The sequence below is a fragment of the Streptomyces atriruber genome (genome assembly GCF_001418325.1).
Lineage (GTDB): Bacteria > Actinomycetota > Actinomycetes > Streptomycetales > Streptomycetaceae > Streptomyces > Streptomyces atriruber.
The window spans coordinates 1-56,885 of sequence record NZ_LIPN01000066.1; the positions used below are offsets into that span (position 1 = coordinate 1).

The window sequence follows — 56,885 nt, forward strand, 5'->3', positions numbered from 1 at the left end:
GCCCAACGGCGCGGGCAAGACGACCGCCGTGCAGATCCTCTCCACGCTCATCTCCGCCGACGGGGGAGAAGCACGCGTGGCGGGTCACGACCTGGCGGGCGAACCCGACGCGGTGCGTGCCGCGATCGGCGTCACCGGGCAGTTCTCCGCCGTCGACAACCTCCTGACCGGCGAGGAGAACCTGACGCTCATGGCGGACCTGTACGGCTTCGGACGCCGTCAGGGGCGGCACCTCGCCGCCGGTCTCATCGAGCGGTTCGACCTCGTCGAGGCGGCCGGGAAGCCCGCGGCGACCTACTCCGGCGGCATGCGGCGTCGGCTCGACATCGCGATGACCCTGGTCGGCAGCCCGCGCGTGATCTTCCTGGACGAGCCGACCACCGGCCTGGACCCGCGCAGCAGGCACGGCATGTGGGAGATCGTCCGTGAGCTCGTCGCCGACGGCGTGACCATCTTCCTGACCACGCAGTACCTGGAGGAGGCGGATCAACTCGCCGACCGCATAGCGGTGTTGAGCGGCGGCAAACTGGTCGCCGAGGGCACCCCCGGCGAGCTGAAGCGCCTCGTACCCGGCGGCCACGTCCAGCTCCGCTTCGCCGAACTCGGCGACCTGGACAAGGTCGCGCGACTGCTCGGCGTCGGCAGCCGGGACGACGACGCCATGACGCTGCACGTCCCCAGCGACGGCAGCCTGAAGTCCGTCAAGGCGGTGCTCGACCTGGTGGAAGCCAGCGGGACCGACGTCGAGGGACTCACCATCGACACCCCCGACCTCGACGACGTCTTCTTCGCCGTGACCGGCCGCCCCGACCACGAGAAAGCGACCGCCCGATGAGCACTGTCACCACCACCCCGGCACCCACGCGGACCTACGTCCCCGCCCCCACCTCCGCGCTGCAGAACTCCCTGACCATGCTGCGCCGCAACCTCAGACACGCCCGCCGCTACCCGGCCATGACGATCAGCCTGGTCAGCATGCCCATCGCCATGCTGGTGCTCTTCAACTACGTCTTCGGCGGCACGATGTCGGCCGGTATGGGCGACCAGGGGTCCGGCGAGTACATCGACTACCTCGTCCCCGGCATCCTGCTGATGGCCGTCGGCTCGGGCGTCCTGCCGACCACGGTCGGCGTCTGCACGGACATGACCGAGGGCATCGTGGCCCGGTTCCGGACCATGCCCATCAACGGCTCCTCGATCCTCACGGGCCGCGCCGTCGGCGCCGTCATCCAGACGATGATCACCATCGTCTTCGTCACCGGTGTCGCCTTCCTCATCGGCTTCAGGTCCGGCGCCGAGCCCGTCGAGTGGATCGCCGCGGCCGGTCTGCTCGCCCTCATGAGCACCGCGCTCACCTGGCTCGCCGTCGCGCTCGGCCAGCTCGTCAAGGCCCCGGAGGCGGCCAGCAGCGTCGCACTGCCCTTCTCCTTCCTGCTGCCCTTCCTCAGCAGCGTGTTCGTGCCGCTCGACTCGATGCCGGGCTGGCTGCGCCACTTCGCCGAGTGGCAGCCCTACACCGCCTTCACCGAGACCCTGCGCGGGCTGCTGACCGGTACGGAGATCGGCAAGTTCGGTCCGCTCGCGGTGGGCTGGGGCATCGCCATCGCCCTGCTCGGTTTCGTCTGGGCGCGCTCGCTGTTCAAGCGCGACGCCAAGCGCTGAACCCCACGGACCCCGCGGAGCCACGGGGGTGTCTCGCGGGACGGGCCGCGCGACGGAGACGTCGCGCGGCCCTCGGCTGTCGGGCGCCTCGCACACCGATCTCCGTCACAGGTCTAGACAGCGCTTTCTAAGCGCTGATACACCCCTGTCGCATGACCCCCACCCGCCGCACCTTCCTTGCCGCAACCGCTTTCTCCGTAGCTGCGGTAGCTACGGAGACGACGACGGCCGCTGCCGCCGACGACGAGTTCACCGCACTCCGCACCCGCTGGCTGGAGATCTCCCTCGGCACCGGCTACGACCCCGCCACCGAGCCGTACGCCTCCCGCCTGAAGGAGACCGGCGACCTCGCCCGCACCTTCCGCGCGGCCATGTCCCCGGCAGTCAAGTCCCTCTGGCCCGACGCCCCGTTCGACCCGCCGGCCGGGATCACCCTCAGCTTCAGCAGGCTGTGGACGATGGCCCAGGCGTACGTCTGCGAAGGCACGGGAGCGACGGGCGACACCGCGCTCCTCGCCGACGTCCTCCGCGGCTTCGACCACGTCACCACCGTCTACAACCCCTCCACCACCCGCTACGGCAACTGGTGGGAGTGGCAGATAGGCAGCCCCCGGCTGCTCATGGACATCGTGGCGGCGCTCCACGACGAACTCGGCGCGGACCGCAGGGACAAGGCCTTCACCGCCGTCGACCACTTCGTCCCCGACTCGGCGCTCGGCGACTACACCGGCACCTCGACCGGTGCCAACCGCGTCGACCTGTGCCGTTCCGTCGCCCTGCGCGGCATCCTCGGCCGGGCCCCGGCCAAGGTCGCCCTCGCCCGCGACGCGCTCTCGCCGGTCTTCCCCTACGTCACCAAGGGCGACGGCCTCTACGCGGACGGCTCGTTCGTCCAGCACACCTGGGTCGCCTACTCGGGAACGTACGGCCAGGTCATGCTCGACGGTCTCGGCCGCCTCTTCGCGCTGCTCGCCGGGTCGACATGGGCCGTCACCGATCCCGAGAAGCAGATCATCCTCGACAGCGTCGAGCGGGCGTACGCGCCGCTGATCTTCGACGGACTGATGATGGACAGCGTCAACGGGCGTGCCATCAGCCGGGGTTACCTGAAGGGTGACGACCGGAAGATCATGCGGAGTGACCACTTCCATGGTCAGGGGCTGATCGCCGCCATGGCGATGCTCGCGGGCGGCGCGAGTGCCGCCGAGCGCGAGCGGTGGCACGCCCGCATCAAGGGGTGGATCGAGCGGGACACCGTCACGCCGCTGCTCACCGCCCGGCAGCTGGGCGTCGCCGACCTGGCGCGGCTGCACGCCGTGGCGGACTCCGCGGTGCGGGCGGCGCCCGAGCCGGTCGGGCACCGGCTGTTCGCCGCCATGGACCGCGCCGTGCACCGGCGCCCCGGATTCGCGGTGAACCTCTCGATGGCCTCGGACCGGATCGCGTACTACGAGTGCGGCAACGGCGAGAACCCGCGCGGCTGGCACACCGGTGCCGGAATGGTCTATTGGTGGGGCGCCGGGGCCCACGGCGATCAGTACACCGACTGGTTCTGGCCGACCGTGGACCCCTACCGGCTGCCGGGCACGACCGTCTCGGCCAAGCGGCTCCCCGACAAGGCCGGTGGCGAGTGGGGCGCCGCCAGGCCCGCGGTGCGCTGGGTCGGCGGCACGACCGACGGCGAGTTCGCCGCCGTCGGCCAGCACCTGAAGGGCCTCGGCTCCACGCTCGACGCCCGCAAGTCGTGGTTCTGCGTCGCGGACGCCGTGGTCTGTCTGGGCGCCGGGATCACCGCCACCGACGGCACCCCCGTCGAGACGGTCGTCGACAACCGCAACCTGGGCGAGGCCGGTACCGCCGCCTTCACCGTCGACGACCGCCCGCGCCCCCAGTGGGCCCACCTCGAAGGCCACGGCGGATGGCTCTTCCCCGGCGGTACGTCCGGGCTCGGAGCCGTGCGCGAGGACCGCACCGGAGCCTGGTCCGACATCAACACCGGCAGCTCCACCGAGCGGCGGACCAGGCGCTGGCAGACGCTCTGGCTGGAGCACGGCACCGACCCCACGGACGCTACGTACGCCTATGTCCTCATGCCGGGCGCCTCGCGCCGCGCCGTGCAGGCCCGCGCCGCCGACCGCCGCTGGTTGTCGGTCCTCGCCAACTCGGCGGAGGTCCAGGCCGTGGCCGTCGATTCGCTCGGTCTGACCGCGGCCAACTTCTGGCAGGCGGGCGAGACGGGACGGCTCGCGGTGACCGCGCCTGCCGGTGTGCTGGTACGGCAGCGGGGGAGAGGCGCTACGGTGCATGTGAGCGAGCCCCCGCGCACTGGAGAATCCTTCGAATTCACCTGGAACCGACCCGTGTCCCGGGTGGTGGCCGAGGACCCGTCGGTCGAGGTGCTCGGCACCGGCCGGTCGCTGCGGCTGCGGATCACGCCGGGGAAGGTCTGCGCGAGCCACCGATGTGAGGTGACTCTCAGCTGACGGAGATCGCCGAGGAGGCGCCCTCCGGGAACTCTTTTGTGGAAACCCCACAGCCGTAGCGGGTCTGAGCCGTCACTTCTTCATGGCTGTGGCGCGCTTCTGTTCGGGGGTGCCAGGAAAACGGCCCGGAGACTGTTCATAGTCGACGGTCCGTTTCCCCGGGGGCCCTCCGTAAGGTCGCTACATGACCGTTTTGGACGAGACCGCTTCCTCTGGGGGCGAGCCCACCGACTCGCGCGGCCGCGTGGCCGAGCTGCACGAGATCCGTGCGGAGGCACTGCGCGGGCCCAGCGAGAAGGCGACCGAGGCCCAGCACGCCAAGGGCAAGCTGACCGCCCGCGAGCGGATCGAGCTGCTCCTCGACCCGGACTCGTTCAACGAGGTCGAGCAGCTGCGCCGGCACCGGGCCACCGGGTTCGGCCTGGAGGCCAAGAAGCCCTACACGGACGGTGTCATCACGGGCTGGGGCACGGTCGAGGGCCGCACGGTCTTCGTCTACGCGCACGACTTCCGGATCTTCGGCGGTGCGCTCGGCGAGGCGCACGCCACCAAGATCCACAAGATCATGGACATGGCCATCGCGGCCGGTGCCCCGCTGGTCTCGCTCAACGACGGGGCGGGCGCCCGCATCCAGGAGGGCGTCTCGGCGCTGGCCGGTTACGGCGGCATCTTCCAGCGCAACACCAAGGCCTCCGGCGTCATCCCGCAGATCAGCGTGATGCTCGGCCCGTGCGCGGGCGGCGCGGCCTACTCGCCCGCCCTCACCGACTTCGTGTTCATGGTCCGCGAGACCTCGCAGATGTTCATCACCGGCCCGGACGTCGTCCGCGCGGTGACCGGCGAGGAGATCACCCAGAACGGCCTCGGCGGCGCCGACGTGCACGCCGAGACCTCGGGCGTCTGCCACTTCGCGTACGACGACGAAGAGACCTGCCTGGCCGAGGTCCGCTACCTGATCTCGATGCTGCCCTCGAACAACCGGGAGAACCCGCCGGTCCACGAGTCGGAGGACCCGGCCGAGCGCCGCTCGGACGTCCTGCTCGACCTGGTCCCCGCGGACGGCAACCGGCCGTACGACATGGCGAAGGTCATCGAGGAGCTCGTCGACGACGGCGACTACCTGGAGGTCCACGAGCGCTGGGCGCGCAACATCATCTGCGCCCTGGCCCGCCTCGACGGCCAGGTCGTGGGCATCGTCGCGAACCAGCCGCAGGCCCTGGCCGGTGTCCTCGACATCGAGGCCTCGGAGAAGGCCGCCCGCTTCGTGCAGATGTGCGACGCCTTCAACATCCCGATCCTCACCCTGCTCGACGTCCCCGGCTTCCTGCCCGGCGTCGACCAGGAGCACGGCGGCATCATCCGCCACGGCGCCAAGCTCCTGTACGCGTACTGCAACGCCACCGTGCCGCGCATCTCGCTGATCCTGCGCAAGGCCTACGGCGGCGCGTACATCGTCATGGACAGCCAGTCCATCGGCGCCGACCTCACCTACGCCTGGCCCACCAACGAGATCGCGGTCATGGGCGCCGAGGGCGCCGCGAACGTGATCTTCCGGCGTCAGATCGCGGCCGCGGAGGACCCCGAGGCGATGCGTGCGCGCATGGTCAAGGAGTACAAGGCCGAGCTGATGCACCCGTACTACGCCGCCGAACGCGGCCTGGTCGACGACGTCATCGACCCGGCGGAGACCCGCGAGGTGCTCATCAAGTCCCTCGCCATGCTCCGCAACAAGCACGCCGACCTGCCCTCGCGCAAGCACGGCAACCCCCCGCAGTAGCCCACAAGGAGAACGCTGCAGATGACTACCCCCGACATTCGCGTCGAGAAGGGCCACGCCGAGCCCGAGGAGGTCGCGGCCATCACCGCGATCCTGCTGGCCCGCGCCGCCGCCCAGCCCGCCGCTCCCGCGCGCCGTGGCCGCGACAAGGCCGGCTGGCGCCGCCTGGAGCGCACCCCGGGCTTCCGCGCCCCGCACAGCTGGCAGGGCTGACGCCCACGCACCGTCGAGGCCCCGCCTTCCTCCGGGAGGGCGGGCCTCGACGCGTCCGCGTGCCCGGGACGGCACGCACCGCCCGCCGTAGACTGGAAGGGCGGCAAGTGCACCACGGCGTGGTCCGATCATGAACGCTCACATCGAGGACTACGCCCTCATCAGCGACCTGCAAACCGCTGCCCTCGTCGGCAGGAACGGGTCGGTCGACTGGCTCTGCCTGCCGCGTTTCGACTCACCGGCGTGTTTCGCGGCCCTGCTCGGCACGGCCGGACACGGACTCTGGCGGGTCGCGCCCCCGCACGGCGGCACGTGCGCCCGGAGGTCCTACCGCCCGGACACCCTCGTACTCGACACGTACTGGGAGTGCCCCACCGGCACCGCACGTGTCACCGACTTCATGCCGCCCCGCTCGCACGGCCCCTGCCTCGTCCGCGTCGTCGAGGGCCTGTCCGGCACCGTGGCCCTGCGGAGCGAACTGCGGCCACGCTTCCACCACGGGCGGATCAAGCCGTGGGCGCGGACGGAAGGGCGCTGCACGGTCGCCGTCGCCGGGCCCGACTCGCTCTGGGTGAGCACGGAGGGCCCCATGGAGATCCGGGGCGACGCGTACTCCACCGGCCGCGACCCGGACCCCCGCGACTCCGCGGTCCTCGACGCCACCGTGGTCGACTTCACCGTCTCCGCGGGCCAGCGCCTCTCGCTGCAGCTCGCCTGGGCGCCCTCGCATCTGCCGGACCCGCCCGACGCCCTCGGCGTCCCCGCAGAGACGGCCTTGAAGGCGACGTGCGACCACTGGCGCCGGTGGACCGCCCGGTGCCGCTACCAAGGGCCGTGGCGGGACGCCGTCACCCGCTCGCTGATCACCCTCAAAGCCCTCACGTACGCGCCGACAGGCGGTGTCGTCGCCGCGCCGACCACCTCGCTCCCGGAGTGCCTCGGCGGCGAACGCAACTGGGACCACCGCTTCTGCTGGCTGCGCGACTCCACGCTGACCCTCTCCGCCCTGCTGCGCGGCGGCTACCGGGAGGAGGCGACGGCATGGCTCGACTGGCTGGTCCGCGCCGTCGCGGGCGACCCCGCGGACCTGCAGGCGGTGTACGGCCTCGCGGGTCAGCGACGGCTCCCGGAGACCGAGGCGCCCTGGCTGCCGGGGTACGAGGGATCACGCCCCGTCCGGTTCGGGAACGCGGCCGTCGACCAGTTCCAGCTCGACGTCTACGGAGAAGTCCTCGACACGCTCCACCTGTCGCTGAAAGCGGGGATCCCCGTGGGGCCGCACCTGTGGAGCCTGGTGAAATCCCTGATGGGCCACCTGCGGGCGCACTGGCACGAACCGGACCAGGGCCTGTGGGAAGTGCGCGGCGACCGGCGGCAGTTCGTCCACTCGAAGGTCATGGTGTGGGTCGCCGCCGACCGCGCCCTGCGCATGGGCGAGCTGCTCGGCAGGAACGAGTGCGCGGCGCAGTGGCGCGCACTGCGGGACGAGGTGCACCGCGAAGTGTGCCGGGCCGGGTGGGACGCCGAACGGGAATCGTTCGTGCAGGCCTACGGGACGCCCGCGCTCGACGCCTCGGCCCTGCTGATCCCCAAGGTCGGCTTCCTGCCCGCCGACGACCCGCGCGTGCACGGCACCGTCCGGGCGATGCGGGCCCTGGACCACCATGGGTTCCTGCGGAGGTACGCGCCGGGCGGGCCGGGACCGCACCGCGTGGACGGCATGCGCGGGGCCGAGGGCACCGTCGTGGCCTGCTCGCTCTGGTACGCCGACGCGCTGGCGGCGACCGGCCGCCTCGCCGAGGCGCGCGAGGCCTTCGAGCGGGTCCTGGCCATCCGCAACGACGTGGGCCTGCTCGCCGAGCAGTGGGACCCGGTGGGTCACCGCCAACTGGGCAACGCGCCGGCGGCGTTCAGCCACATCGCGCTGGTGGACACCGCGTTCGCCCTCACCCGGGCCGGGGCGTGCCCCGGCGCCGGACCGCCGTCAGGAGCACCATGCCCGAGTCGCCGTAGTCCGGCAGCGTCGGATCGGCGTCGATGCGGGTGACCGCGAGCCGCTCCGTGACCGGGGCGAAGACCTCGGTGACGGCCACCGGATCCACCGGGCAGCCGGGCCACCGGGAGGCAGGGCCGATGCGGTACGTCGGCATGTTCTCCATGAAGGCCGCGACCAGGTGCCCGCCCGGCACGACGGAGCGCACGAAGCGGTGGCAGAAGTCGGTGAACTCCGCGAAGTCCTCGGTGATGCCCTCCGCGACGAAGTTCATCGACGCGATGTCGTACGTCCCCGGCGGCACCGCCCGGACGTCCCCGTGCACCACCCGCACCGGGGTGAGCGCCTCCGGCAGCGTCGGCGGAAGCCCGGGATCGAGGCGCCGGCACAGCGCGTGGAACGGCAGCCAGCTGTCGTCCGGGCCCCGCTCGATCTGCCCGCGCAGATAGGCGACGCCCGCGGCGCTCGCCTCGACGGCGTCGACCCGGCGGCTCGCGGCGGCGGCGAGCATCAGCGGATACAGGTTGGGGCCCGCCCCGAACTCCAGGGAACAGCGGGCGGCGCCCGCCGCGAACCGGCGGTAGAAGGCGGAGTGGTGGGCGATGACCGCGGCGTCGGACGGATGCAGTTCGCGGTAGTTCTCGCCGAGGTACTCCCGGACGGGCCAGCCGTCCCAGTCCACGTCGTCGTTGCGGATCACGGTCATGTCAGCTCCCCGGCCGCGGCGGGAACCGTGCGAAGAGACGGGTCAGCACGGTGTTCAGCCGGCCGATGTCCGCGTCGGAGTTGAGGGCCGTGAGCTGGACGCGGAACCCGACGCGGTCGCGCGGTACGAGGGGGTAGGCGGCCAGCGTCACGTAGATGCCCTCCTGCCACAGGAAACCGGCGACCGCGTCCAGGTCGGCGGCGTCGGCGAGCGGGATCTCCACGATCGGCAGCCGGTCGGAGTTGAGCGTCGGCACCCCGAGCCCGGCCACGTGGTCGAGGACCCGGACGGTCTTGCGGTACAGCTCGGCGCGGATGGCGTCGCCGCGCCGGTCGTTGACCTCCAGGCCCGCGAGCGCGGTGGCGAGCGACGCCGTCGGCGACGGACCGGAGTAGAGGTAGGGGGCCGCCGCGACCTTCAGGTGCTCCTTGAGCCGGGTCGGCAGCGCGAGGAAGGCCAGCAGCGACGAGTAGGCCTTGGAGAACCCGCCGACCAGCACGATGTTGTCGTACGTCTCGCCCGTGTGCCGCACCACGCTGTTGCCGCGGAAGCCGTACGGGCACGGTTCGCCCGGCCCCCGTTCCCCGACGACGCCGAAGCCGTGGGTGTCGTCGATGTAGAGCGTGGCGTCCGCCTCCCGGCAGATCCGGGCGAGTCCGGGCACGTCGGCGATGTCGCCGCTCATGCTGTTGACACCGTCGAGACAGACGAGGCGGGTCGCGCCCGCGGGGGCCGCCCGCACCATCGCCGCCAGCTCTTCGGGGCGGTCGGCGTGGAACCGGTGCAGCGTCGCGCCCTGCCCGCGGGCGGACACGCAGCCGTCGTACACGGTCCGGTGGGCCGCCGCCTCGACGAAGACGTGGCCCCGGTCCGCGAGCACCGGGATCACGGAGGCGTGGATCAGCGTGGCGGTCGGCAGGAGCAGGGTGTCGGGGGCGCCGAGCAGGGCGGTGAGGCGCTCCTCGATCTCCGGGTAGAGCCGGGGGCTGCCGAGCAGCCGGGACCAGCTCGGGTGGGTGCCCCAGTGGCGGATGGCGGGGTCGACGGCGTCGATGATCTCGGGATCGCAGTCGAAGCCCAGGTAGTTGCAGGAGGCGAAGTCGATGAGCCAGTGGTCTCCGCTGCGGATGTGCCGGCCGCGCACCTCGTCGAGGACGGCATCGCTCATCGGGCTCGTCCGCCGCAGGTGTTCGAGTTCGCTCCAGCGCGGGTCGCCGAGGGCCTTCGGGAGGGACGTGCCGGTGTCGCTCATGGGTTCTCCCCGTCCTGGCGGGATGCGGCGAGCGGGGTGCTCCGACGGCGGAGCAGGGACCGCCCCTCCTCCGCCGTCAGCGGCCGCGCGAAGAGGTACCCCTGCCCGAACCGGCAGCCCATCCGGACCAGCAGCTCCCGTTGCGCGGCCTGCTCGATCCCCTCGGCGATGATCTGCAACCCCAGCGTGTCGGCGAGGTGCACGATGCCCTCGACCAGGGCGACCTGGCGGACGTCCGCCGCGATGTCGTCGATGAAACTCTTGTCGATCTTCAGTACGTCGATGGGGAACTCGCGGAGGTAGCGCAGCGAGGAGAATCCCGTGCCGAAGTCGTCGACCGCGATCCGCACGCCGAGGTCCTTCAGCGCCGTCATGACCGACTGGATCCGGGCGTCCGGCCGCATCAGCACCGACTCGGTGAGTTCGAGCTGCAGCGACCCGGGCGCGAGTCCGGGCGTCTCCAGGGCCCTGCGCACCTCGCCGAGGAACCCCGGGTCGCCGAACTGGCGCGCGGACACGTTGACGCTGACGTAGGGCGGTCGCCCCGCGAAGGCCCCCGCCCGCTGCAGCCGCGCCATGTCGGACACGGCGCTTCCCAGGACCCACGCGCCGAGCGGCGTGATGTGCCCGGTCTCCTCGGCGAGCGGGATGAACTCCTGCGGCGGCACCGGGCCGCGCCCGGGGTGCGGCCAGCGGGCCAGCGCCTCGAAGCCGACGATCTCGGCGGGCGCCGCGGCGGCCCCCGGCGCTGCTCCGGCCGGGGCGCTGCCCGCGATGAGGTCCACGACCGGCTGGTAGCGCAGGGTGAACTCCTGCTCGGCGATCGCCCGGTCCAGACTCGCCTGCAGTTCGTGCCGCTCCCGCATGCGGACGTGCAGGCGCTCCTGGAAGCGGCGCCACTGGCGCTTCCCGGCCGCCTTGGCCGCGTACAGGGCCAGATCGGCGTGGGCGAGCAGCTCCTCCGCCCCCGTGCTGTCGACGGCCGTGGCCACACCGACGCTCGCGGAGACGCTCACCGAGTCGCCCGGCAGGTGGAACGGTCTGCTGAGGGCCTGGACGACCTGTGCGGCGAGGATCTCGGCGTCGGCGGGTTCCTTCGCGTCCTCCATCAGGACGGCGAACTCGTCGCCGCCGAGGCGGGCCGCGGTGTCGCTGCGGCGCAGGGTCCCCGAGAGGCGGTCGCCGACGGCGGTGAGGAGCCGGTCGCCGACCGCGTGCCCCAACGTGTCGTTGACGATCTTGAAGTCGTCGAGGTCGACGAAGAGCACACAGGTCAGCGTCGACTCCCGCCGGCCGCGCAGCAGCGCGCGCTCGATGCGCTCCAGGAGCAGCGTCCGGTTGGGCAGTCCGGTCAGCGCGTCGTGGAAGGCCCGCCGGGTCAGTTCGTGCTCCAGCTGCCGCTGCTCGGTCACGTCCCGCAGGGTGATCACGAGCCCCCGCACGGTCGGGTCGTGCCGCAGGTCGCTGCACCGCACCTCCACCTCGATGCGGCCACCGTCCCGAGGCACCCACCAGTAGTCGTGGGCGTCCCGCTCCGCGCCCGTGCGCAGGGCCGTGAACATGCGGCACGCGCGGTCCCTGTCGCGCGGGTCCACCAGGTCGGGAAGGACCGACCCGGTGGGCGGCGCGGAGCCGAACACGGCCCGCGCCGAAGGGCTCGCGTACCGGACGGTGTCGTCGTCGTCCACGATGAGGATGACGTCGGAGGTGTTGCGCACCAGCGTGCGGAAGTACGCCTCGCTCTCCCGCCGGATGATCTCCTTGCGCAGGGCGATGCGCTCCAGCGCCAGGCCCGCGTGCGAGGCGAGGATGTCCAGGGAGCCCCGGATCTCGCCGAGTTGCCGCTCGGGGCCCGCCGCGATCAGGACGCCCGGTGGCATGTCGTCGGCGGGGCGGTCGCGCTGGACCATCGGGCAGATCAGCGCGGTGTCCGCCGCGCCGAGACGGGCGGCCAGCTCCGGGCCGAGCGTGCCCACCGGCACCGTGCGGGAGAGGCGCGGGTCGAGGGACGGCGGCAGCCCCGGCGACGCGCTGCCCGCCGCGAGGGCCAGGGAGCCGGTCCCCGGCCCGGAGAGCGCGGCGACCGTCCGCTCGCAGGTCGCCGTGATCTCCTCCGTCGTGACCGCCGCGACCAGCGAGGAGGAGGCGGCGCGCAGCGCCAGCTCGCGGTCGACGGCCCTGCGGAGCGCCACGACCATGCCCGCGAGGCGCAGGATCACGAGGAGGAACAGGACGACCGAGAAGGTGGCGATCACCGCCGCGTCGTGGGCGCCGCCGACCAGCGCCTCGGCGAACAGGACGCCCGGCGCGATCAGCGTGGCCAGGGCGAGGAGCACGAGCCGGTGCCGCGGCGGGAGCAGGGACTGCCGCTGGTGGGCGCGGGCGGTCAGTTCCACCATCGAGGGGTGCAGCGCGGCCAGTCCCCAGGCCGTGTAGAAGACGATCCAGCCCGTGTCGAGGAGCGTGCCGGCCTGCCACACCCCGTTGAGCTGGAGGATCCCGTACGCGATGTCGAAGCCGAGCAGGGTGAGCGTGCCGACTACCAGCAGCCGCAGGGCGCGGTTGGGGCCGGACGTGGAGCCGGGAGTGAGCAGGCGCGCCATGAGGGCGAGGACCAGCACGTCCCCGAGCGGATAGGCGACGCTGATGGCGCGCTGCGCCCAGGTCAGCCCTTCGACCTCGGTCAGTGGCTGGACGAGGTAGACCCAGACGGGCAGCGCGAGCCCCGCCGTGATGATCAGGGCGTCCAGCAGACTCGGCAGGTCGCGGCCGGCCCACCGGTACCGGACGAGACCGAAGAGGCCCGCCGCGAACAACGCGTACACGGCGAGGTAGCAGGCGTCGGCGGGGGAGGGGAACGGGTTCGACTCGTGGACGTACTCCTCGAGCACGTTGTAGTACGTGTCGCCGGTGGCGAACGCCAGGAGGCCGCCGGCGAGCACCCACCAGGGCCAGCGGTGTGCGGGACGGTGCACGCGCACACCCACGAGCACGGCGGCGACGCCGCAGAGGCCGATGAGCGCCCACAGCGGGGCGCGCAGGTCCGGCAGGGTCATGTACGCGGTGGTGAGGGCGGCGACCAGGACGCAGTGGGCGATCATGAGCCGACGGGCCCGTGGACGTCCCGGAAGGTGTGCCCGAAGCATGGCCAAGCGCCTCCCCGCGGGGCAGGGACACCGGGCCGAGACCCGTGCGTCAGTCCCGGGGCCTTGCGTCTTCTGATCGTAGGCCCGCACGCCGGTGGCCTGCATCTTCAGTCGCTCCGGGGCAGCGCGGCCCCGACCGGCGGCGGTGTCCCGACGGTCCTGCCGAAGTAGTCGGTGGACCCGGCGTCCGCGCCGAACAGCTCTTTCAGATCGAGGCCCTTGTCCGCGAGGGCGGAGCAGTCCGGGGCGAGCAGGTGCGCGTCGTCGGGGGAGTCCACCGCGGGCAGCGCGCCACCGGGGAAGCAGGGGTCGGCGCTCAGGCCGACCGGGTGTCCGTCCAGTTGCTCCTGTCCGGTCGCCCGGCTCCAGGCGGCACGGTCGTGGAAGGCGCGGTCGCCCCACTGCAGGGTCCAACGTCCCTGCTCTGCGCGGTAGTTGTTGCCTTGCAGGGTGACGTTCCGCTCGTCGAGGCCCTCGTCCACCACGGCCAGCGGGGACCTGTCGGTGACGAAGTTGTTGTTGCGGACGGTGACACCGCTCTGGCCGTCCATCAGCCGCAGGGCCGGGCCGCTGTCGCCTTCCTCGGTCGCGGTCATCACCACCGTGTTCTGGTACAGGCGCAGGTCGCGCACGTCGTGGCCGTAGACGGCGAGCCCGCCGAAGCGCGGTAGCCTGCGGCCGTCGTCCGCGGTGAGGTTGTACCGGATCGAGTTGTCGGTGTGCGCGCCGTTGGCCTCGCGCGTGTAGGCGTAGAAGCCGGGGCCGTCGTTGTGGAACGCCAGGTTGTACTGGATCGTCGAGTGCGAGACGTTCTCGTCGAAGCCGAACCCGGCGCCGTCGACGTCGGAGCCCGTGTGGTTGCGGTAGGCGGTGTTGCGCTCCAGTACGACCTCGGTGGCGTCGTACGCCCAGATCCCCACCGGCCCCGAGGGCGCCGTGCGGGCCGCGTCCGCCCCGTTGTCGTGCGCGCTGGAGCCGCGCACCGCGGCGTCGCGCACGGCGCCGAGGACGATGCCGTCCCCGGTGTGGCGGTCGTCGGCCCCGGGGTCCCCGGTGTTGCGGTACGCCTCGACGTTCGTGATCTCGACGTCCTCGTGGGACCAGGCGGGGTGGGCGGGGTCGAACGCGGGACCGTAGGTCAGCAGCCCGGCGTCCTTGTTGCCGTGCAGCCGGGCCCGGTCGACCGTCACGTTCTTGAAGCCGTCGCCCCTCCCGATGCCGCCGACGGCGATGCCCACCCGGAACCCGGAGACGGTGACGTCGGCGACGGCGATCCCGTCGAACCTGCCGCTGCCCGGACGGTCGTTGTAGAGGCTGATGCCGCCGTAGCCCTTGTGGGCGGCGCGGTCGCCGCTGAGCGTGAGGTCGTGGATGCGCACGCCCGCGGTGTTGTGCACGGAGACGCCCGGGGCGCCCTCGGCCTCGATCTCGGCCCGGCCCTCCCCGTACGACCCGATCACCACGGGACGGTCCGCGTCGCCCGCCTCGGTCCCGTCGACGGTGACGGTGCCGCCGAACCGGGCGCCGCCCGCCAGCAGCAGCCGGTCGCCAGGTTGCAGTCCGACGCGCTCGGCGCGCGCGAGGGAGCGCCAGGCCCGGCCGGGGTCGGTGCCGTCGTTGGCGTCGTCGCCCCGCGGACTGACGTAGTACGTCGCGGACGCCGGCGCGTAGTGGGGCGTGGCCGCGCAGCCGGTCGTGGTGATCAGCGCGCTCACGGTGACGAGGCAGCCGGGAACGACAAAGGTCCGGACGGCGGCTCGCGCGGCTCTCCCGGGCATGGCGATCAGGCCTCCACCGGCACGGGCGACGGCAGTGCCGCGGACCGGGCCGCGGAGCGGGCGGCGAACCACGCCACCGTGTGCCGCAGCCCCTCGTCGAGCGGGACGCGCGGCACCCAGCCGAGCTGTTCGACGGCCGCGTCGATCACCGGGCGGCGGCGGGCCGGGTCGTCGACCGGCAGGGGGCGGTGCACGATCCGCGAGGCCGACTCCGTGCTGTGCAGGACGAGGTCGGCGAGCTCGCGGACGGTGCGTTCGCTGGGGTTCCCCAGGTTCACCGGCCCGGGCCGGTCGCTGTCGAGCATCGCGACCAGGCCCCGGACGAGGTCGTCGACGTAGCAGAAGCTGCGGGTCTGGCTGCCGTCGCCGTAGAGCGTCAGCGGCTCGCCCGCCAGGGCCTGGCGGATGAAGGTCGAGACCACCCGCCCGTCGTACGGCCGCATGCGGGGGCCGTACGTGTTGAAGATCCGCACGATGCCGACGTCGACGCCGAGGCTGCGCCGGTAGGCCGTGGACAGGGCCTCCGCGTACCGCTTCGCCTCGTCGTAGACGCTGCGTGGGCCGATCGGATTGACGTGGCCCCAGTACCTCTCCGGCTGCGGGTGGACCTCCGGGTCGCCGTAGACCTCGCTGGTGGAGGTGAGCAGGAAGCGGGCGCCGTGCCGCTCGGCCAGGCGCAGGGCGTTCTCGGTGCCGTGGCTGCCGACGGCGAGGGTCTCCAGAGGCAGGCGGTGGTAGTCCGGCGGTGAGGCGGGGCTCGCGAGATGGGCCACGGCGTCCACCGGACCCGGCACGTCGAAGGGGACCGTCACGTCGGCGCGGATCAGCCGGAACCGGGGCGAGGCGTGCAGGTGCGCGACGTTCGCCGGCTCCCCGGTGCAGAAGTTGTCGACGCAGCAGACCGCGTCGCCCCTGCGCAGCAGCGCCTCGCACAGGTGCGAGCCGACGAACCCGCCGCCGCCCGTCACCACGATCCTCATGACGCACCTCCGGACAGTCCCGGACGGCCCGGTGCGTGCACGGTCCAGCCCGCCGCGGTCCACAGGGCCGGATCGAGGCCGTTGCGGGCGTCCAGGAGGACGGGGGAGCGCACCAGCGAGGCGAGCGCGGCCGGGTCGACGGACCGGTACTCGGGCCAGTCGGTGAGGTGCAGGACCAGGTCGGCGCCCTCGCACGCCTTGTCGACGTCCAGGGCGTAGGTGAGCTCGGGACGGACGGCGCGGGCGTTGTCGAGGGCCTCGGGGTCGTGCACCCGCACCTCCGCTCCCTGCGCCCGCAGGGCCGCCGCCACGGCCAGGGCGGGCGAGTCCCGGACGTCGTCGCTGCCCGGTTTGAAGGCGGCGCCGAGCACGGCGACCCTGCGCCCGGCGGACGAGCCGCCGAGGAGCAGGCGGGCCCGGTCGACGGTGCGCCGCCGCTGCCGCGTGTTGATCCGGTCGACCTCGTGCAGGAACGCCACGGCCTCGCCCGCGCCGATCTCCTCGGCCCGGGCGGCGAAGGCCCGGATGTCCTTGGGGAAGCAGCTCCCGCCGAACCCGAGGCCGGGGGCGAGGAAGCGGGGGCCGATCCGCGGGTCGGCGCCGATGGCCCCGGCGAGGACCGTCGCGTCGGCGCCCGCGGCGTCGCACACCTCGGCCATCGCGTTGATGAAGGAGATCTTGGTGGCGAGGAAAGCGTTGGACGCCACCTTGACCAGCTCAGCCGTGGCCGGGTCGGTGCCGAAGAACGGCACCCCGGCCCGGATCATCGGCGCGTAGACCTCCCGGAGCACCGCCTCGGCGCGGGCCGAGGTCACGCCCACGACGAGCCGTTCGGGCCGCATGGTGTCGAGGACGGCGGACCCCTCGCGCAGGAACTCGGGGTTCCAGGCGACCTCCGTGCCGGGCGCCGCAGCGGCGAGACGTCCGGCGAGCCGGGCCGCCGTGCCCACCGGAACGGTCGACTTCCCCACGAGCAGGCTGCCGGGCCGCAGATGCGGGGCCAGGCCGTCCACCACGGCGTCCACCTGGGACAGGTCGGCGGCCCCGCCGTCCGGGCGCTGCGGGGTGCCCACGCACACGAAGTGGGTCCCGGCGAACGCGGCGCCCTCGGCGAGCGAGGTGGAGAAGCGCAGTCTGCCCGACGCGACGGTACGGGCGAGCAGCGCGTCCAGACCGTCTTCGTGAAGGGGTGCCCGGCCCGCCGACAGGGCGGCGATCCGCTCGGCATCGATGTCGAGGCCGAGGACCTGGTGGCCGATGTCGGCCATGCACGCGGCGTGCACCGTTCCCACGTATCCGGTGCCGATCACTGTCATCCGCATGACGACGCTCCTCACGGATTGTGCTGGTTGCTGTCCGGGCGCCGGGCCGAGTCGGCGTATCCGTGCGGGTTGAGCCGCTGGAAGCGCCACGCGTCCCGGCACATGTCGGCCAGGTCCCGGGTGGCGCGCCAGCCCCAGGCGCGCTCCACGGCGCGCGCGTCGGCGACGAGTTCGGCCACGTCTCCGGGGCGGCGCGGCATGATCTGGTACGGGATGGCCCGCCCGCACGCCGCACCGAACGCGGAGACGACTTCGAGGACCGATCGGCCCGTGCCCGCCCCGAGGTTGAACACCCGCAGGCCGGGGCCGTCGGCCAGGTGGTCGAGGGCCACGCGGTGCGCGTCGGCGGTGTCCATGACGTGCAGGTAGTCCCGGACGGCGGTGCCGTCCGCGGTGGGGTAGTCGTCGCCGAAGACGGGCAGCCGTTCGAGCCGCCCGGCGGCCACCTGTGCCACGTACGGCATCAGGTTGTCGGGGATCCCGCCCGGGTCCTCGCCCAGCAGGCCGCTGGGATGGGCGCCGACGGGGTTGAAGTAGCGCAGGGCCAGGACCGTGAACTCCGGGCACCGGGCGCACACGTCGGCGAGGATCTGCTCGCAGAGCCACTTGGAGGCCGCGTACGGATTGGTGGGCCCGGCGGGCGTCGACTCGTCGAGGGGGCCGCGTCCGGCGTCGCCGTACACCGAGCAGGACGAGGAGAACACCAGCTGGTGCACTCCGTGTGCGCGCATGACCCCCAGCAGCGCGGTCGTGCCGCCGACGTTGGTGTCGTAGTACTCGACGGGCATCCGGGTCGACTCGCCCACGGCCTTGTGCGCGGCGAAGTGCACGACGGCGTCAACGGAGTGGCGGTCGAAGACGGCCGACAGGGCGCGTCGATCACGGATGTCCAGCTCGTACACGGCGCCGACGAAACGGTCGGTGATCCTCTCCACCCGCTCGAAGACCTGCGGGGTGCTGTGCGAGTAGTCGTCGATGACGATCACCTCGTATCCGTGGTCGAGGAGTTCGACGCAGGTGTGACTGCCGATGAAACCGGCGCCGCCGGTGACGAGGATCGTGGAGGGTGCGCTCATGGCCGGTCACCAGCTCAGGACGGCGGCCGCGTACGCCGGGTAGAAGACGATGCCGGTGGCGACGGGCAGCGCCGCCAGGACGCCGAGGACCAGCGGGAGCCGCGCGGCCGGCAGGGCGCGGGCGAACGGGACGTCCGCCGCGCGTGCCGTCTCGCGGACGTGGAGCAGGGGGACGGCGACGGCGACCGTCGCGTAGGTGGCGGCGGCGAGGAGGCACAGGAAGACGTAACCGGCCGCGGGGCGCGTCAGCTCGCCGTACAGGACGACCGCGGAGAGGCCGGTGGTGAGCAGGAGGTAGGGGAGGGTGAGCCGGGCGGACAGCGGACGGAGCCCGCCCGGCTCCTTGGGGGTGACCTTGAAGACGACGGGCCGCGAGCGCAGCTTCTGCACGACGGCTCCGAACAGTCCCAAGACCACGTACGGCCAGCGGGCGAGCGCGAAGAGCCAGGTCTCCCAGCTGATCAGCGGGGCGGAGGGCGGCCGCAGCAGACCGCGGCGGCGCATCAGGCACAGGCTCAGGAGCAGCCACACGGGCATGGTCCAGAAGTGCGCGAGGAAGTCGAAGTAGTTGACGTTCATCCACGGCAGGCCGGTGAGGACGGCGACCGGGGGGAGCGTGAGCCCCGCGACGATCATCAGGCCGAGGAGCGGGTAGTAGCCGAGGGCGTACGAGAAGCGCAGGCGCAGCACGAGGGGCAGTCGGCGCAGGTGCCGGGGGAGCAGGCCGAGCAGCATCGTGGTGAGGCTCCGTGACCACTGGTACTCCTGCGTGATCATGTCGGCGAAGCTGAGGGGCCCGTCGCCGTGCGCCTCGGCGTCGATGGCGAACGCGCCGTGCCAGCCCGCCGAGTTGAGCAGGTACGTGGTGGAGAAGTCCTCGGCGAGTTCGGGGCCGAGCCCGCCGATGTCCCGCAGCGCGCGGGTGCGTACGGCGTAGTGCGAGCCGATGCACATGGGCGCGAGCCCGTCGCTGTGCCCCAGCTGGACCGCGCCGTGCCAGATGGCCTCGCGGTGCAGCCGCCCCCGGGCCGCCCACGACGCCGTGCCGTTGGCGTCGCACACGCTGGGTGCGGCGACGTAGCCGATGGCGGGATCGTCGAACGGCCGGACCATCTCGGCCAGGTACGTCGCCGCGGGCACGTGGTCGCAGTCGAGCTGCGCGACCACGGCGTAGTGCCGGTAGCCCCAGCGGTCGTAGAAGAAGGCGAGGTTGCCCTCCTTGCAGCGGGTGCGGCGCGGCCAGCCGTCCCGGTGGTACGCGGTCACGCCGCGGCGGCAGGACATCCGCACGCCGTGCGCGCGGCACCAGCCGGTGATCTCCTCGGTCGGGTCCTCGTCGCACAGCCACACGTCATAGGCGTGCGGAAAGCTCTGGGCCAGCATCGCTTCGAGCGTCCGCCGGGCGGTGGGCCACGGTTCCGAAGGCGCGCGGGTCACGGCGAACGCGACGGGCAGCGCCGGTACCGGCAGGTCCGGGGCGATCCGGCGCAGGCGGAGGGCGGTCGCGAAGAAGTAGCAGGGGAGACCGGTCAGGTAGAGCAGCAGGCCGCTGTTGACGAGGAGCCCGGCCCAGCCGACGCGGTGCTCCGGCCGCAGCCACCAGGACCAGAACCAGAGGAAGCTCAGCCCCCAGCACACGACGGTCGCCACGAGAGCGGCCCGGTCGCGCCGGGAAAGCACCGGCACGAACGTGCCGGGCCGGACCGTGCGCTTCGGGAACGGGTGGCCGAAGACGGGGCCGCCGGCGGTGATCCGGACGACGTTGCCGTCCGAGAGGCGGGCGAGCTCACGCTCCACCTGGACCAGATCTGCCGTCATCGGCTCGCTGTGCGCCATGGCGAGACGCTCCCTGAGGGTGCCGACGCTGTACGCTGACTACGTACGTTTACGTCGTATATGTACGACTTTGCACCCAATGTCCTCAGGGGTCAAGGGGGCAAGGGGGCAGGAGAAGCGGAGGCGGCTGTCATGGCGGACGAGAGCAACGAGGCCGCGGCCCGGGGCCGGCGCGCGAGCGACCGGGGGCGCTACGGACGCCTGAGCCGGGAGCGCGTCCTCGCCACGGCGCTGGAGGTCGTCGACCGCGACGGGCTCTCGGGCCTGAGCATGCGCAAGCTCGGCGCCGAACTGGGTGTGGAGGCGATGGCGCTCTACCGGTACGCCGCGGGCAAGGGCGCCCTGCTCGACGGCCTCGTGGAGGCCTTCTGCCAGGAGCTGGAGGAGGACCTGGGCGCGCACCCCCGGGCCGACGGCTGGCAGCGGGAGCTGCACCGCATCGCCCTCGCCACCCACGGCGTCGCGCTGCGCCACCCGAACGTGGTGCCGCTGCTCGCCACGCGCCTGCTCTCCACCCCGCTGGCCCGCCGTCCCGCCGCCGTGCTCCGCAGCGACGAGCGCATCCTCGCGCTCCTCCACGACGCGGGCATGGGGGAGCACCGCACGGTGCGGGTGCACCGGTCCTTCACGGCATGGCTGCTCGGCTACCTCCTCGTCGAACTGCGGGCCATGGACGACGAGCCCGGCGAGCCCGACCCGGCCTTCCGCCTCGGCCTGCACCGCCTGCCCGCGCAGGAGTACCCCCGGCTCAGGGCGACCGCCGTCCCCATGGCCGCCCCGGGCGGCCCCCGCCGGCTGGCCGAAGGCCTCGACGCGCTCCTCGGCTCCCCGTCGCTGTCACGGGACGAGGACTGACCGGGGCGCCGGGCAGGTCAGGCCAGGCCAGGTCAGGACAGGGCCAGGTGCCGCCGTGCCGACTCCGCGAGCGCCCGCACCGCGGGATGCCACGCCCCGTCCCTCGGCCCGGACAGCACCAGTCGGCGCGAGACCCGCGGTGACACCGGCAGCAGCACCAGATCCGCGGGCAGCAGCGGACGGGAGACCTCGGACAGGACGGTGACGCCCATGCCCGCCTGCACCATGCTGATCAGGGTCGCCAGGTCGCGGACCCGGTGCGCCGGGGCGAGCCGCAGCCCCGCCAGCTCGTGGAGCGCCCGCACGCGGTCCTCGCAGCCGCCCGGCGAGACCAGGAAGTCGTCGTCCGCCAGGTCGCGCACGTCGACGACCGGCTCGGCCGCCAACGGGTGGTCGCGGGGGAGCAGGGCGCGGTAGCCGTCGACGGCGAGCCGGACGCCGGGGCCCGGCGGCGGGTCGACCAGGACGGCGGCATCCGCCGTGCCGTTCGCCAGCCAGCCCGTGATCTCGGCGCTGTCGCCCTCGAAGACCCGTACCGTGACGTGCGGGCAGCTCTCCCGCCAGTGCGCCGTCAGGCCGGGCAGCAGGCCCTGGCGGACCGTGGGCGTCGCGGCGATCCGCACCGTGCCCCTCAGCGTGCCCGTCGCGTCCGCCGCCGCCTCCTCGACGCCCCGCACCGCCGACAGCGCGCCACGGGCGTACGGCAGGACGCGCTCCCCGAGCACCGTCGTGCGGACCTGACCGGCGCGGACGAGCAGCGGCCCGGCCAACTCCCGCTCCAGGGACGCCACCGCGTGCGAGACCGCCGACTGGCTCACGCCCAACTCGTCGGCGGCCGCGCCGAAGCCGCCCGCGTCGACCACGGCGACGAAGGCCCTGAGCTGCGGGAGGTTCACGGTCATGAGGCGGCCTCATACGGCGGTGAGAGTGCTGGGTTGGCTCCATCGTGCCAGGCCGGGCGAGGGTGGAGCCATGCCTCACATCAGAGCCACCGTCACCGGCCCCGACCTGCCCGCCGACGTCTCCCGCCGCCTCGCCGAGGGCCTGACCGGCCTGGCCGTCACCGCGCTCGGCAAGTCCGCCGAGCGCACCATCGTCCACCTCGACCCGGTTCCCGCCGACCGCTACCACGTGGCCGGAAAGCCCCTTGCCGAAGGCGCCAGGGACGCTCACCTGGAGGTCAGCATCACCGCGGGCACCAACAGCGCGGCGGAGAAGGCCGCCTTCATCACCGGGGCCGCCGCGTTCCTGGCAGACCTCCTCGGCCCGCTCGCCCGCGGCGGCGTCGCCCTGCACGAACTGCACCCCGAGAGCTACGGCTACCAGGGCGTGACCCAGTTCGAGCACTACCGCGGAAACTGACAGGGGCCCGCACGCCGAAGCGTGCGGGCCCTCATCCGCGTACGGAAAAAAGGTGGGCGGGACCGCTATCGCAGCCGCGCCATCAGCGCGTGCTCGACCAGCGTGATCAGCGCGCTCTTCGCGTCCGCGCGGTGTCGCGCGTCGGTCGTGATGATCGGGGTGTCCGGGCCGATCTGCAGCGCTTCGCGCACCTCGTCGGGCGTGTACGGCTGGTGGCCGTCGAAGCCGTTGAGGGCGATGACGAAGGGCAGCCCGGAGTTCTCGAAGTAGTCGACGGCGGGGAAGCAGTCGGCGAGCCGCCTCGTGTCGACCAGGACGACCGCGCCGATCGCGCCACGGACCAAGTCGTCCCACATGAACCAGAAGCGGTCCTGACCGGGCGTACCGAAGAGGTACAGGATCAGGTCCTGGTCCAGGGTGATGCGGCCGAAGTCCATGGCGACGGTGGTCGTCGTCTTGTCCCCGGTGTGGGTCAGGTCGTCGATGCCCGCGGACGCGGACGTCATGACGGCCTCGGTGCGCAGCGGGTTGATCTCAGAGACCGCCCCGACGAACGTGGTCTTGCCCACGCCGAAGCCGCCCGCCACCACGATTTTCGCGCTGGTGGTGGAGCGGGCTGTTGCTCCGCCGCTAGAGCTTGCGAAGTCCACTGAGCACCCTTTCGAGCAGTGTCACGTCTGGCTGGCCGCCGGCGGTCTCGTCGCCGCCGGGCTGATGGATGGCGACAAGTCCGGCCTCCGCCAGGTCGGCTACGAGGATCCGGGCGACGCCGAGGGGGATGGAGAGGAGCGCCGAGATCTCGGCGACCGACTTGATCTCCCGGCACAAGTTGCAGATGCGCTGATGCTCGGGCAACTGGCCCTGCAACTGGTGCGGTTGTGCGGTGGTGTGCACCAGCGCCTCGATGGCGAGCTGGTAGCGCGGCCTGGTGCGGCCGCCCGTCATGGCGTACGGGCGCACCAGGGGGTTGTTCACCGACCCCGCGGGCGCCGGTTCGGGGGCGCGCCGCTGGGGTTGCACGGGCTGGATCCGCGGCGCGTGCGCCGGGGTGCCCTGGTCGTACGGACGCGGCCCGGGCTGCTGGGGCGGCGTGTACGGCTGACGGCGGTGGCTCGGAGCGGAGGGGAAGTTGTACCTGTTCGGGCCGCCGTCGTGCTGGCCGCCCTGGCCGTGACCAGGGGACCAGTTCGCCGATGACGAACCGTCTGGGGGTGTTGCCACGTTGCTTCCTCCTCCAACTGTGCCGGGCACCATCACTGTGGAGCCGCGTCCCGAACCTTACGGCCACGAGGCGCGAAAACGCACCGTCTGTCTGTTAGTTGAGAAGGCTCCCCTGGAGCTCCGCGCGCAGGTCCGGAGTGAGAACCGTGCCCGCACGATCGACAAGAAGTGCCATTTCGTACCCGACGAGACCAATGTCCGCATCCGGGTGGGCGAGAACGGCGAGCGAGGAGCCGTCGGAGATGGACATGATGAAGAGAAATCCTCGCTCCATCTCCACAACGGTCTGGGTCACGGAGCCGCCCTCGAAGATCCGGGAGGCCCCGGCGGTCAGCGAGGTCAGACCCGAGGCGACGGCCGCGAGCTGGTCCGCGCGGTCGCGGGGGAAGCCTTCGGACATCGCGAGGAGGAGTCCGTCGGCGGAGACCACCACGGTGTGGGACACCCCGGGGGTGTTGTCCACGAAGTTGGTGATCAACCAGTTCAGGTTCTGCGCCGCCTGGCTCATCGGGCTCACACTAACGCTCCTGGTTGTAGGTGCTATCAGGGCTGAAGCCCTGGCCATTCGTGTCACTTCCTGCGGTGCGTCCCCGCTGGACGCCGCGGCGCAGGTTGCTCAGCCTGCCCCGCACGTCCTCGGGGTCGCGGGAGACCTGGGGGCCGCCCTGTGGGGTCTGTTCCGCGGTGCCCTCGACCAGATTGGCCTTGGGCACCCGCCGCGGGAGCCCGGACGAGGTGACCCCGCCCGCCTTCGGCTCCTTGAGGCGCTCGGCTCGCTGCCAGCGCTCGTCGTTGGACGAACGCCAGTCGTCCTGGCCCTCGCTCGGGGCGGGGGAACCGCCGTTCCCGCTCGCGCCGGAGGAACCCCTGCGGGGGAGGCCCGCGTCGGTCATGTCGTGGACGACGGACGGCGCCGGTCCCGGCCGGTCGAAGCCTACGCGCTCGGCGTCTGCCGTGTGGCCCGCCTGCGCAGATTCCGCTTCCTGTCCGTACTCCGGCTGGTAGCCGTCCGCGGTGGGCCAGTCGTCCTGACCCGAACGCTCCGGATAGGAGATCTGCTGGTCCTGGTAGCCGGTCGGGTTGTCCTGGTAGTACGGCTCGGCCGGGTACTGCTCGCCCTGGTACGGCTCGGCCGGGTACTGCTCGTCGCGGTATCCGTCCTCGGCGTACTGCGCGTTCGGGTACTGCCCGGTGGCGTACTGGTCGTTCTCGTACGGCCCGCCCTGGTCGTAGGCGACCTGCTGCTCCTCGTACGCGGGAGCCTGCTGCTCGTACCCACCCTGCCGCGGCTCGACCTCGTCGCGGAAGAGCGGACGGTGGCCGCCGGGCTGCTGGGCCTGCGCCTCCAGCGCCGCGCGGCGCTCCTCACGCATCAAGGAGCGGCCGACCGGGTCGAGTTCCGGCTGCGCCTCGGTGTCGTCCCCGTGGTAGCGGGTGTCGTCGAAGCCCAGCTCGGCGGCGGTGCGCAGCGGCTCCGGCGCCAGCGCCTGCTGCTCCGGGATGATCGAGGAGACGGTGAACTCGGGGTCCTGCGAGGCGTGCTCGCCACCGCCACCGTGCGTGATCGCGTCCGGCAGCATGACCAGCGAGGTCGTGCCCGCCTGCTCGCCCGACGGGCGCAGCTGCACGCGGATGCCGTGCCGGTCCGACAGACGGCCGACCACGAACAGGCCCATGCGCTGCGAGATCGCGGCGTCCACGGTCGGCGGGTTGGCCAGCTTGTGGTTGATGTCCGCGAAGTCCTCGGCGGTGAGGCCGATGCCCTTGTCGTGGATCTCGACCATGACGCGGCCGTCGGGGAGACGGGTCGCGGTGACGCGGACCTTGGTCTGCGGCGAGGAGAACGTGGTGGCGTTCTCCAGGAGCTCGGCGAGCAGGTGCACGAGGTCGGTCACGGCGAGGCCGTGGATCTCGGCCTCCGGAACGCCCGACAGCTCGATGCGCTCGTACTGCTCCACCTCGGAGGAGGCGGCGCGCAGGACGTCGACCAGCGGAACCGGCTGGTCCCAGCGGCGGCCCGGCTCCTCGCCGGAGAGCACGAGGAGGTTCTCGCCGTTGCGGCGCATACGGGTCGCCAGGTGGTCCAGGCGGAAGAGGGACTCCAGCTGGTCCGGGTCGGCCTCGTTGTTCTCCAGGTCGGTGATGAGGGTCAGCTGGCCCTCGATCAGGGACTGGTTGCGGCGCGACAGGTTGGTGAAGATCGCGTTGATGTTGCCGCGGAGCAGGGCCTGCTCGGCGGCGAGCCGCACGGCCTCGCGGTGCACCTGGTCGAAGGCGCGGGCGACCTCGCCGATCTCGTCCGTGGAGTTGATCGGGATGGGCTGCACCCGGGTGTCGACCCGGCCCGGGTCGGTGCGCGACAGCTGGTCGACCAGCATCGGCAGGCGCTGCTCGGCGATGCCGAAGGCGGCGGTGCGCAGCTGGCGCATCGCCTTCGACATCTGGCGGGCCATGAGCCCGGCCAGGATGAAGGCGGCGAGCAGGGCGAGCACCACGATGGCGCCGGTGATGTACGCGTTGCGCTGCGCGGTGGCGGCGATGTCGGACGCCTCGTCCACGGCCTTGTCGGCGAGGTCCGACTCGATCGTGCGGTACGCGTCGAACTTGGCGGTGGTGGTGGCCCACCAGGCCTCGCGGGTGATGCCCTTGCCGGCCAGCTCGACGCGGGCGCTCGGCTGGGTGCTCTCCAGGGTGGCGATGGCGGAGACCATCTTCTCCTGGGAGGGCGGCGGGACGAACGTCTTGCCCTGGGCCTTCGCGGCGGCCGCGGCTTCCTTGGCCTGCTTCTCGCCGGCGGCCGTCAGCTCCTTCTCGGCGTCCTCCAGCTTGGCGACGTCCTCGGGGGTGCCGCCGCCGGTGTACTCCTCGATGGCGATGCGCTCGAGGTAGGCGTACGAGGCGAGCGAGGTGCGCTGCAGCGTCAGCGAGCCGGTGCCGGGGCCCGGCTTGACCAGCAGGTGCGTACCGATGGACCGCTCCAGCGAGAGCGCGGCCTTGGAGAGCGAGATCGCGTAGACGGTGCGCCCGTAGCTGGTGATGTTGCCGGTGCCCAGACCGAGCTCGTTGGCGAACTCCATCAGGGGGTGCTGGATGGCGACGTAGCCCTCTTCGGTCTTCACGCCGGGGAGCTTGGTGGTGTACGCGGCCTGGCGCAGCGGAGCCAGCTTCGGCTCGACCTTGTGGAAGCCGTCGAGCCGACGGTTGAGGCCTTCCTTGTCCGGCATCTTCTCCGAGGCGGCCTTGAACTCGGCGGCGGCCTTGTCGGTGGCCTTGCGGGCCTTGATGACGGTCGGGTCGTTCCGCTTGCCGTTCAGCAGCGGAGCGGCGGTGATGTCGCGCTCCTCGATGAGACGGTTGCCGTAGTTCAGCGACGCCCGCACCAGGCGGGCGGTGTTCTCGGCGTCCTGGGCCTCGTTCCAGGTGTCGATGGAGCCCTTGACCTGGAAACCGCCCATGACCAGGCCCACGAGCACGGGTATGAGCAGGATCGCGTTCAGGCGGGTCGGCACGCGCCAGTTGCGGGGGGACATCCGTCCGCCGGAGGACGCCGGGTGCTCGCTGACCGGCGCGGCGGCCACGTCGGCGGGGGACGCCGCTGTGCGCGGCGGCGGGGTGAAGTTGCCCCGCGTGTCCCCGGTGGGGGATGCCGCGGGGCTCGGCTTGCTTCGCCTCACTCGACCAACAACCTCTCGGCGGCGGCACTCACGTCGTGCCGCTGTCGTCTCCAAGGCCCGTGCTACTGGGCAGTTCAGCGCATTCCAGCACGTCAGGGGCCGCTCTTCCAAACAGTAGGAAGCGCGGCCCCCAAGTGGTGTAAGCCTCAGATAAATCGGTCATAAAGAGCGAGCCCCGCCAAAAGGCGGGGCTCTTGTGAGCACAGCGACACCAGGTGACCGCGACGCGTGGCGGTCACCGGGCAATTCTCTGTCGAAACGTTATGAACACCCATCGCGGCCGTGTCAAAGGACACAGATCACTCCGTGTGGACTACGGCAACTGCCGTACTGACCTGCCTACTTGAGACGTGCCATAAGTGCGTGCTCGACCAGGGTGATCAAGCCACTCTTTGCGTCCGCACGGTGTCGCGCGTCGGTCGTGATGATCGGCGTACCGTCCCCGATCTGCAGCGCTTCGCGCACCTCGTCGGGCGTGTACGGCTGGTGGCCGTCGAAGCCGTTGAGGGCGATGACGAAGGGCAGCCCGGAGTTCTCGAAGTAGTCGACGGCGGGGAAGCAGTCGGCGAGCCGCCTCGTGTCGACCAGGACGACCGCGCCGATCGCGCCACGGACCAAGTCGTCCCACATGAACCAGAAGCGGTCCTGACCGGGCGTACCGAAGAGGTACAGGATCAGGTCCTGGTCCAGGGTGATGCGGCCGAAGTCCATGGCCACCGTCGTGGTGGTCTTGTCCCCGGTGTGGGTCAGGTCGTCGATGCCCGCGGACGCGGACGTCATGACGGCCTCGGTGCGCAGCGGGTTGATCTCGGAGACCGCCCCGACGAACGTGGTCTTGCCCACGCCGAAGCCGCCCGCCACCACGATCTTCGCGGAAGTGGTGGAACGGGTCGCCTCCGAACCGCTAGAGCTTGCGAAGTCCACTGAGCACCCTTTCGAGCAGTGTCACGTCAGGCTGGCCACCGGCGTTCTCGTCGCCGCCGGGCTGGTGGATGGCGACGAGCCCGGCCTCGGCCAGGTCCGCCACGAGGATCCGGGCCACCCCGAGCGGCATCGACAGCAGGGCCGAGACCTCGGCCACCGACTTGACCTCACGGCACAGGTGGCAGATCCGCTGGTGCTCGGGGAGCAGCCCCATCAGCTGGGCCGGGTCGGCCGTGGTGCTCACCAGCGCCTCGATGGCGAGCTGGTAGCGGGGCCGGGTCCGGCCGCCGGTCATCGCGTAGGGACGCACCAGCGGCTGGTCGCCCTCCATTCCGTACGAGGCGTCGCCGTACGGGTTGTGAGAGGCGGTGGGCGGGGTCATGGATCCTCCGGGCGGGACAGCAGGTCATCTGCGTGTGCCGTCTGACAGAGCCGGTGGGGGCAGTGTGGCGGCCGGACGGTTGGTCAGTACGTTCGGTCGGTGGGGCGGCCGAAGGGGTGAGGCTTCGGAGCGTGCTCGGGGCTAGTGGAGCAAGCTGCCCTGCAGCTCCGCGCGGAGGTCCGGGGTGAGGACGGCGCCCGCGCGGTCGACGAGGAGGGCCATCTCGTACCCGACGAGGCCGATGTCGCACTCGGGGTGCGCGAGCACGGCCAGGGACGAACCGTCGGAGACGGACATGATGAAGAGGAACCCCCGCTCCATCTCCACCACGGTCTGCGTGACGGTGCCGCCCTCGAAGATCCGGGAGGCCCCGGCGGTCAGCGAGGTCAGACCCGAGGCCACGGCCGCGAGCTGGTCCGCGCGGTCGCGGGGGAAGCCCTCGGACATGGCCAACAGGAGGCCGTCGGCGGAGACCACGACCGTGTGGGACACCCCGGGGGTGTTGTCCACGAAGTTGGTGATCAACCAGTTCAGATTCTGTGCCGCCTGGCTCATCGGACTCAACTAACGCTCCTGCTGGTGAGTGGGGAAACTGCCGGTCTGGCCGGTACCGGCCTGGCGACCCTGCTGGATGCCCCGACGGAGATTCGTCAGCCGGCCGCGTACCTCTTCGGGCGCACGCGAGACCTGCGGACCTGTGCTGTCCTGCTGCTGCTGGGCCGTGCCCGCTACCAGGTTGGCGCGCGGGACGCGACGCGGCAGTCCGGATGTGGTGACGCCGCCCGCGGAGGGCTGCCGGACGCGCTCGGCCTGCCGGCCCAGCTCGTCGTTGGGGGAGGTGCGCCAGCCGCCGGACATCCCGCTGCCGTTGGTGCCGCCGGGGGCGGCGGGCGCGGCGGCCGGGTCCTGGCGCTGGGGGCGCGAGGGGAGCGGACGCTGCGGCGGCTCGGGGGCCTGGTGGCGCGCGGGCTCGGGAGCCTGGCGCGGACCGGCCTCGGGAACCTGGCCGCCCTGCGGCTCCTGCCGCGCGGGCTGCTGGTGCTGCGGCTCCTGCGGTGCGGGCTGCTGCTGCGCCGCGTGCTGGTTCTGCTGCTGCTGGAACCAGTTGGTCTCCAGCGTGTCGAACAGCGGCGTGCGCCCGTCACCGGGACCGGCCGGGGGCAGGGGCTCGGGCTCGGCGGGCTGCAGGGGGTTCGCGGGCTGCAGGGGCTGCTGCTGGTTCTGCGGTGCCTGCGGCTGCTGCGGCGCCTGGCCCTGGTTCTGACCCTGGCCCTGGTTCTGGCCCTGACCGGGCTGCTGCGAGGACGTCTGCGGCTGCTGCGGGATGCCCTGGTCGGGGTCGCCCTGGCTGCGGCGCGGGGCCGGCGGACGCGGCACGGTGTAGTCGGGGTTCTCCCGACCGCCCTGCTGCGCGAAGCCGTTGGCCTGGTCCTGGTTCTGCGGCTGGTTCTGGCTCTGGTGCTGCGGCGCGGCCGGGCGGCCGGGCCGCTGGCCCTGGCGGGGTCCGCCCTGACCGCCCTGACCACTCTGACCGCCGAAGACGTCCGAGCGGACGAACTGGCCGGTGGAGCCGGTGTCCTGCGGTGCGGAGGTGCCGGGCGGCGGCCCGTCGAAGTCCGGGCGGGCGAACTCCGCGGTGGAGCCGGGACCCTGTCGGTCGTCCGCAGCCGCCGAGGGCTGGGGGAACTGACCGGTGGACTCGTGCTCCTCGTGGCCCCGCGGGGTGTCGAAGGGCTCGCGCGAGACCTGCGGCTGCGCGTTCTCGTCGCTCCAGCTGGGCACGCGCGGCTGCGGGTTGCCCCCGGGCAGCTCGGCGCGGGGTCCGCCGCGCGGCGGCAGCTGGGGCCTGCGGCCCTGGTCACCGGCGTCGGACGGCGGGTTCATGGCGTTCGTACGCTGCTGGGGCACCGGAGGCTGCGGCGCGTTGCCGCCACGGCCGCCCTGCGGCTGACCGCCCATCGGCTGGTTGCCCTGCGGAGCCATCGGCTGACCGCTCTGCGGACGCTGCTGGCCCGTGTCCCGGGAGGGCAGTGCGGCCCGCGGACCCGAGCCCGCGACCTGCTGGCGCGGCGCACCGGCACCGAGCAGTCCGGGACCGCCCTGGCCACCGCCACCGGGCCCGCCGCCGAGCGCGGGACCGCCGCGGCCGGGGCCACCGCCCTGACCGGGACCGCCGTTGCCGCCCGGACCGACACCGCGGCGCGCGGCCGCGGCACCCGCGGCGGCCTGAGCCGCGGCGGGACCGCCGGTCGACGTGGGCGCACCGGGCTTGCCCGGCATCTTCTTGCCGCCCTGGGCGACGTCGACGGGCAGCATGACCAGCGCGGTCGTACCACCGGAGTCGGACGGGCGGAGCTGGATGCGGATGCCGTGGCGCTGCGACAGACGGCCGACCACGAACAGACCCATGCGGCGCGAGACGGAGACGTCCACGGTGGGCGGCGACGCGAGCCGCTCGTTGATCGCCGCGAGGTCCTCGGGCGAGAGGCCGATGCCGGTGTCGTGGATCTCGATCAGCACACGCCCGTCGGGCAGCGCGTGACCGGTGACCTTGACCTTGGTCTGCGGCGAGGAGAAGGAGGTCGCGTTCTCGAGCAGCTCGGCGAGGAGGTGCACGAGGTCGTTGACGACGCGTCCGGCGACCTCGGTCGCGGGCACCGAGGAGAGCTCGATGCGCTCGTACTGCTCCACCTCGGACGCGGCGGCACGCAGCACGTCGACGAGGGGGACGGGGCGCGTCCAGCGGCGGCCGGGCTCTTCACCGGCGAGGACGAGGAGGTTCTCACCGTTACGACGCATACGCGTGGCGAGGTGGTCGAGCTTGAAGAGCGAGGACAGCTGGTCCGGGTCGGCCTCGCGCGACTCCAGCTCGGAGATGAGCGAGAGCTGGCGCTGGATGAGGCCCTGCGAACGGCGCGAGAGGTTGGTGAACATCGCGTTGACGTTGCCTCGCAGGAGGGCCTGCTCGGCGGCGAGGCGGACGGCCTCGCGGTGCACGTCGTCGAAGGCCGCGGCCACCTGGCCGATCTCGTCGCGCGAGTGCACACCCACGGACTCCACCGAGGTGTCCACGTCCTGCGGGTCCGACTCCGAGAGCTGCTTGACCAGCTCGGGCAGGCGGTCCTGGGCGACCTTGGTCGCGGTGTCCTGGAGGCGGCGCAGCGAGCGGATCATGGACCGGGCCACTACGAACGCGCCGACGAGCGAGACGCCGAGCACGAGCAGGATCAGCGCACCGTTGAGGATGGCCGACTGCTCCGACTCGTTGCGCAGCTCGCGAGCCTTCTGCTCCATCTCGCCGAGGAGCGTCAGCTCGATCTTCGACATCGCGTCGATCTTGGTGGTGTCGTTGTCGATCCAGTCCTTGTAGGACCGCTTGTCCTGGAGCTTGATGCCGCCCTCCTGCTCGAGCACGCGCTTGGCGTACTCGTTGGCGGCCTTGACCGCGGGGTTGCCGCCGTCGATGGGCTTGGTCAGCTCACCGGCGTTGCCCGCGTAGATCTTGCTGAACGTCTGGAGCTCCGAGCGCTCCTTCTCGTTGGCGCTGAGGCCGAAGGTGCGGTCGGTCTCGGAGATCTTGCCGTAGTCGCTGTCGTTCGCGGGCAGGGCCGCGGCGATGATCGCGCGCTGGACGGACGCGTACTCCTTGGCCGAGGAGAAGGCGGCCAGCGAACGCGTGCGCTGGATCATGTCCGGGTTGCTCGTCGCCTGCGCCATGTCCTGGGAGAGCTTCAGGAGCTGCTCGACCAGCTGGCTGTAGGCCTCGACGGTCTGCGAGGTGGAGCCCTTGTCGGCGAAGGCCTTCTTGCGGACGTCGTTGATGCCCTGGAGCTGCTGGGTGATCTGGACCGCGCTGTGCCGGACGCCGAGGAGGCCCTTCTGGCCGTCGGTGTCGTTGAGGTCCTGGGTGCCCTGCAGGAAGTTGCGGTAGACGCGGTCGGTCTTGTCGCGCGCGCCCTTGACCGTGTAGTCCGAGGCCGTCGCGCCGTGCGCGAGGGGGCCCGCGGACTTGTCGCGCTCCTCCTGGAGCGCCGCGGCCAGCTCGGTGGCCTGCTTGGTCATCTCGGTCAGCAGCTTCATGTTGTCGAGCTGCTGGATCTCGTCCAGGGACGAGTTGATGCGGAGCGCGCCGAGCGACGTCGCGGTGATCACGGGGAGCGCGAGCAGCGAGACCAGGCGGGTGGAGATGCGCCAGTTGCGCAGGGCTATTCGCGAGCCGGGGCCGGTGGGCGTCTTGGCTCCGGACGAGCCCTTGCCCTTGGCCGGGGCGGCCGGCGAGCCGCTGCCGACGGCACCTTGGCGTGCGGCGGCGGGGCCGCTGTCGCCGGGCGTGCCCGGACCGGGATTCTGGGCGTGCTGGGGCGAGGAGCCGCGCTCCGGCTCCGCCGGAGCATCCCCTCGGCCGCGGTCGGCCTGGGGAGACCCCTTGCCATCCCTCTTGAAACGTCCCTGCACTAGCGTCGCAACCTCTGGACCAGGCGTCCTGCCGGGTAACGGCGGGACGGTGTCGGCGTCGTGGGGCGGCGAGCGCCCCATGGGTGGTCGTGAGTGACCGGCGCTTGCTCCCCCTCCCCGCCGCCACTCGGCGCTGCGTTGCGCCCCTGCGCGCCGGTTCGATCCCGCGGCGGTCCCGGGAATTCCAGCACAGTGCCGGATCTCCAACAAGGCCCGTGTGTCGCGTCGCGAGCTACGTGACGCGTTGTGAGTGCGGAGTCACGAGACGTAGAAAGTGATCTAGTAAAAAACGGACTCATCCCCACAAAGCTTCTACCGGTGGGGGGTGTCCCAGTCTTCATGATCAGGAGCGGAATGGTGCCTTCAGTGGCGCAATGTCCGTTTCCGACTGGTCGACTCTGAGCCTGAATTGACCCTTTTGTCGGCTAGCTCGTGAGCAAACTCACATGAAGATCATGGCGTCTTCCGGACTTTGGCCGGGAATTGGATGTTTAGCCTGACGCTTTACAGGGATGGCGAATCCGACAAGCCGCGTCCGTCACGCGACGCCTCAACCGACAAGGTCCGAACAGCAGATGAAGACTGTGAAGTCGACGATGTTCCGCAACATAGCCAACCCGCGCCGCACCACTCTCGCGCACCTCGCGGACGCGGACGAGCTCCGGGCCGCGGCCGACCGCCCGGAGCACGCCGTCGAACTCCCGACGCAGACCGCCAACCCCAAGCGCACGATCCTGATGGACGCCCCGGAGCCCGCCACCCCGTCCACGGTCTGAGCCGGGATTCCACCCCGTTCACGCTCTGAGCCCGCATCCCAGCCCGTCCGGCGTTTGAGGACGGGCCGCGGAGCGGCGATCGACAGAGGCGAAGGCGCGGGGCCACGCTCAAGAGGCCGTCAGCGGGCCGCAGGCCCCCGCGTTAGCCTGGGGTGTCACACCGCAACCACCCCAAGAGGCTAGAGCGTGCGCATCGCCAGGTTCTCCATCGACGGCAATGTCGGCTACGGAGCAGTCGAGGGGGAGAGCACCCCCGGCAAGGAGGGCGAGCTCGTCCTCGACATCATCAAGGGCATCCCGTACGCCGACTTCGAGCTGTCCGGCACCAAGGTCCCGCTGAGCAAGGTCCGCCTGCTCCCGCCGGTGCTCCCGAACAAGATCGTGGCCTTCGGCCGCAACTACAAGGAGCACGCGGCGGAGCTCGGCCACGAGGTCCCGGACGCCCCCTTCGCGTTCCTCAAGCCGTCCACCTCGCTGGTCGGCACCGGCGACGCCATCACGTACCCCTCGTTCTCCGAGGAGCTGCACCACGAGGCCGAGCTGGCCGTGGTCATCGGCCGCATGTGCCGCGAGGTCCCGCGCGAGCGGGTCAAGGACGTGATCTTCGGCTACACCTGCGCCAACGACGTCACCGCGCGTGACGTCCAGCGCCGCGAGAAGCAGTGGGCCCGGGCCAAGGGCTTCGACAGCGCGTGCCCGCTCGGCCCCTGGGTGGAGACCGAGCTCGACCCGAGCGACCTCACCATCCAGTGCACGGTCAACGGCCAGCAGCGCCAGCTCGGCCGCACCAGCGAGATGGTCCACTCCATCGAGGACCTGATCGTGAACATCTCCGAGGCCATGACGCTGCTCCCGGGCGACGTCATCCTCACGGGCACCCCGGCAGGGGTCGGCCCCCTCAACGTCGGCGACGAGGTCGCCGTCACCATCGAAGGCATCGGCACTCTCACCAACAAGGTGATCAAGCGTGGCTAACGCGACCCCCGTACGCGTACGTTTCTGTCCCTCGCCGACCGGCAACCCCCACGTGGGCCTGGTCCGCACCGCCCTCTTCAACTGGGCCTACGCCCGGCACAACGAGGGCACCCTGGTCTTCCGCATCGAGGACACCGACGCGGCTCGCGACTCCGAGGAGTCGTACGAGCAGCTGCTCGACTCGATGCGCTGGCTGGGCTTCGACTGGGACGAGGGCCCCGAGGTCGGCGGCCCGCACGCGCCGTACCGCCAGTCGCAGCGCATGGACATCTACAAGGACGTCGCGGCCAAGCTCATCGACGGCGGCCACGCCTACCCCTGCTACTGCACCACCGAGGAGCTGGACGCCCGCCGCGAGGCCGCCCGCGCCGCCGGCAAGCCGTCCGGTTACGACGGCCACTGCCGCGACCTCACCGCCGAGCAGATCGAGGCGTACGAGGCCGAGGGCCGCAAGCACATCATCCGCTTCCGGATGCCCGACGAGGCCACCACCTTCACCGACCTGGTCCGTGGCGAGATCACCGTCCAGGCGGAGAACGTCACGGACTACGGCATCGTCCGCGCGAACGGCGCCCCGCTCTACACGCTCGTCAACCCGGTCGACGACGCCCTGATGGAGATCACCCACGTCCTGCGCGGCGAGGACCTGCTCTCCTCCACGCCCCGCCAGATCGCCCTCTACAAGGCGCTGATCGAGCTGGGCATCGCCAAGGGCATCCCCGAGTTCGGCCACCTCCCGTACGTCATGGGCGAGGGCAACAAGAAGCTGAGCAAGCGCGACCCCCAGGCCTCGCTCAACCTCTACAGGGAGCGCGGTTTCCTCCCGGAGGGCCTGCTCAACTACCTCTCCCTCCTGGGCTGGTCGTTCTCCGCGGACCAGGACGTCTTCTCGATCCCCGACATGGTCGCCAAGTTCGACCTCGCGGACGTGAACGCCAACCCGGCCCGCTTCGACCTGAAGAAGGCCGAGGCGATCAACGCCGACCACATCCGCATGCTGGACGTGAAGGCCTTCGCCGAGGCCTGTGAGCCCTGGCTGCGGGCTCCGCACGCCAACTGGGCCCCGCAGGACTTCGACGAGTCCGCCTGGGCGGCGATCGCCCCGCACGCCCAGACCCGCGTCAAGGTCCTCTCCGAGATCACGGACAACGTCGACTTCCTGTTCCTGCCGGAGCCGGTCTTCGACGAGGCGAGCTGGACGAAGGCCATGAAGGAGGGCTCCGACGCGCTCCTGCGCACCGCCCGCGCCAAGCTGGACGCGGCCGACTGGACCTCCCCCGAGTCCCTCAAGGAAGCCGTCCTGGCCGCCGGCGAGGAGCACGGCCTCAAGCTCGGCAAGGCCCAGGCCCCGGTCCGCGTCGCCGTCACCGGCCGCACGATCGGCCTGCCCCTCTTCGAGTCCCTGGAGATCCTGGGCAAGGAGAAGGCGCTCGCCCGCATCGACGCGGCCCTGACGAAGCTCACCGCGTAACCAGGCCCCGCACCACGAAGGACCCGGAAGCCACCACGGCTGCCGGGTCCTTCGCATACCGTCGAACACATGCCGATCAAAGCCGTGGTCTGGGACATCGATGACACGATCTTCGACTACGCGCGCGCCGACAGCGCCGGCATGCACGCGCACCTCGCGGCCGAGGGCCTCCTGGAGCGGTACGGATCGGCCGAGCATGCGCTCGACCGGTGGCGGGAGCTCACCGAGCGCCACTGGGCCCGTTTCGGCGCCGGGGGCATGACCTTCCAGGAGCAGCGCCGCGACCGCGTGCGCGGCTTCCTGGAGGCCCCCGAGCTGTCCGACGACGACGCCGACGCCTGGTTCGGGCGTTATGTCGGTCACTATGAATCGGCCTGGTCCCTCTTCCCCGACACCGTGCCCACCCTGGACGCCCTCGCCGGGGAGTACCGCCACGCGGTCCTGTCCAACTCCGCGCTCGTCGTCCAGGACCGCAAGCTGACCGTCCTCGGCGTGCGCGACCGCTTCGAGGTGGTGCTGTGCGCCGCCGACCTGGGCGTCTCCAAGCCCGCCGCCGAGGCCTTCCTCGCCGTCTGTGCCCGCCTTGACCTCGCGCCCGCCGAGATCGCCTACGTGGGCGACCAGCCGGAGATCGACGCGAGGGGCGCCAGGGACGCGGGACTCCTCGGGATCTGGCTCGACCGCAACGGCTCGGCGGGGCAAGGCCCGTCGGGCGTGCACCGCATCAAGGAGCTCTCCGAGCTCCCCGCGCTGCTGCGGGCGGATACCCGTTTTGGAGCGCCGTCCACCTTCGGGTAATGTTCTTCCTGCGCCGCCCGAGAGGGCCGAAAGGTCCGGCCGGGAAGCGCAAGTCAAACAAAACCCCGTCAAGGGGTGGCGCTTTGATGGCCTATGGTGTAATTGGCAGCACGACGGTTTCTGGTTCCGTTAGTCTAGGTTCGAGTCCTGGTAGGCCAGCTCGCAGAGCTCATCTGCACCATGTGGATCTCATCCACAATGCCCCCGTTGTGTAGCGGCCTAGCACGCCGCCCTCTCAAGGCGGTAGCGCCGGTTCGAATCCGGTCGGGGGTACAGATCCTTCCCGCGGGGACAGATCGGGTCGCACCCACTGTCACTGATGCAGGATCGCTAGGGCCCCCGTTGTGTAGCGGCCTAGCACGCCGCCCTCTCAAGGCGGTAGCGCCGGTTCGAATCCGGTCGGGGGTACTGTAGGTACTAGACCTGGTCTAGACCACATTGGGCTATGGTGTAATTGGCAGCACGACGGTTTCTGGTTCCGTTAGTTTAGGTTCGAGTCCTGGTAGCCCAGCCGGATCATGTGGTGACACAAGATCCACGCCCCCGTTGTGTAGCGGCCTAGCACGCCGCCCTCTCAAGGCGGTAGCGCCGGTTCGAATCCGGTCGGGGGTACAAGTAACGACAGAGGGCCTTCCCGTGAGGGAGGGCCCTTTCGTCATGTCTGCGACGTCATGTCTGCGGCGCCTCCTGCCCGTAGCGCCGGTTGGACTCCTCGGCCTGTGCCATGCGGCGCAGGCTCAGCAGGACCGGCTCGTAGAGCACCGTGAGCGCGACCGCCGCCTCCAGCTGTTCGTCCGGCGACTCGTACCGCTCGATCAAGTCCAGGTCCGAGACGGCCAGTTGCCGCCCCGCGTGCGCGTACGGCACCAAGTCCGCCACGCCGCACGGGTATCCGAGCCGGGCCAGGGTGCTCACTGCGGTCACCAGCATCCGATGGGCCGGTGACTCGGCCCCGTACTCCTGGGCGTTCTGCCAGCCGAGGCGTTCCAGCAGGGCGTCCACCGTGCGGTGCGCGGCCTCCTGGTGCGGGTCGTCCGCGGTGGGCTCCGGGCCGTGCGGCAGGGCCCATACCGCCGTTCCCAGCCGGGAGTTGCGGTCCAGCGAGTCGTCCTCCAGTGCGGTGAGCACCTCACGCGCCGAAGCGATCGGCACCCGGCCCACCTGGACCAGCGCCCGCACGAGCCGGAGCCGCCGCAGATGGGCTTCGTCGTACTCGGCCTGCGTCGCCGTCACGCGGTGGCCCGGCGGGAGCAGCCCTTCGCGCAGGTAGTACTTGATCGTGGCCGTGGGGACCCCGCTGCGCCGGCTCAGTTCCGCCAGTCTCATCGGCTCGTGCCTCCTCTTGCGCTCCTCTTTGGAGAGTGTCACTATCCAAGCATGGATAGCGGGACTATCCAACGTTCGGCCAGAGCTCCGTCAAGGGGGAACCGTCATGAGCAGCAAGCCGATCGAAGGGCGCATGACCGCCGAGGCGGAAGGCGGCGTGGTCGTCTTCCACATCGGGATGCGCATCAACGCCTTCCGTGCCGTCCGCAGCTGGTGGCCCGTCTTCGTGGCGATGCCCCGGATGCTGAAGGAGCTGTCGCGGGACCCGGCGAGCGGAATGCTGGGCTACCGGCTCCTGTTCGGCGGGGTGCGCGTGGTGTACGTGGTCCAGTACTGGGAGTCGCAGGAGAAGCTGCTGGCGTACTCGACCGCGCAGGACAAGGCCCACCGGCCCGCGTGGGCGGCCTTCAACCGTCGCATCAGGGAGGGCCGGGGCAAGGTCGGCTTCTGGCACGAGACGTTCGTGGTGCCGGCCGGTGCCCATGAGGCGGTGTACGTGAACATGCCGCCGTTCGGCCTGGGCGAGGCCACCGGTGTGATTCCGGTGGGCCGCCGCGGGGAGCGGGCCGCCGACCGGCTGAGCGCGGCCTGACGTACTCGGCGGGTGCCCCGTGGGGCGTCCGGAGGGCCGGTCGTGGACCGTCCGGGAACAGAGAAGCGCCGGAAGCGGCCGCCGCGGCGTTGAGGCGGCTTCTTCCGGCGCTCGTGTGCGTGCGTGGGCGCTCTCGGCGCCGGGGGAGTCAGCCGCCGGAGCGGCGCAGAGCCTCGGAGAGGCGTCCGGCGGCGTCGATGACCGCCTGGGCGTGCATCCGGCCGGGGTGGCGGGTCAGGCGCTCGATCGGCCCGGAGACCGAGACGGCGGCGACCACGCGGTTCGAGGGGCCCCGCACCGGTGCGGAGACGGACGCGACGCCCGGCTCGCGCTCGCCGATCGACTGGGCCCAGCCCCGGCGTCGTACGCCCGAAAGGGCCGTGGCCGTGAAGCGGGCGCCCTGGAGGCCGCGGTGCAGGCGCTCCGGCTCCTCCCACGCCATCAGGATCTGGGCCGACGAGCCCGCCTTCATCGTGAGCGTCGAGCCGACCGGGACGGTGTCCCTGAGGCCCGAGAGGCGCTCGGCCGCGGCCACGCAGATGCGCATGTCGCCCTGGCGGCGGTAGAGCTGCGCGCTCTCGCCCGTGACGTCGCGCAGGTGGGTGAGGACCGGGCCCGCCGTGGCGAGCAGGCGGTCCTCGCCGGCCGCCGCCGCGAGCTCCGAGAGGCGCGGGCCGAGAATGAAACGGCCCTGCATGTCCCGAGCCACCATCCGGTGGTGTTCCAGTGCCACGGCCAGTCGGTGTGCCGTGGGTCGTGCGAGCCCGGTGGCCGCGACCAAGCCCGCGAGGGTGGCCGGACCGGACTCCAGAGCGCTCAAGACAAGGGCCGCCTTGTCCAGAACGCCGACGCCGCTAGAGTTGTCCATGCGTCGATACTCCCGTCTCACTCTGTGAAACGCAAGTTCAATTTTCTGCGAGACGCGCCACTCTGTACGAGCGATCCGCGGACCAACGGATCGGCGGTCGACGCGCGGCACGAGGGGTACGCGCGTCGGCGAACGGATTCTCTAGTTGGGCCGGCGAAGCGGCCGGTCGGAGGGAAAGCGATGGGTAGGACACTCGCGGAGAAGGTCTGGGACGACCATGTCGTCCGGCGCGCCGAGGGCGAGCCCGACCTCCTCTTCATCGATCTGCACCTGCTGCACGAGGTGACCAGCCCGCAGGCCTTCGACGGCCTCCGCCAGGCCGGCCGGCCGGTGCGGCGGCTCGACCTCACCATCGCGACCGAGGACCACAACACCCCGACCCTCGACATCGACAAGCCCATCGCCGACCCGGTCTCGCGCGCCCAGCTGGAGACGCTGCGCAAGAACTGCGCCGAGTTCGGGGTGCGCCTGCACCCGCTGGGCGACGTCGAGCAGGGCGTCGTCCACGTGGTGGGACCGCAGCTGGGACTGACCCAGCCCGGCACCACGGTGGTCTGCGGCGACTCGCACACCTCCACCCACGGAGCCTTCGGCGCGCTGGCGTTCGGCATCGGCACCTCCCAGGTCGAGCACGTCCTGGCCACCCAGACGCTGCCCATGGCCCGCCCCAAGACCATGGCCATCACCGTCGACGGCGAACTGCCCGACGGCGTCACGGCCAAGGACCTGATCCTCGCCATCATCGCGAAGATCGGCACCGGTGGCGGCCAGGGCTACGTCCTGGAGTACCGCGGCCCGGCCGTCGAGAAGCTCTCGATGGAGGCGCGGATGACCATCTGCAACATGTCCATCGAGGCGGGCGCCCGCGCCGGGATGATCGCCCCTGACCAGACCACCTTCGACTACATCGAGGGCCGCGCCCACGCCCCGCGGGGCGAGGACTGGGACGCCGCGGTGGCGTACTGGAAGACCCTGAAGACCGACGACGACGCCGTTTTCGACGCCGAGGTCTACATCGACGCCGCCTCGCTGGCGCCGTTCGTGACCTGGGGCACCAACCCGGGCCAGGGAGCGCCGCTTTCGGCGAACGTCCCCGACCCGGCTTCGTACGAAGACGCTTCGGAGCGCTACGCCGCCGAAAAGGCCCTGGAATACATGGGGTTGACCGCCGGACAGCCGCTGCGCGACATCAAGGTCGACACCGTCTTCGTAGGCTCCTGCACCAACGGCCGCATCGAGGACCTGCGCGCCGCCGCCTCCATCGTCGAGGGCCGCAAAGTCGCCGACGGCGTACGGATGCTGGTCGTCCCCGGCTCGGTCCGGGTCGCCCTGCAGGCGATGGACGAGGGCCTGGACAAGGTCTTCACCAGTGCCGGCGCCGAATGGCGGCACGCGGGCTGCTCGATGTGCCTGGGCATGAACCCCGACCAACTGGCTCCCGGCGAGCGCTCGGCGTCCACGTCGAACCGCAACTTCGAAGGCAGGCAGGGCAAGGGCGGACGCACCCACCTGGTGTCCCCGCAGGTCGCCGCGGCCACCGCGGTCACCGGCCACCTCGCCTCGCCCGCCGACCTGTCCGACGCCCCCGTGACCGCCGGAGTCTGAGAACCATGGAAGCATTCACCACGCACACCGGCCGGGCCGTTCCGCTGCGCCGCAGCAACGTCGACACCGACCAGATCATCCCTGCTCACTGGCTCAAGAAGGTCACCAGGGACGGCTTCGAGGACGGGCTCTTCGAGGCCTGGCGCAAGGACCCCGAGTTCGTCCTCAACCGCCCCGAGCGAGAGGGCTCCACGGTCCTGGTCGCCGGACCCGACTTCGGGACCGGCTCCTCCCGCGAGCACGCCGTGTGGGCGCTGCAGAACTTCGGCTTCAAGGCCGTCATCTCGTCCCGCTTCGCCGACATCTTCCGGGGCAACTCGCTGAAGAACGGCCTGCTCACCGTGGTGCTCGACCAGAAGGTGGTGGACGCGCTCTGGGAGCTGACGGAGCGCGATCCGCAGGCCGAGATCACCGTTGACCTGCAGGATCGCCAGGTCCGCGCGGAGGGCGTCACCGCCGACTTCGAACTCGACGAGAACGCCCGCTGGCGGCTGCTGAACGGCCTGGACGACATCAGCATCACCCTGCAGAACGAGCCGGACATCGCCGCGTACGAGTCCGGGCGCCCCTCGTACAAGCCGCGGACCGTGCAGGTCTGACGCCTCGCAACACCCCGCAACACCCCGACGTACCCCCAATCGTGAACGGTTGGGGGTACGTCTGTGTGTGGGTCTCCCGGGGTACCGGCTGACCTGTTCGGGTGGTCTCAACTCCCTTGGCCAAGAAGGAAGAAGAGGCTGGAAATCCCCTTGTACTCGGCGCGACGGGGTACCCTCAGGAAGTCGGCGGACGGCGGCAGTTACCCCCTGCGGAGGCGACAACTCGCCCCAGATGGCACAATCGGTGCATGGGACGTGACAGCCAACTCGAGCTCTACGGGCTCGTCGCGGACCAACTGAAGGAAGCGCACTCACGGGTGCGCGCACTGCAAGTCCCGGAGGGCGTACGGATGGCGCTGACCCGGAAGCTGCTGGTCATTACGGCCGCGGCCAAACACGATCTCGCCGATGCGGCAAGGCGTCTGGAGCGATTGATGGCGTCCCTCGACGAAGCAGACGAGGGCCGATTCCCCCAAGACGGCTGAGCTGCAGCCTCAACGGACCTTCGAGGAACTCCGAGATGGGCCACTTCGTTGCGGCACAAGGGTGATTAGCCCGTTTCGTGTTTGATTTGCGGTATATATCTGCCTAACGTGCGAAAAAGCCGGAGTATTTCGCTCCCGGCAATGTCTCCGAAGGGGAAGACGTGAACAAGGCGCAGCTCGTAGAAGCGATTGCCGACAAGGTGGGCGGCCGCCAGCAGGCCGCCGACGCCGTCGACGCGGTCCTGGACGCCGTCGTCCGTGCCGTGGTCAGCGGGGACCGGGTTTCGGTCACCGGCTTCGGCTCGTTCGAGAAGGTCGACCGTCCGGCCCGTTACGCCCGCAACCCGCAGACCGGGGAGCGCGTCCGGGTCAAGAAGACCTCCGTTCCGCGCTTCCGTGCCGGACAGGGCTTCAAGGACCTCGTGAGCGGCTCGAAGAAGCTCCCGAAGAACGACGTCGCGGTCAAGAAGGCGCCCAAGGGCAGCCTGACCGGCGGTGCTTCGGCGACGGTCAAGAAGGCCGCGGCCAAGAAGGCCACCGCCAAGAAGGCCACGGCCAAGAAGACCACCGCCACGGCGAAGAAGGCCACGGCGAAGAAGACCACCGCCAAGAAGACCACGGCGACGGCCAAGAAGGCAGCGGCCAAGAAGGCCACCGCCAAGAAGACGGCCACGAAGGCGACGGCCAAGAAGGCCGCCCCGGCCGCCAAGAAGGCCACCGCCAAGAAGGCCGCCCCGGCGAAGAAGGCCACGGCGAAGAAGACCGCGCCGGCGAAGAAGGCCACCGCCAAGAAGGCGCCCGCCAAGAAGTCCACGGCGCGCAAGACGACCGCCAAGAAGACCACGGCCCGCAAGAAGTAAGGGCACGAGGGCACTCACGCGCCGGGCCGGACTCCCACGGGGGAGCCCGGCCCGCGTCGTGCGTACGGCCCCGTCAGGCCTCCCGGAGCGTCCGTGTCAGTCCTCTCGGAACGTCCGTGGGGCCACGGATCAGAACGTCTGCAGCGTCACCAGGGTGATGCGGCGCGCCTCGCCCTCGCCGTCGACCTCGATGCGCACGCGCTGCCCCGGCCGGAGCAGCCGCAGCCCGCCCGCGTCGAACGCGGGGGCCTCGAAGGTCACGGGAGTCCCGTCGTCGAGCAGCACACTGCCGCTGCGGGTCTCGGAGTCGTACGTGTACGCGGTCGCCTGCATGGAAGGCAGCGTACTCAGTCGGGGATGAGCAGGCCCGCCGCGACCTCCGCGGTGCGGGGCCCCACCCCGAGCGCGAGAGCGGCGCGCAGGTCCTCCCCGGTGTCCACGTCCCGGCGTACGGAATCGACACCGTCGAGTGCGAGTTCCACGGCCCCGGACGCCGTGTGCCGGGCCCGCGACGCCGTGCCGAATGCCGGAAGCAATTCCGTTCCCGCCGTCGCGCACAGCAACGTCGTGCCGATTCCTTCGGCATCCGGCATGAATGCGCGGGGAAAAGCGGCGGCGCCGCCGAGAGCGCGGGACAATTCGGTGGGGCGCAGCGCAGGCAGGTCGGCGTTCAGGGCCGCGACAAACGCTTCAGGCCGCTCGGCGCGCACGAAGGCCGCGCCGTGCGACAGGGCGGCATTGAGGCCGCCGCCCGGCTCGTCGGCGACGATTCGGGCGCCCAGCGCGGCGAGCTCGCACCCCGCGAGGCCGTCATTCGTGACGACCACCACATCGCGCACCCCGGGGCACGCCACCACGGCGGCCACGGTGTCCTGCGCGAACGCCAGGGCCAGGCCGGGGCGCAGGCCGTCCCCGGAGGTGGCGGCGAGCCTGCTCTTGGCACGCGCCAACGACTTCAGGGGTATGACCAGGGTCCACTGCACGGGCGCTCCGTCCTTCGCGTCGCGCCCATTGTGACCTCCTGGAGGGCCCGTGCACGGGGTGGCGGGGAAGGGGTGGGCGTACGGTGTTCTCGACAGACAGGCAGCCTGGGGCGACACTTGTGCGGCCGACCAGGTTCATGGAGGAAGGTGTCCGAGTGTCCCGCCGCAGAATCGGCTTCTGGTACCGCCTGGCGGCGGTCATTGCTAAACCGCCGCTGGTGGTTCTGTTCAAGCGGGACTGGCGTGGAATGGAACACATTCCTGCCGACGGAGGATTCATCACGGCGGTGAATCACAACTCGCATATCGACCCGTTCTCCTACGCGCACTACCAGTACAACACCGGACGGGTGCCGCGTTTCCTGGCAAAGGACGGCCTTTTCAAGGGCGGCTTTGTCGCCAAGGTCATGAAGGGCACGGGCCAGATCCCGGTCTACCGCGAGACCACGAACGCGCTGGACGCGTTCCGCGCCGCCGTCGACGCCATCGAGCGCGGCGAGTGTGTCGCCTTCTACCCCGAGGGCACCCTCACCAGGGACCCCGACATGTGGCCGATGACGGCCAAGTCCGGTGCCGCTCGGGTCGCCCTGAAGACCAAGTGCCCGGTGATTCCCGTCGCCCAGTGGGGTGCCAACCTCGCGCTGCCGCCGTACAGCAAGAAGCCCGCCTTCTTCCCGCGCAAGACCCTCCAGGTGAAGGCGGGACCGCCGGTCGACCTGTCGCGCTTCTACGACAAGGAGCCGACGCCCGAGGTGCTGCGCGAGGTGACCGAGACCATCATGGCCGCGATCACCGAACTCCTGGAGGAGGTCCGGGGCGAGAAGGCCCCCGATACGCCGTACGACCCGCGCAGGGCGCGGCTGGAACAACGACGCAAGGCAGACCGCGGAGCCGCTCGGGGCCCCGCGGAGAGCACCCCGGAGGACAGCAAGTGACGAACCCCGTGACCTCGGCGGGCCCGGTGAAGGCCGCCGTCTTCGGAACGGGCTCTTGGGGTACGGCCTTCGGCATGGTGCTCGCCGACGCGGGCTGCGACGTCACCCTGTGGGGCCGTCGAGCCGAACTCGCCGACGCCGTCAACTCCACGCGGACGAACCCGGACTACCTCCCCGGCGTGCGGCTCCCCGAGAACCTCCGGGCGACCTCCGACCCGGCCGAGGCCGCCGCGGACGCCGACTTCGCGGTCCTCGCCGTGCCCTCGCAGACGCTGCGCGGCAACCTCGCCGAGTGGGCGCCGCTGCTGGCCCCCGAGACCGTCCTCGTCTCCCTCATGAAGGGCGTCGAACTGGGCTCCGCCATGCGGATGAGCGAGGTCGTCGAGGACGTCACGAAGGTCCCCGCGGACCGGATCGCCGTCGTCACGGGCCCCAACCTCGCCCGTGAGATCGCCGCCCGGCAGCCCGCCGCCGCCGTGGTCGCCTGCCGGGACGAGGCCGTCGCGCAGCGCCTGCAGACCGCCTGCCACACGCCGTACTTCCGCCCGTACACGAACACCGACGTCGTCGGCTGCGAGCTCGGCGGCGCCGTGAAGAACGTCATCGGCCTCGCCGTGGGCATCGCCGACGGCATGGGCCTCGGGGACAACGCCAAGGGATCGCTCATCACGCGCGGCCTCGCCGAGACCACCCGGCTCGGGCTCGCCATGGGCGCGGACCCGCTGACGTTCTCCGGACTCGCGGGCCTGGGCGACCTGGTGGCGACCTGCTCCTCGCCGCTGTCCCGCAACCACACCTTCGGCACCAACCTCGGCAAGGGCATGACCCTGGAGGAGACCATCGCGGTCACCAAGCAGACCGCCGAGGGCGTCAAGTCCTGCGAGTCCGTGCTGGATCTGGCCCGCAGGCACGGCGTCGACATGCCGATCACGGAGACCGTCGTGGGCATCGTGCACGAGGGAACGCCCCCCATGGTCGCCCTCAAGGACCTCATGTCGCGCAGCGCCAAGCCCGAGCGCCGCTGAAGGCACGACTGACTACTTCGGTACCAACGGGTACTCTCAACGCGATATGAGCAGCGAGAACCTCCCCCAGAGCCCTGAGCAGCCGCCCCGCAAGCCGCGTGTGGCCGTCGTGTTCGGCGGCCGCAGCTCGGAGCACGGCATCTCCGTCGTCACGGCAGGCGCCGTGCTGCGCGCCATCGACCGCACCAAGTACGACGTCCTGCCGATCGGCATCACCACGGACGGACGGTGGGCGCTCACCGCCGACGAGCCCGAGCGGATGGCCATCGCCGACCGCAAGATGCCGAGCGTGTCCGAACTCGCCGACTCCGTGGAGGGCGGCGTCATGCTGCCCCTGGACCCCGGCAACCGCGAGGTCGTCTACAGCGAGCCCGGCTCCGTGCCCAAGGCGCTCGGCGAGGTCGACGTCGTCTTCCCGATGCTGCACGGTCCCTACGGAGAGGACGGCACCCTCCAGGGCCTGCTGGAGCTCTCCGGAGTGCCCTACGTGGGCTCCGGAGTCCTCGCCTCGGCCGTCGGCCAGGACAAGGACTACATGAAGCGGGTGTTCTCCTCCTTCGGGCTGAACGTCGGCCCGTACCTGGTGATCCGCCCGCGCGAGTGGCAGCAGGACGAGGAGGGCGCCCGCCGCCGCATCGCGGAGTTCGCGGGCGAGCACGGCTGGCCGCTGTTCATCAAGCCCGCGCGCGCGGGCTCCTCGATCGGCATCACGAAGGTCGACTCCTTCGAAGGCCTCGACGAGGCCATCGCTGAGGCACAGCACCACGACCCCAAGATCCTCGTCGAGGCGCTGCTGCGTGGCCGCGAGATCGAGTGCGGCGTCCTGGAGTTCGAGGACGGCCCGCGCGCGAGCGTCCCGGCCGAGATCCCGCCCGTGCAGTCGCACGACTACTACGACTTCGACGCGAAGTACATCGACTCGGCACCCGGCATCGTGCCCGCGCCGCTGACGCCCGAGCAGACCGCGGAGATCCAGCGGCTCGCCGTCGAGGCGTTCGAGGCGGCGTCCTGCGAGGGCCTGGTGCGCGCGGACTTCTTCCTCACCGAGGACGGCCGGTTCGTGATCAACGAGATCAACACGATGCCGGGCTTCACGCCCATCTCGATGTACCCGCAGATGTGGGAGAAGAGCGGCGTCAGCTACCCCGAGCTGGTGGACCGCCTCATCCAGGCCGCCCTCACCCGCTCCACGGGCCTGCGCTGACGCCTGCCCGCGGACCTGTCCCCGTCAGGAGGACTTGCCGATCCCCACGGGGATCGTCTTCTTGACGGGGCCGGCGAAGTCCGTGAGCGGGCCCAGACCGTCCGCCGTCCGCTCCTCGGGCAGCGTCACCTCCACGTACGCGAGACGCGCGCCGGTGGTGAAGGTGTACGACCCGTCGTCCTCCTTCTCCAGGAGCCAGGCCACGCCGTTCACCTTCACCCCGTTCTTCGGCGCGTAGGCGGGGTCGACCATCTTGGGGGGCCGCGGCACACCGCAGCGCAGTATGATCGCCGGGTCTCCCCACCCCGCGGTCAGCTCGGACTTCGGCCCGGGGTCGGTGCGCCCCAGCCCGTCGACCTTTTCCGGCAACTGCTCGTGCAGGTCCCGGCAGAGGCCCGCGGCCTTCGCGTCCGGGGACGGAACCACCACTGACGCCTCGTCGTCCGTAGCTGAACAGGCCGCTGTCGTGATCAACAGGGCGAGGGCGGACGTTCCTGTGAGGCAGCGCCGGAGGTGGGGGAAGTTCACCGGGCCAGGGTAGACGGGGGCTACAAGTGCACGACCGGGCAGGTCAGAGTTCTGGTGATGCCGTCCACCTGCTGGACCTTGGCGACCACCATGCGGCCGAGTTCGTCCACCGTGTCGGCCTGCGCGCGGACGATGACATCGTAGGGTCCGGTCACGTCCTCGGCCTGGATGACTCCCGGGATCTTGCCGATCAGCTCGGCGACGGTCGACGCCTTGCCGACCTCTGTTTGGATCAGGATGTACGCCTGTACCACGGAACCTCCAGGGCGGCCACGAGGATCATGTGGGGGAGAAAGGGACGCCACGGTACCGCGTCGTCGCTCGCCGCGGGGAGACCCGGGTGACCTGTGGCGCACACATCGTGGTGGACGGACAACAGAAGTTGACGGTCACGTCGACCGTACCGACGACAGAGACGGCTCGCGACCGGGGGCCGGGCAGCTTGAAAGGGCATGGTGAGACTCGGTGAAGGGATCCGTGGGCGAGTTGGGGGAGTTCGGGCTCATCAGAGAGCTCACTTCGCGGCTCACCTCCACGCCGGCCGTACGGCTCGGCCCCGGCGATGACGCCGCGGTCGTGTCCGCTCCGGACCGCAGGGTCGTGGCGAGCACCGACATCCTCCTCGAGGGGCGGCACTTCCGCCGTGACTGGTCCACCGCGTACGACGTGGGCCGCAAGGCCGCGGCGCAGAACCTCGCCGACATCGCGGCCATGGGCGCCGTGCCGACCGCGCTGCTGCTCGGCCTGGTCGTGCCCGCCGAGCTCCCCGCGAGCTGGCCCACCGAGCTCATGGACGGCCTCAGGGACGAGTGCCAGGTCGCGGGCGCGGCCGTCGTGGGCGGCGACGTGGTGCGCGGCGACACGATCACCGTCGCGATCACCGCCCTCGGCGACCTGCGCAACCACGAGCCGGTCACGCGCGCGGGCGCCCAGCCCGGCGACGTCGTCGCCGTGACGGGCTGGCTGGGCTGGTCCGCGGCCGGGCACGCCGTGCTCTCCCGCGGCTTCCGCTCGCCGCGCGCCTTCGTGGAGGCCCACCGCAGGCCCGAACCGCCGTACCACGCGGGCCCCGCGGCCGCCGGTCTCGGCGCGACCTCCATGACGGACGTCAGCGACGGCCTCATCGCCGACCTCGGGCACATCGCCGAGTCCAGCAAGGTGCGCATCGACATCCGCTCCGGAGACGTCGACGTGCCCTCGCAGATGAACGACATCGGGCAGGCCGTCGGCGTCGACCCGCTCCAGTGGGTGCTCAACGGCGGCGAGGACCACGCCATCGTGGCGACCTTCCCGGCGGACGTGAAGCTGCCCGCCCGCTGGAAGGTCATCGGCGAGGTCCTCAACCCCTCCGCACTGCCCCAGGTGACCGTGGACGGCGCACCGTGGACCAGCAAGGGCTGGGACCACTTCGGGGACAACGGGGACACCGAGTGACCGCCCCGCCGCGCGTCCTGACCGTCGCCGGATCCGACTCCGGCGGCGGCGCGGGCATCCAGGCCGACCTGAAGACGATGCTCGCCCTCGGCACCCACGGCATGAGCGTCATCACCGCCGTCACCGCGCAGAACTCGCTGGGCGTGCAGGGCTTCTGGGAGCTGCCGGTGGAGGCGGTGCGGGCCCAGTACCGCAGCGTCGTCGACGACATCGGCGTACAGGCCGTGAAGACCGGGATGCTCGCCTCCGCCGAACTGGTCGAGACGGTCGCCGAATTGCTCGCGGGCACGGACGCGCCCGCGGTCGTCGATCCGGTCGGCGTCTCCAAGCACGGCGACTCGCTGCTCGCGGCGTCCGCGCTGGACTCGGTGCGCACGAAGCTGCTGCCGGCCGCCACGGTCGCGACGCCCAACCTGGACGAGGTCGCGCAACTCACCGGCATCGAGGTCGACTCCGAGGACGGCCTGCGGCGCGCGGCGGCCGCCGTCCTCGCGTACGGGCCGCAGTGGGTGCTCATCAAGGGCGGCCACCTCCGCGGCGACGCCGTGGACCTGCTCACCGACGGCTCCGAGGAGCACGTCCTGCGCGCTCCTCGGCACGACAACCGCCACACCCACGGCACGGGCTGCACCCTTGCCAGCGCGATCGCGTCGCAGCTGGCGAAGGGGCAGGGCGTGCCGGAGGCCGTCATGGCGGCCAAGGAGTACGTCACCGGGGCGATCGCCGAGGGGTTCGCGCTCGGCGGCGGGATCGGACCGGTGGATCACGGCTGGCGGTTCCGGCAGGCGTAGCCCGGGTCACTCCCGGACGGACATACGAATCCGGACGGACATACGAAAGAGCCGGTTCCCCCGAAGGGGAACCGGCTCTTTCAGCAACCAGCTAGGTGGCCGCGCTGGCGTCAGCGCGAGACCTTGCCGGCCTTGATGCACGAGGTGCAAGCGTTGAGGCGCTTCGGCGTCCCGCTCACCACGGCACGCACACGCTGGATGTTCGGGTTCCAGCGACGGGGCGTACGGCGGTGCGAGTGCGAGATGTTGTTGCCGAAGCCCGGCCCCTTGCCGCAGACGTCGCAGTTGGCAGCCACGGGTCACTCCAAAGACTTCAGATGCACTTACGGTTAAACCCGGCATGCCGGGATCAGTGCAATGATCGAAGTGGCGTTGCCAGGAGGAATGGCCCGATGCGTATCGGGCAACCGAAGCAGCATACAACGACTGCTTCGGTACAACGAAACTACCACGGACGGCCCGGCCCCCGCCCCGGGCCCTCCGTTCACCCGGGGTCTACGCTGCGTCCATTCCGGATGGTCAAGGAGGCGAACAGGTGCCGCAGAACCTCGACGCGGTCGCGGTGCGCGCCTGGTGCCGACTGGCTCTGGACGCCCTCGGCAGGGCCCGCGAGGAGATCGACTCCATCAACGTCTATCCGGTCGCCGACGGGGACACCGGGACGAACCTCTATCTGACCGTGGAGTCCGCCTCCCAGGCGGTCGACGCCGCGTTCACGGGCCACGAGCCCGCCCTCCCCTCGCTGGCCGAGACGGTGCGCGCGATGGCGCACGGAGCGCTCATAGGGGCCCGCGGGAACTCGGGCACGATCCTTTCGCAGCTGCTGCGGGGGATGGCGCAGGTCATCGGCGCCGAGGGGGAGCCGGACCGTGAGGCAGATCACGTCGGCGGCCGGGTCCTGGAGCGCGCGCTGCGGCAGGCCGCCGAGTCCGCGTACCAAGCGGTCGCCCACCCCGTCGAGGGCACCGTCCTGACGGTGGCGACCGCGGCGGCCGACGCGGCCACCGGCACCGGCGGCGACTGCGGGGCAGTGGCCAGGGCGGCGTACGAAGGTGCCTGCGCGGCGCTGGACGCGACGCCGGGACAGCTCGCGGTGCTCGGCCGCGCGGGAGTGGTGGATGCCGGGGGCCGGGGGCTCGTGGCGGTTCTGGGGGCCCTGACGGGCGCCCTGTCGGGCGAGACCGTGGTCTCCAAGAGCGCGGCGGCGCACGCGGCGCACGCCAAGGGTGCGGGGCACGCCCACGCGCGCGTGGAGGCCGTCGAGTGCGAGGACGCACCCGGCGAGGAGGGCGGCCCCGCCTTCGAGGTGATCTACCTCCTGGAGGCGGACGACGCGGCCGTCACCCGGCTGCGGGCCCGGCTCGACCGGCTCGGCGACTCGCTCGTCGTGGTCGGCGGCGACGGGCTCTGGAACGTCCACGTGCACGTCGACGACGCGGGAGCGGCCGTCGAGGCCGGTGTGGAGGCGGGCCGCCCCCACCGCATCCGGATCACCCACTTCGGCGCGGACGACGCGCACACCACCGTCCAGCCGCCCCGGGAACGCGCGCAGCGGGCCATCGTCGCCGTCGTGCCCGGCGAGGGCCTCGCCGGGCTCTACTCCGAGGCCGGGGCGACCACCGTGCCCGCGCGCGTGGGGGAGCCGCCCGCGAGCGGCGAGCTCGTCGACGCGATCCGGCGGGCCCACGCCCGTGAGGTGGTGCTGCTGCCGAACGACGCCGAGCTGCGGCACACCGCGGCCGCCGCGGCGGAACAGGCCCGCACGGAAGGCGTACGGGTCGCCCTGATCCCCACCCGCTCCGCCGTCCAGGGCATCGCGGCGCTCGCCGTGCACGAGCCGGACCGCCGCTTCGACGAGGACGTCGTCGCGATGACCTCGGCGGCCGGCGCGACCCGGTACGGCGAACTGGCCGTCGCCGAGCGGCAGTCCTGGACCATGGCGGGCATCTGCCAGGCGGGCGACATGCTCGGCCTGATCGACGGCGATGTCGCCGTGATCGGCTCGGAGGTGGCCCGCACCGCCGTCTCGGTCCTCGACCGCATGCTGTCGGCGGGCGGCGAGATGGTCACGCTCGTGCTCGGCGAATCCGTGCCCGACACCGTCGCGGAGCACCTGGAGAAGCACGTGCGCGAGGCGTACCTGGCCGTCGACACCGTGGTCTACCGCGGCGGCCGCCAGTCGGCGCTGCTGCTGATCGGCGTGGAGTAGCCGCCGCCGGGACCGGCGGGGCCGGGGTGCGGTCCGCGGATTCGGGGGACGTGCGACGGATTGTCAGTGGCGTGGTGTGCAATGGATCTCGTGCCTGCGCTCGAAGAACCCCTGAAGAAAGTGGTCGGCCCCGCCACCGCGAAGGTGATGGCCGAGCACCTCGACCTGCACACGGTCGGCGACCTCCTGCACCACTACCCCCGGCGCTATGCCGAGCGCGGTGAGCTCACCCGCCTCGCCGACCTCCCCCTGGACGAGCACGTCACGGTGGTGGCCCAGGTCGCGAGCGCACGCATCCTGAAGTTCAACGGCGGCCGTGGCCAGCGCCTGGAAGTCACGATCACCGACGGCAGCGGCCAGGTCCAGCTCGTCTTCTTCGGCCGCGGCATCCACAAGCCGCACAAGGACCTGCTGCCCGGCACCCGCGCGATGTTCGCGGGCAAGGTGTCGGTCTTCAACCGCAAGATGCAGCTGGCCCACCCGGCGTACGAACTGCTGCGCGCCGAGGGCGACGAGGTGGGCGAGGCCGTCGGTTCCTGGGCCGGCGCCCAGCTGCCCATCTATCCGGCCACCGCCAAGCTGGAGTCCTGGAAGATCGCCAAGTCGGTCGACATGGTCCTGCCCAGCGCCCAGGAGGCCCAGGACCCGCTGCCGCCCGCCCTCCGCGACGGGCGCGGCCTGATCCCGCTCACCGAAGCCCTCCTGAAGATCCACCGGCCGCACTCCAAGGCGGACATCGAGGCCGCCCGCGACCGCCTCAAGTGGGATGAGGCCTTCGTCCTCCAAGTGGCCCTGGCCCGGCGGCGGTACGCGGACGCGCAGCTCCCCGCCGTGGCCCGCAGGCCCAGGTCCGGCGGCCTGCTCGACGCGTTCGACGCCAAGCTGCCCTTCACGCTCACCGAGGGCCAGGAGAAGGTCTCCAAGGAGATCTTCGACGACCTCGCGACCGAGCACCCGATGCACCGCCTCCTCCAGGGAGAGGTCGGTTCGGGCAAGACGATGGTCGCCCTGCGCGCCATGCTCGCCGTCGTGGACGCGGGCGGACAGGCCGCGATGCTCGCGCCCACCGAAGTCCTCGCACAGCAGCACCACCGCTCCATCGTGGAGATGATGGGCGAGCTCGCCGAGGGCGGCATGCTGGGCGGCGCCGAGCACGCCACCAAGGTCACCCTGCTCACCGGCTCCATGGGGGCGGCCGCCCGTCGCCAGGCCCTGCTGGACCTGGTCACCGGCGAGGCCGGGATCGTCATCGGCACCCATGCGCTGATCGAGGACAAGGTCCAGTTCCACGACCTGGGCCTCGTCGTCGTCGACGAGCAGCACCGCTTCGGCGTGGAGCAGCGCGACGCCCTGCGCGGCAAGGGCAAGCAGCCCCCGCACTTGCTGGTCATGACGGCCACACCCATCCCGCGCACCGTGGCGATGACCGTCTTCGGGGACCTGGAGACATCCGTCCTCGACCAGCTCCCCGCCGGGCGCTCGCCGATCGCCAGCCACGTCGTCCCGGCCGAGGACAAGCCGCACTTCCTGGCCCGCGCGTGGGAGCGCGTGCGCGAGGAGGTCGAGAACGGCCACCAGGCGTACGTGGTCTGCCCCCGCATCGGCGACGACGCCGACGAGGCCGCCGACCCGAAGAAGGCCAAGAAGGCCGAGAAGAAGGCCGAGGAGGAGGCCACCGCCGAGAAGCGGCCCCCGCTCGCGGTCGTCGAGGTCGCCGAGCAGCTCGCCCGCGGCCCGCTGAGCGGCCTGACGGTCGAGGTCCTGCACGGACGCATGCAGCCCGACGACAAGGACGCCGTGATGCGCCGCTTCGCCGCGGGCGAGACCCAGGTCCTGGTCGCCACGACGGTCATCGAGGTCGGGGTGAACGTGCCGAACGCCACCGCCATGGTGATCATGGACGCGGACCGCTTCGGCGTCTCCCAGCTGCACCAGCTCCGCGGCCGCGTCGGCCGTGGCTCGGCCCCCGGCCTCTGCCTCCTGGTCACCGACATGCCCGAGGCGAGCCCCGCCCGCGGCCGCCTGGGCGCCGTCGCCTCGACGCTCGACGGCTTCGAGCTGTCCCGCATCGACCTGGAGCAGCGCCGCGAGGGCGACGTCCTCGGCCAGGCCCAGTCCGGCGTCCGCTCCAGCCTGCGGATGCTCGCGGTCATCGAGGACGAGGAGATCATCGCCGCCGCCCGCGAGGAGGCGGTCACCGTGGTCTCCGACGACCCCGAGCTGGAGCGGCTGCCCGCGCTGCGCACCGCACTGGACGCGCTGCTCGACGCGGAGCGCGAGCAGTACCTCGACAAGGGCTGACCGCGATGCACGCCATATCGTGGGGTGGGCCCACGAACGTGGCACACCCCAGCCAGCCAGAAGGAATCAGATGACCCGCGTGATCGCCGGCACGGCCGGCGGACGCCGCCTGGCCGTCCCGCCGGGCAACGGCACCCGCCCCACGTCCGACCGCGCGCGCGAGGGCCTCTTCTCCACCTGGCAGGCCCTCCAGGGCACGCTCGACGGAGCCCGTGTCCTGGACCTGTACGCGGGCTCCGGAGCCGTCGGCCTGGAAGCGCTGTCCCGCGGCGCCGCACACACCCTGTTGGTCGAAGCCGACGCGCGGGCCGCGCGCACCATCCGGGAGAACGTGAAGGCGGTGGGTCTGCCCGGCGCAGACGTGCGGGCGGGCAAAGCCGCCCAGATCGTCCAGGGCGGCGCCCCCACCAGCCCGTACGACCTGGTCTTCCTCGACCCTCCGTACGCCGTCACCGATGACGATCTTCGGGAGATCCTCCTCACACTCCGCTCGGAAGGCTGGCTCACCGACGACGCGCTCGTCACCGTTGAACGCAGTACAAGAGGCGGTGTCTTCGGCTGGCCGGAGGGTTTCGAATCCCTCAGGTCCCGTCGCTACGGCGAAGGGACGTTTTGGTACGGTCGCGCCGCCTCTACGTGCGACGACTCAGTGATCGCGCCATGACCGGACCGGAGAGCGAGGGACTCACGTTGCGCCGCGCCGTCTGTCCGGGGTCATTCGACCCCATCACCAATGGACACCTCGACATCATCGCCCGCGCCTCCAAGCTGTACGACGTGGTGCACGTCGCGGTGATGATCAATCAGTCGAAGAAGGGCCTGTTCGAGATCGAGGAGCGGATCGAGATGATCCGCCAGGTCACCGCCGACTTCGGCAACGTCGAGGTGGAGTCCTTCCACGGCCTCCTCGTCGACTTCTGCAAGCAGCGCGACATCCCGGCCATCGTCAAGGGCCTGCGCGCGGTCAGCGACTTCGACTACGAACTCCAGATGGCCCAGATGAACAACGGCCTCTCCGGCGTCGAGACCCTGTTCGTGCCGACCAACCCCACCTACAGCTTCCTCTCCTCCTCGCTGGTCAAGGAGGTCGCGGCCTGGGGCGGCGACGTCGCGCACCTGCTGCCGCCGCTCGTCCACGAGGCCCTGGTCGAACGCCTGGGCAAGAAGTGACGCCCGAGCAGGAGTACTGACAGGGCGTCACCCGGTGTCGGGCGGGCGGTCACTGGCCTTACAGTCGTCCCGTCCGTCTCACAACCAGCTGTAGAGAGTGGCGAGCACACGGTGGACGTGCAGAAGAAGATCGACGAGATCGTCCAGGCGATCGGCAGCGCCCGGTCCATGCCCATGTCGGCCTCGTGCGTGGTCAACCGCGCCGATCTGCTCTCGATGCTCGAAGAGGTGCGCCAGGCGCTGCCCGGCTCCCTCGCCCAGGCCCAGGAGCTCATCGGCGGCCGCGAGCAGCTGGTCGAGCAGGCCCGCCAGGAGGCGGAGCGGATCATCGAGACCGCGCACGCCGAGCGCGGCTCCCTGATCTCCGACACCGAGGTCGCCCGGAACTCCCGGGGCGAGGCCGACCGGATCCTCGCCGAGGCCCGCCAGAGCGCCGAAGAGGTCCGTATCGAGGCCGACGACTACGTGGACAGCAAGCTCGCCAACTTCGAGGTCGTCCTCACCAAGACCCTCGGCTCGGTCGGCCGCGGCCGCGAGAAGCTCCTCGGCACCGGCCCCGGCCTCGACGAGCAGGGCTACGAGGACGAGGACGCCCCCGAGCGCAGCCACGACCCCGAGACGCTGCGCCGCAACGCCGACGCGTACGTCGACGCGAAGCTCGGCGCTTTCGAGGCGGTCCTCGCCAAGACCCTGGAGGCCGTCGGCCGGGGCCGCCAGACCCTGCACGGCCGGGCCCCCGCCGACGAGCTCGGCGCCCTGGGCGAAGGCGCCGCAGCCCAGGGGCACACCACCGACGCCGAGTATCTGGCGGACCTCGCGGGACCGTCGGCCGCCGCGGAGCCCGCACCGCCGC

The 56,885-nt window shown here is 71.5% G+C and carries 51 protein-coding genes and 5 tRNA genes (1 of these 56 running past the window's edge); 32 read left to right on the forward strand and 24 right to left on the reverse strand.

What is annotated here, in order from left to right:
- The 6 genes from AOK03_RS07775 to AOK03_RS07800 form a co-directional block, all read left to right on the forward strand.
- A partial coding sequence (locus AOK03_RS07775) for an ATP-binding cassette domain-containing protein (RefSeq protein WP_055564437.1) occupies positions 1-835 on the forward strand: 835 nt, incomplete at its 5' end.
- Complete coding sequence (locus tag AOK03_RS07780; protein ID WP_079074553.1) at positions 832-1,662, forward strand: ABC transporter permease; 831 nt, start codon at positions 832-834, stop codon at positions 1,660-1,662. The genes AOK03_RS07775 and AOK03_RS07780, both read left to right, overlap by 4 nt.
- A 152-nt stretch (positions 1,663-1,814) precedes the next feature.
- Positions 1,815-4,145 (forward strand): polysaccharide lyase 8 family protein, encoded by a 2,331-nt coding sequence (locus AOK03_RS07785; protein WP_208609511.1) that lies wholly within the window; start codon positions 1,815-1,817, stop codon positions 4,143-4,145.
- Positions 4,146-4,329: 184 nt separating this feature from the next.
- Complete coding sequence (locus AOK03_RS07790) at positions 4,330-5,922, forward strand: acyl-CoA carboxylase subunit beta (protein WP_055564439.1); 1,593 nt, start codon at positions 4,330-4,332, stop codon at positions 5,920-5,922.
- Between the two features lie 21 nt (positions 5,923-5,943).
- Positions 5,944-6,135, forward strand: coding sequence for an acyl-CoA carboxylase subunit epsilon (locus tag AOK03_RS07795; protein ID WP_055564440.1), 192 nt, complete (start codon positions 5,944-5,946; stop codon positions 6,133-6,135).
- A gap of 130 nt (positions 6,136-6,265) precedes the next feature.
- Complete coding sequence (locus AOK03_RS07800) at positions 6,266-8,182, forward strand: glycoside hydrolase family 15 protein (RefSeq protein WP_055564441.1); 1,917 nt, start codon at positions 6,266-6,268, stop codon at positions 8,180-8,182.
- Here the strand turns inward: AOK03_RS07800 and AOK03_RS07805 are convergent.
- The 8 genes from AOK03_RS07805 to AOK03_RS07840 form a co-directional block, all read right to left on the reverse strand.
- Positions 8,082-8,834 (reverse strand): class I SAM-dependent methyltransferase, encoded by a 753-nt coding sequence (locus AOK03_RS07805; protein WP_055564442.1) that lies wholly within the window; start codon positions 8,832-8,834, stop codon positions 8,082-8,084. The two genes, AOK03_RS07800 and AOK03_RS07805, sit on opposite strands and share 101 nt — an antisense overlap.
- A gap of 1 nt (position 8,835) precedes the next feature.
- Positions 8,836-10,086, reverse strand: a complete 1,251-nt coding sequence (locus AOK03_RS43840; protein WP_244177522.1) for an aminotransferase class I/II-fold pyridoxal phosphate-dependent enzyme — start codon at positions 10,084-10,086, stop codon at positions 8,836-8,838.
- Positions 10,083-13,187, reverse strand: coding sequence for a putative bifunctional diguanylate cyclase/phosphodiesterase (locus tag AOK03_RS07815; protein ID WP_055564443.1), 3,105 nt, complete (start codon positions 13,185-13,187; stop codon positions 10,083-10,085). Before AOK03_RS07815 ends, AOK03_RS43840 begins: the two co-directional genes overlap by 4 nt.
- Before the next feature lie 152 nt (positions 13,188-13,339).
- A complete protein-coding gene (locus tag AOK03_RS07820) occupies positions 13,340-14,947 on the reverse strand; it encodes a right-handed parallel beta-helix repeat-containing protein (RefSeq protein WP_244177523.1) in 1,608 nt (535 codons plus the stop codon).
- A 68-nt stretch (positions 14,948-15,015) separates the two neighbouring features.
- A complete protein-coding gene (locus tag AOK03_RS07825) occupies positions 15,016-15,990 on the reverse strand; it encodes a UDP-glucuronic acid decarboxylase family protein (RefSeq protein WP_055564444.1) in 975 nt (324 codons plus the stop codon).
- Positions 15,987-17,312, reverse strand: coding sequence for a UDP-glucose dehydrogenase family protein (locus AOK03_RS07830; protein WP_055564445.1), 1,326 nt, complete (start codon positions 17,310-17,312; stop codon positions 15,987-15,989). Before AOK03_RS07830 ends, AOK03_RS07825 begins: the two co-directional genes overlap by 4 nt.
- 11 nt (positions 17,313-17,323) lie before the next feature.
- Positions 17,324-18,388, reverse strand: a complete 1,065-nt coding sequence (gene galE, locus AOK03_RS07835; RefSeq protein ID WP_208609512.1) for a UDP-glucose 4-epimerase GalE — start codon at positions 18,386-18,388, stop codon at positions 17,324-17,326.
- A gap of 6 nt (positions 18,389-18,394) precedes the next feature.
- Entirely contained in the window at positions 18,395-20,224 is a 1,830-nt protein-coding gene (locus AOK03_RS07840) for a glycosyltransferase family 2 protein (protein ID WP_055564446.1), read from the reverse strand.
- A 132-nt stretch (positions 20,225-20,356) separates the two neighbouring features.
- Between AOK03_RS07840 and AOK03_RS07845 the strand changes: the two genes are divergently transcribed.
- Entirely contained in the window at positions 20,357-21,079 is a 723-nt protein-coding gene (locus AOK03_RS07845) for a TetR/AcrR family transcriptional regulator (RefSeq protein ID WP_055564447.1), read from the forward strand.
- 32 nt (positions 21,080-21,111) lie between these two features.
- Here the strand turns inward: AOK03_RS07845 and AOK03_RS07850 are convergent, their stop codons facing one another.
- Positions 21,112-21,981 carry a LysR family transcriptional regulator gene (locus AOK03_RS07850; protein WP_055564448.1) on the reverse strand — a complete coding sequence of 290 codons (870 nt, stop codon included), beginning with the start codon at positions 21,979-21,981 and terminating at the stop codon, positions 21,112-21,114.
- A gap of 70 nt (positions 21,982-22,051) precedes the next feature.
- Between AOK03_RS07850 and AOK03_RS07855 the strand changes: the two genes are divergently transcribed.
- On the forward strand, positions 22,052-22,441 hold the full coding sequence (locus AOK03_RS07855) for a tautomerase family protein (protein ID WP_055564449.1): 390 nt from the start codon (positions 22,052-22,054) through the stop codon (positions 22,439-22,441).
- A 65-nt stretch (positions 22,442-22,506) separates the two neighbouring features.
- Here the strand turns inward: AOK03_RS07855 and AOK03_RS07860 are convergent, their stop codons facing one another.
- The 8 genes from AOK03_RS07860 to AOK03_RS07895 form a co-directional block, all read right to left on the reverse strand.
- Positions 22,507-23,091 (reverse strand): GTP-binding protein, encoded by a 585-nt coding sequence (locus tag AOK03_RS07860; RefSeq protein ID WP_030361923.1) that lies wholly within the window; start codon positions 23,089-23,091, stop codon positions 22,507-22,509.
- Entirely contained in the window at positions 23,072-23,662 is a 591-nt protein-coding gene (locus tag AOK03_RS07865; protein ID WP_055564450.1) for a DUF742 domain-containing protein, read from the reverse strand. Before AOK03_RS07865 ends, AOK03_RS07860 begins: the two co-directional genes overlap by 20 nt.
- 94 nt (positions 23,663-23,756) lie before the next feature.
- Positions 23,757-24,170 carry a roadblock/LC7 domain-containing protein gene (locus tag AOK03_RS07870; RefSeq protein WP_055564496.1) on the reverse strand — a complete coding sequence of 138 codons (414 nt, stop codon included), beginning with the start codon at positions 24,168-24,170 and terminating at the stop codon, positions 23,757-23,759.
- A gap of 10 nt (positions 24,171-24,180) precedes the next feature.
- A complete protein-coding gene (locus AOK03_RS07875; protein WP_055564451.1) occupies positions 24,181-27,336 on the reverse strand; it encodes a sensor histidine kinase in 3,156 nt (1,051 codons plus the stop codon).
- Positions 27,337-27,675: 339 nt separating this feature from the next.
- Positions 27,676-28,260 carry a GTP-binding protein gene (locus tag AOK03_RS07880; RefSeq protein ID WP_055564452.1) on the reverse strand — a complete coding sequence of 195 codons (585 nt, stop codon included), beginning with the start codon at positions 28,258-28,260 and terminating at the stop codon, positions 27,676-27,678.
- Positions 28,241-28,642, reverse strand: coding sequence for a DUF742 domain-containing protein (locus tag AOK03_RS07885; RefSeq protein WP_055564453.1), 402 nt, complete (start codon positions 28,640-28,642; stop codon positions 28,241-28,243). The genes AOK03_RS07880 and AOK03_RS07885 overlap by 20 nt, the downstream gene beginning before the upstream one ends.
- Positions 28,643-28,783: 141 nt before the next feature.
- Positions 28,784-29,197: a roadblock/LC7 domain-containing protein gene (locus tag AOK03_RS07890; protein WP_030787430.1), complete on the reverse strand. Its 414-nt coding sequence runs from the start codon at positions 29,195-29,197 to the stop codon at positions 28,784-28,786.
- A gap of 9 nt (positions 29,198-29,206) precedes the next feature.
- Positions 29,207-33,097: a sensor histidine kinase gene (locus AOK03_RS07895; protein ID WP_055564454.1), complete on the reverse strand. Its 3,891-nt coding sequence runs from the start codon at positions 33,095-33,097 to the stop codon at positions 29,207-29,209.
- 575 nt (positions 33,098-33,672) lie between these two features.
- Here AOK03_RS07895 and AOK03_RS07900 point away from each other — a divergent pair.
- From AOK03_RS07900 to AOK03_RS07940, 9 genes are all read left to right on the forward strand, one after another.
- Positions 33,673-33,873 (forward strand): hypothetical protein, encoded by a 201-nt coding sequence (locus AOK03_RS07900; RefSeq protein WP_055564455.1) that lies wholly within the window; start codon positions 33,673-33,675, stop codon positions 33,871-33,873.
- Positions 33,874-34,059: 186 nt separating this feature from the next.
- A complete protein-coding gene (locus AOK03_RS07905) occupies positions 34,060-34,848 on the forward strand; it encodes a fumarylacetoacetate hydrolase family protein (protein ID WP_055564456.1) in 789 nt (262 codons plus the stop codon).
- The gene (gene gltX / locus AOK03_RS07910) at positions 34,841-36,319 is read left to right on the forward strand and encodes a glutamate--tRNA ligase (protein ID WP_079074554.1); all 1,479 of its coding nucleotides are present in this window, start codon (positions 34,841-34,843) and stop codon (positions 36,317-36,319) included. The genes AOK03_RS07905 and gltX overlap by 8 nt, the downstream gene beginning before the upstream one ends.
- Before the next feature lie 69 nt (positions 36,320-36,388).
- The gene (locus AOK03_RS07915; protein ID WP_055564458.1) at positions 36,389-37,117 is read left to right on the forward strand and encodes an HAD family hydrolase; all 729 of its coding nucleotides are present in this window, start codon (positions 36,389-36,391) and stop codon (positions 37,115-37,117) included.
- Positions 37,118-37,204: 87 nt separating this feature from the next.
- Positions 37,205-37,276, forward strand: a tRNA-Gln gene (locus tag AOK03_RS07920).
- A 41-nt stretch (positions 37,277-37,317) separates the two neighbouring features.
- Positions 37,318-37,390 (forward strand) — tRNA-Glu (locus tag AOK03_RS07925).
- Positions 37,391-37,452: 62 nt separating this feature from the next.
- Positions 37,453-37,525 (forward strand) — tRNA-Glu (locus AOK03_RS07930).
- 31 nt (positions 37,526-37,556) lie between these two features.
- A tRNA-Gln gene (locus tag AOK03_RS07935) sits at positions 37,557-37,628 on the forward strand.
- Positions 37,629-37,656: 28 nt separating this feature from the next.
- Positions 37,657-37,729, forward strand: a tRNA-Glu gene (locus tag AOK03_RS07940).
- 57 nt (positions 37,730-37,786) lie between these two features.
- On the opposite strand, the gene AOK03_RS07945 is transcribed toward AOK03_RS07940, so the two are convergent.
- Positions 37,787-38,443 carry a MerR family transcriptional regulator gene (locus AOK03_RS07945; RefSeq protein ID WP_208609513.1) on the reverse strand — a complete coding sequence of 219 codons (657 nt, stop codon included), beginning with the start codon at positions 38,441-38,443 and terminating at the stop codon, positions 37,787-37,789.
- 106 nt (positions 38,444-38,549) lie between these two features.
- Here AOK03_RS07945 and AOK03_RS07950 point away from each other — a divergent pair, with 106 nt between their 5' ends.
- Entirely contained in the window at positions 38,550-39,035 is a 486-nt protein-coding gene (locus AOK03_RS07950) for a DUF4188 domain-containing protein (protein WP_208609514.1), read from the forward strand.
- Between the two features lie 148 nt (positions 39,036-39,183).
- Here AOK03_RS07950 and ndgR read toward each other — a convergent pair whose 3' ends face one another.
- Entirely contained in the window at positions 39,184-39,903 is a 720-nt protein-coding gene (gene ndgR, locus AOK03_RS07955; RefSeq protein WP_055564460.1) for an IclR family transcriptional regulator NdgR, read from the reverse strand.
- 180 nt (positions 39,904-40,083) lie between these two features.
- Between ndgR and leuC the strand changes: the two genes are divergently transcribed.
- The 4 genes from leuC (at position 40,084) to AOK03_RS07975 (ending at position 43,452) form a co-directional block, all read left to right on the forward strand.
- Positions 40,084-41,508 carry a 3-isopropylmalate dehydratase large subunit gene (leuC, locus tag AOK03_RS07960; protein ID WP_055564461.1) on the forward strand — a complete coding sequence of 475 codons (1,425 nt, stop codon included), beginning with the start codon at positions 40,084-40,086 and terminating at the stop codon, positions 41,506-41,508.
- Positions 41,509-41,513: 5 nt separating this feature from the next.
- Entirely contained in the window at positions 41,514-42,107 is a 594-nt protein-coding gene (gene leuD / locus AOK03_RS07965) for a 3-isopropylmalate dehydratase small subunit (RefSeq protein WP_055564462.1), read from the forward strand.
- 248 nt (positions 42,108-42,355) lie between these two features.
- Entirely contained in the window at positions 42,356-42,592 is a 237-nt protein-coding gene (locus AOK03_RS07970; protein WP_055564463.1) for an SCO5555 family protein, read from the forward strand.
- A gap of 161 nt (positions 42,593-42,753) precedes the next feature.
- Positions 42,754-43,452, forward strand: a complete 699-nt coding sequence (locus AOK03_RS07975; protein ID WP_055564464.1) for an HU family DNA-binding protein — start codon at positions 42,754-42,756, stop codon at positions 43,450-43,452.
- A 129-nt stretch (positions 43,453-43,581) separates the two neighbouring features.
- On the opposite strand, the gene AOK03_RS07980 is transcribed toward AOK03_RS07975, so the two are convergent.
- Both AOK03_RS07980 and cofC read right to left on the reverse strand, forming a co-directional pair.
- Positions 43,582-43,785, reverse strand: a complete 204-nt coding sequence (locus AOK03_RS07980; RefSeq protein WP_055564465.1) for a hypothetical protein — start codon at positions 43,783-43,785, stop codon at positions 43,582-43,584.
- 14 nt (positions 43,786-43,799) lie between these two features.
- Positions 43,800-44,435, reverse strand: a complete 636-nt coding sequence (gene cofC, locus AOK03_RS07985) for a 2-phospho-L-lactate guanylyltransferase (RefSeq protein WP_055564466.1) — start codon at positions 44,433-44,435, stop codon at positions 43,800-43,802.
- A gap of 155 nt (positions 44,436-44,590) precedes the next feature.
- Between cofC and AOK03_RS07990 the strand changes: the two genes are divergently transcribed.
- The 3 genes from AOK03_RS07990 to AOK03_RS08000 all read left to right on the forward strand — a co-directional run bounded on the left by AOK03_RS07990 (position 44,591) and on the right by AOK03_RS08000 (position 47,599).
- The gene (locus tag AOK03_RS07990) at positions 44,591-45,370 is read left to right on the forward strand and encodes a lysophospholipid acyltransferase family protein (protein ID WP_055564467.1); all 780 of its coding nucleotides are present in this window, start codon (positions 44,591-44,593) and stop codon (positions 45,368-45,370) included.
- Between the two features lie 74 nt (positions 45,371-45,444).
- Positions 45,445-46,395, forward strand: coding sequence for an NAD(P)H-dependent glycerol-3-phosphate dehydrogenase (locus tag AOK03_RS07995; RefSeq protein ID WP_055564498.1), 951 nt, complete (start codon positions 45,445-45,447; stop codon positions 46,393-46,395).
- A gap of 46 nt (positions 46,396-46,441) precedes the next feature.
- Positions 46,442-47,599, forward strand: a complete 1,158-nt coding sequence (locus tag AOK03_RS08000) for a D-alanine--D-alanine ligase family protein (protein WP_055564468.1) — start codon at positions 46,442-46,444, stop codon at positions 47,597-47,599.
- A gap of 24 nt (positions 47,600-47,623) precedes the next feature.
- Here AOK03_RS08000 and AOK03_RS08005 read toward each other — a convergent pair whose 3' ends face one another.
- Together AOK03_RS08005 and AOK03_RS08010 are read right to left on the reverse strand one after the other, a co-directional pair.
- Positions 47,624-48,127, reverse strand: a complete 504-nt coding sequence (locus tag AOK03_RS08005) for a DUF3515 domain-containing protein (RefSeq protein WP_055564469.1) — start codon at positions 48,125-48,127, stop codon at positions 47,624-47,626.
- A gap of 20 nt (positions 48,128-48,147) precedes the next feature.
- Positions 48,148-48,381, reverse strand: coding sequence for an Lrp/AsnC family transcriptional regulator (locus tag AOK03_RS08010; RefSeq protein WP_016642988.1), 234 nt, complete (start codon positions 48,379-48,381; stop codon positions 48,148-48,150).
- A 211-nt stretch (positions 48,382-48,592) separates the two neighbouring features.
- Here AOK03_RS08010 and AOK03_RS08015 point away from each other — a divergent pair, with 211 nt between their 5' ends.
- Together AOK03_RS08015 and thiD are read left to right on the forward strand one after the other, a co-directional pair.
- Complete coding sequence (locus AOK03_RS08015) at positions 48,593-49,561, forward strand: thiamine-phosphate kinase (RefSeq protein ID WP_055564470.1); 969 nt, start codon at positions 48,593-48,595, stop codon at positions 49,559-49,561.
- Positions 49,558-50,352 (forward strand): bifunctional hydroxymethylpyrimidine kinase/phosphomethylpyrimidine kinase, encoded by a 795-nt coding sequence (gene thiD, locus AOK03_RS08020; protein WP_055564471.1) that lies wholly within the window; start codon positions 49,558-49,560, stop codon positions 50,350-50,352. Before AOK03_RS08015 ends, thiD begins: the two co-directional genes overlap by 4 nt.
- A 110-nt stretch (positions 50,353-50,462) precedes the next feature.
- On the opposite strand, the gene rpmB is transcribed toward thiD, so the two are convergent.
- Entirely contained in the window at positions 50,463-50,648 is a 186-nt protein-coding gene (gene rpmB, locus AOK03_RS08025) for a 50S ribosomal protein L28 (protein WP_016642993.1), read from the reverse strand.
- 239 nt (positions 50,649-50,887) lie between these two features.
- Between rpmB and AOK03_RS08030 the strand changes: the two genes are divergently transcribed.
- From AOK03_RS08030 to AOK03_RS08050, 5 genes are all read left to right on the forward strand, one after another.
- Entirely contained in the window at positions 50,888-52,561 is a 1,674-nt protein-coding gene (locus AOK03_RS08030; protein WP_063792444.1) for a DAK2 domain-containing protein, read from the forward strand.
- 81 nt (positions 52,562-52,642) lie between these two features.
- A complete protein-coding gene (gene recG, locus AOK03_RS08035; RefSeq protein ID WP_055564473.1) occupies positions 52,643-54,862 on the forward strand; it encodes an ATP-dependent DNA helicase RecG in 2,220 nt (739 codons plus the stop codon).
- Positions 54,863-54,932: 70 nt separating this feature from the next.
- Entirely contained in the window at positions 54,933-55,526 is a 594-nt protein-coding gene (gene rsmD / locus AOK03_RS08040; RefSeq protein WP_055564474.1) for a 16S rRNA (guanine(966)-N(2))-methyltransferase RsmD, read from the forward strand.
- Between the two features lie 26 nt (positions 55,527-55,552).
- Positions 55,553-56,032: a pantetheine-phosphate adenylyltransferase gene (coaD, locus tag AOK03_RS08045; protein ID WP_190329651.1), complete on the forward strand. Its 480-nt coding sequence runs from the start codon at positions 55,553-55,555 to the stop codon at positions 56,030-56,032.
- A gap of 111 nt (positions 56,033-56,143) precedes the next feature.
- Positions 56,144-56,885, forward strand: the 5' portion of a protein-coding gene (locus AOK03_RS08050) for a hypothetical protein (protein WP_055564476.1). The gene runs 317 nt beyond the window's last position; only the first 742 of its 1,059 coding nucleotides appear in the window; the start codon lies at positions 56,144-56,146; its stop codon lies off the right edge, out of view.

Bases quoted from the DNA above. Each gene is read 5' to 3' on its own strand.
- AOK03_RS07780 (WP_079074553.1), top strand. From the start codon at position 832: ATGAGCACTGTCACCACCACCCCGGCACCCACGCGGACCTACGTCCCC.
- AOK03_RS07785 (WP_208609511.1), top strand. From the start codon at position 1,815: ATGACCCCCACCCGCCGCACCTTCCTTGCCGCAACCGCTTTCTCCGTA.
- AOK03_RS07790 (WP_055564439.1), top strand. From the start codon at position 4,330: ATGACCGTTTTGGACGAGACCGCTTCCTCTGGGGGCGAGCCCACCGAC.
- AOK03_RS07795 (WP_055564440.1), top strand. From the start codon at position 5,944: ATGACTACCCCCGACATTCGCGTCGAGAAGGGCCACGCCGAGCCCGAG.
- AOK03_RS07800 (WP_055564441.1), top strand. From the start codon at position 6,266: ATGAACGCTCACATCGAGGACTACGCCCTCATCAGCGACCTGCAAACC.
- AOK03_RS07805 (WP_055564442.1), bottom strand. From the start codon at position 8,834: ATGACCGTGATCCGCAACGACGACGTGGACTGGGACGGCTGGCCCGTC.
- AOK03_RS43840 (WP_244177522.1), bottom strand. From the start codon at position 10,086: ATGAGCGACACCGGCACGTCCCTCCCGAAGGCCCTCGGCGACCCGCGC.
- AOK03_RS07815 (WP_055564443.1), bottom strand. From the start codon at position 13,187: ATGATCGCCCACTGCGTCCTGGTCGCCGCCCTCACCACCGCGTACATG.
- AOK03_RS07825 (WP_055564444.1), bottom strand. From the start codon at position 15,990: ATGAGGATCGTGGTGACGGGCGGCGGCGGGTTCGTCGGCTCGCACCTG.
- AOK03_RS07830 (WP_055564445.1), bottom strand. From the start codon at position 17,312: ATGCGGATGACAGTGATCGGCACCGGATACGTGGGAACGGTGCACGCC.
- galE (WP_208609512.1), bottom strand. From the start codon at position 18,388: ATGAGCGCACCCTCCACGATCCTCGTCACCGGCGGCGCCGGTTTCATC.
- AOK03_RS07840 (WP_055564446.1), bottom strand. From the start codon at position 20,224: ATGGCGCACAGCGAGCCGATGACGGCAGATCTGGTCCAGGTGGAGCGT.
- AOK03_RS07845 (WP_055564447.1), top strand. From the start codon at position 20,357: ATGGCGGACGAGAGCAACGAGGCCGCGGCCCGGGGCCGGCGCGCGAGC.
- AOK03_RS07850 (WP_055564448.1), bottom strand. From the start codon at position 21,981: ATGACCGTGAACCTCCCGCAGCTCAGGGCCTTCGTCGCCGTGGTCGAC.
- AOK03_RS07855 (WP_055564449.1), top strand. From the start codon at position 22,052: ATGCCTCACATCAGAGCCACCGTCACCGGCCCCGACCTGCCCGCCGAC.
- AOK03_RS07870 (WP_055564496.1), bottom strand. From the start codon at position 24,170: ATGAGCCAGGCGGCGCAGAACCTGAACTGGTTGATCACCAACTTCGTG.
- AOK03_RS07885 (WP_055564453.1), bottom strand. From the start codon at position 28,642: ATGACCCCGCCCACCGCCTCTCACAACCCGTACGGCGACGCCTCGTAC.
- AOK03_RS07890 (WP_030787430.1), bottom strand. From the start codon at position 29,197: ATGAGCCAGGCGGCACAGAATCTGAACTGGTTGATCACCAACTTCGTG.
- AOK03_RS07900 (WP_055564455.1), top strand. From the start codon at position 33,673: ATGAAGACTGTGAAGTCGACGATGTTCCGCAACATAGCCAACCCGCGC.
- AOK03_RS07915 (WP_055564458.1), top strand. From the start codon at position 36,389: ATGCCGATCAAAGCCGTGGTCTGGGACATCGATGACACGATCTTCGAC.
- AOK03_RS07945 (WP_208609513.1), bottom strand. From the start codon at position 38,443: ATGAGACTGGCGGAACTGAGCCGGCGCAGCGGGGTCCCCACGGCCACG.
- AOK03_RS07950 (WP_208609514.1), top strand. From the start codon at position 38,550: ATGAGCAGCAAGCCGATCGAAGGGCGCATGACCGCCGAGGCGGAAGGC.
- ndgR (WP_055564460.1), bottom strand. From the start codon at position 39,903: ATGGACAACTCTAGCGGCGTCGGCGTTCTGGACAAGGCGGCCCTTGTC.
- leuC (WP_055564461.1), top strand. From the start codon at position 40,084: ATGGGTAGGACACTCGCGGAGAAGGTCTGGGACGACCATGTCGTCCGG.
- leuD (WP_055564462.1), top strand. From the start codon at position 41,514: ATGGAAGCATTCACCACGCACACCGGCCGGGCCGTTCCGCTGCGCCGC.
- AOK03_RS07970 (WP_055564463.1), top strand. From the start codon at position 42,356: ATGGGACGTGACAGCCAACTCGAGCTCTACGGGCTCGTCGCGGACCAA.
- AOK03_RS07980 (WP_055564465.1), bottom strand. From the start codon at position 43,785: ATGCAGGCGACCGCGTACACGTACGACTCCGAGACCCGCAGCGGCAGT.
- AOK03_RS07995 (WP_055564498.1), top strand. From the start codon at position 45,445: ATGGTGCTCGCCGACGCGGGCTGCGACGTCACCCTGTGGGGCCGTCGA.
- AOK03_RS08000 (WP_055564468.1), top strand. From the start codon at position 46,442: ATGAGCAGCGAGAACCTCCCCCAGAGCCCTGAGCAGCCGCCCCGCAAG.
- recG (WP_055564473.1), top strand. From the start codon at position 52,643: ATGGATCTCGTGCCTGCGCTCGAAGAACCCCTGAAGAAAGTGGTCGGC.
- rsmD (WP_055564474.1), top strand. From the start codon at position 54,933: ATGACCCGCGTGATCGCCGGCACGGCCGGCGGACGCCGCCTGGCCGTC.